This is a genomic window from Deltaproteobacteria bacterium, assembly GCA_020848905.1.
Taxonomy (GTDB): Bacteria; Myxococcota_A; Polyangia.
This window is the reverse complement of record JADLHG010000019.1, coordinates 57,672-115,342: the sequence shown is the minus strand read 5'-3', so window position 1 is coordinate 115,342 and position 57,671 is coordinate 57,672. Positions and strand designations below refer to the sequence as shown.

The window sequence follows — 57,671 nt, the reverse complement described above, 5'->3', positions numbered from 1 at the left end:
GTTGTAGCGGACCGCGGGGGTCGCGCCGTCGAGCAGCTCCTCCCGCAGCCGGGCCGCGTCGCGCGCCACGAGGACCACGCCCAGGTCCGTGGCCGTGAGGTGCCGCCGGATGGCCTGATTCACGGCGCTCGGGCTGAGGGCTGCGACCTGTCGGGGAAAGTCGGTGCCGAAGTCCCCCATGCCGAACCAGGCGCTGTCCATCGCGTAGCCGAGCCGGTCCTCCTGCGTCTTGAGCAGCTGCAGGACGTTCTTCGCGAGGAAGGATCTGAAGCGCTCGAACTCTTGTTCGGTCACACCCTCGGCGATGAGCTGCCGGAGTTCGTGCACGGCGGCCTTCAGCGCGAAGGTCGCGACGGACGGATGCACGGGTCGGATCCAGACCTCGAAGAGCTGCGCACGGCGCACGAAGTTGGGGGAGGGATAGAGCGCGGCGGCCGCCAGTGGGAAGGCCTCGAGGTAGGCGTAGCTGCCGTAGGTCAGCCCGCGGTCGGTGCGCAAGCTGCGGTAGAGCCGGCCGTACGACGAGCGATGGTCTCCCAGGCAGGCCCGAGCGAGGGAGAGCGCGGCGTAGTCCTCGTGGTAGCGCAGCACGTCGATCGGCGTACCGAAGGAGATGGCTACCACGTCGGTATCCTTCTCGAGGATCTCGAGCTCCATCCCCGAGGGGCGCCGTCCTCGTACCTGGAGGGGCCCGACGGGGGCGCCGGCCGGCAGGGCGTCCACGGCGTCCTCTAGGCGCGAAAGGAAGGCGCCTGGCACGTCCCCGGCCAGGCCCAGCCGGACGTTCTGCCGCGTGTAGAAGCGCCGGGCGAAGGCACGTACGTCCTCGACCGTGACGGCCTCGAGCGAGGAGAGGGTGCCGAGAGGTGGGTGGGCGTAGGGCGTGCCGGCGAAGAGGTTGCACTGCAGGCGCTCCTTCGCCAGGTTCTCCTCGTCGGCGCCGCGCAGATCGTCGAGCAACTCCCCGAGCTGGGCCGCCCTGAGCTGTTCGAAGTCCTCCTCGCGCAGACCGGGGTCGAAGAACTGCGGTAGCGCGAGGTCCGCGAAGGCGTCCAGGTGATCGCGATGTACGATCCCGGTGAACGTGCAGAGCTCGCGGTCCACGTGGGCCATGAAGTAGCCGGCCAGGGGATGGAGCGCGCGTTCGATCTCCTCGCGGCGGAGTTCCTGGCTTCCAGCGCCCGAGTGCAGGCCGGCGGCGAGCTGCGCTAGCCCCGCCTTGCCGGGCGGATCGTAGGCGGAGCCGGCCGTGAAGCAGAGTTTCACCCGGACGAGCGGCATGCGTGAGCGGAGCAGCACCGTGGGAGCCCGGGCGCCGGCCTCGGGCTGGGTCGCAGCGCGAACGTCCGCCCCGCGGCGGGTGACCGAGAGGGCCCCGGAGTAGTCCTCGGAGGCGAGGAGCGTGGCCACCAGCCGCTCATCGGTGAGGTAGCGCTCCGCGGCGGCCTGCAGATGCTCCGGGGTCAGGTTCTGAAGTCGACGGTAGTGGTCGTTGAGGGTGGCGTACGAGCGGTCGAAGTGCACGAAGATGCACAGGGCTTCGGCGATCGATTCGACGTTGTCGAAGACGTGGGCGAGCGAGGCCCGGCCGCGGTCGAGCTGCAGCTTCAGCTGGTGCGCCGAGACGCTCCGTCGACGGGCGCGGTCGGCGGTCTTGAGCATCGCTTCGAGCACGCGCTTCACGTCGTCGTTCGTGCGACCCGCGTTGAGACGCCCCCTGACGGTCGGTAGCCCCGGATCCAGCGAGGGCAGAACGACGGGTACGAGGAACTTCACGTGCTGCTCCCCGTGGACCAGCTGGCGGTAGAGCTCCGAGCTCTCGCCGAACTCGAGCTCGAAGAGGAGCTGCAGCGCCTCGAAGTCCGAGGAGTCGGACGAGAACCTCGGGCCGTGATAGCCGAGGGCGAGCAACCCGGGGAAGTCGCCGGACCAGGGCACGAAGGTCGTGGTCGGCTCCCGTGGGGGAGGCTCGGCGGGCACCTCCTGCGCCGGTCCGACGGGGCGCCAGTCGCCCCAGTGCCGATGGACGAGCTCGCAGACCTCCTCGGGGTGGGCGTCGCCGACGACGAGCAGCGTGGTGCGCTCGGGACGGTAGTTGCGGCGGAAGTGGGCCTGCGAGTACGCGAAGCGCTCCGGAAAGCGCTCGACGTCGGCGGGGGCGCCCAGCACGGGGTGACCGTAGGGGTGAACGCGGTAGCCCGCGGCCAGATGCCTATTATGGGATGTTTGCGCCGGATCGGACAGCGTCGCCTGCAGCTCGGCCAGCACGACGCCCGCCTCGGACCGGAAGGCCTCCTCCGAATACCCCGGCGCGAGGAAGTGGTCGGCTTCGATCTCGAGGAACTGTGGCAGGTCCTCGCGCGCGCACAGCAACGAGTACATGGTGTAGTCGTAGGAGGTCTCGGCCTCGCGGCGGGTGCCGGCACGCATCTGGATCTCGTCGTAGACCGCCTGCGGATAGCGCGGGGTACCGAGCATCATGAGGTGCTCGACGAAGTGCGCGAGCCCCGAGGCGCCGGGGTCCACGTCGTTGCGGCTGCCGGCCTTCACGATGATCTGGAGGTTCAGCAGACCCGGCTGCCCGGTGGGGACGACGATCACGCGCAGGTCGTTGGAGAGCGTGGCCTCGTACGCGTCGAGCGGCAACACGTCGTCGGGGAGCGCGGCAACGCGAAGCAGGGACATGAGCGGTTCTCCTGGGAGTGAGACGATCGTCGGTGCGGCGGCGTCAGGGGCACTGAGAGAATACCCCGGGTCCGAAGGCCAGGCCATCGAGCCAGAGCGTGAAGCCGAAGTCCCACGGGTCGACGTGGAGCTCGAGGCTCACGACGCGTGACAGGTCGAAGGCCCCTGCGTCGGTGACCTTGTAGTTCGCGGCAGGCGCGAGGGGGAGCTGGAGCTGCACCCACTGCGTGCGGCTGGTGTTGAAGTCGAAGGTGCCGTCCGCGGGCTCGCTGCGGCGGCTATTCCCCGCGGCATCGCGCAGAACGAGCCAGGGGTTATTGCCGTTGGCGCCGTTCTGCCAGCCGAGGCTGGAGGGGACCTGGCTCCGGGCCCAGAAGGTGGCGTAGGCGTAGCTCTTCAGGTTCCAGCCGCCGGCGGGAGCGGCGAGGCGCGCGGTGTTGTCGAAGCCGCACTGCGTGCAGGCGAAGCGGAGCGAGCTGGTGCCGACCTTGACGGTGCCCGGATCGTCGGAGAAGGCGGTGCTGCAGCCGGTGGGGCCGGTGCAGCTCCCGAGCCACCGGGCGGCGCTCCCCTCGGTGAGCTCGCAGGGCTTCGGCGCGGCGTCGGGGAGGCGGGCGTCGGGAGGTCGGGCGTCGGGCCGTCGGCTGTCGGCCGGGCGGCTATCGCGGCGCGGGCCGTCGGTGCGGGGTCCGTCGCGCCGGGGTCCGTCCGTTGCGCGCGCATCTCCGTCGGAGCCGAGGCCGTCCCGTGGCGCGCTGCCGTCGGGGGTGGGGCAACCCGGGCGGCCGGGGAGGCAGGGTCCTAGGGTGTCGGCGAACTGGATGCCGGGGGCGTCGGGGGGCGGCGGGAGGACGCCTCGGTCGCTCGGCGCGCTCTGGCCGGCCGCGCAGCCCACGAGCAGAAGCAGCGCGCCACCGAGGAGGGGCCGCGGCCCGCGAGGACGTGAAGCGCCAAGGAGCACGGTGGGCATTGTAGCAAAGGCGCGGGCGCTGAGAGGTCGCGCGACGAAGGTAGCGAAACTCGACACTTGAGCGGGCGGCCGGTATCGTTCGGGATCAATCCCCCCACGGCAAGGTGCTTCCCATGGCACACCACGAAGAGCTGCTTCTGAACACCAGTAGCGTCTCGCCGAGCCTCTTCATCGGCCTCGGCGGCTCGGGCTCGCAGATCGTCGAGCGCATCGGCGACAAGCTACGTCGGCGCTGGAACTGGGCCGAGTACGACCGGCTGGTCCACTTCTTCGCCGTGGACACCAACATCTCGGACCTGGAGCGCCTGCGCGGGGTGCCGCCCGGCAACCGCATCCTCATCTCCGACTTCGACAAGCGGGCCTACGTGGCGCAGAAGCGGGGCGAGGGGCACATGGGGAGGGATCCCTTCTGCTGCCAGTGGCTCCCCGAGAGCTACACCTTCCGCTCCACGCGCGGGAGCGGCGCCGGGCAGGTGCGGATCGAGTCGCGGCTCTCGCTCTACTACCAGCTCGAGCGGGACCGGGGGCAGATCATCCAGAAGCTGAACGCGGCCATCTCCGAGGCCAAGGACCACGACAACCCCTTCCGGCGGAACACGCCGCGCCGCTTCAACGCGTTCATCTATGGATCGGTCGCCGGGGGGACGGGCTCGGGGGGCTTCCTCACGCTCGCGTACCTGGTGCAGGAGCTGATCGAGGCGGCCGGGTGGATCCCGCAGGTCTACGCCACGCTGCTCCTGCCGTCGCTCTTTCATCGGGTGGTGAAAGGGGCGCTCCAGCCCGACATCGACGCGAACGGGTACGCGGCGCTGATGGAGCTCGAGCACCTGATGAAGCTCGGCTACGAGGGGCAGGCGCGCGAGCTGGAGTTCCACTACAACCCGAATCTCGCGCACCAGCCGACGGTGCGGCGCATGCCGTTCGGCTTCGTGTACCTGGTGGACAGCCCGGCGGCGGTGAGCGTCGCGGCCTACAAGGAGGCCGTGGCGGACTCGGCCTACCTGCAGCTCTTCTCGCCGATCATCGGTACGCAGCAGGGGGAGTACGACAACTACGAGAAGCACCAGAAGGCGCTGGCCCACGGCTACGCGGTGCACTACGGGAGCTACGGCTGCTCGGTGCTCGTGCTCCCCGACGACGACCTGCTCGAGTACTGCTGCCTGCGCTACGCGAAGAAGGCCATGGAGAGCTACCTCACCTTCCGGCTCCCCGAGCGCGCGGGGGAGGTGGCGCGGCAGTTCGTGGTGGACTACGACGACCCGAAGTTCAAGGCCATGAGCGCCGAGCGGCGCAACAAGGTGGTGGACGACAAGTACCGCGAGTTCGTGCGCTACCTCGGTCGGCTCGAGCAGGACTCGGACAACCCCGAGGGACCCTTCTCGCAGATCGTGCACCGCTGCGAGCGGCGCGAGAAGAAGGCCGGGGCGCTCGCGCCGGAGCTGGACCTGCGGGTGGAGAAGGTGCTGAAGGAGGCCAAGGACGCGATCGAGCTCCACACCATGACGCCGGTGGACATCACGGCCAAGAACATCAAGGTGGATGCCGAGGTCGAGGATCTCAGGCAGGAGGTGGCGAAGGCCCGCTCGGCGGTGGGGGCGCTACGGGACGCGCACGGGCGGAGCGCCTCGTCGGGGAGCTTCCTGCGCTCCTTCTTCGAGGAGCAGGCGGTGGATCCGTTCGGGCAGCGTTACTTCCTCATCGGGCTCGTGGAGCACCTCGAGCAGCGGCTGGCGGAGTGCGACGCGCGGCGGGCGGACCTGGCGCGCTTTCAGCTCGACTCGGACCACGTGCGCGAGGCGCTCCGGGGGAAGAAGGAGCTCCTGCTCAAGACGGCCGAGTACACCCTCCTCGAGCGGCTCAAGCGGCGAAACGAGGACTTCGAGGAGGCGCGTACCGACTTCGTGCGCTTCTTCAACGAGGAGCTGGCCCAGGCGAACCGGCTCTTGCTCGAGGCCGAGTTCGCGCGGGACTTCTTCGCCGCGCTGCTCGGGAGCTGCAACGACCTCTTGAACGTCTATCGAGCGGTGACGGCGCGGGCGAGCGAGCTCATCTCTGGCCTCGGTCTGGAGGCGGAGCGCATGCTCGGCACGGCCGAGGGGGCGCGAGGGGCGGGGGAAGCGCAGGAGTACGTCCTCGACGTGGAGGCGCTGCAGGACTTCACGGGGAAGCGGCTCTGGGGGCGCTACTTCGACGACCACGTGGGGAGCGGCGAGGCGGAGCTGGCCTTCTTCGACCGGGACGCGGTCTTCGCCGAGATGAACGGGGCCTTCGCGCCGCGCACCGACGAGCGCGGCCGGAAGGTGCTCCCCACGGCGGACGAGGTGGCGGATCGGTTGCGCAGCGCGTTCGTGGAGATGGGGCGGAAAAAGCTCGAGCCGCTGATCAAGGGGCGCCGCGCGGGGGGGACGGACCGCAAGGAGAAGGGGCTGCTCCTCGACGACGCGCTCCGGCTCGAGGCGCGCTACTTCCTCGGAGACCAGCTCGCGAGGGACCGCTCGAGCTACGCGCCGACGGAGGAGATGGTCCAGGACTACCTGGTGAAAAAGCTCCGCTTCTGCGCCGAGAAGGCCGCGGTGCTGGCCACGCTCGACGAGGCGCTCGGGTCCGACGCCTCGGTGGTGGCGGCGAACGACATCTATCTCGTGGGGCTGCACGGACACTTCCAGGCTGGCGGCGCCGACGGACTGCTCGGGCCGCTCGCGAAGGCCACGAGCGGCTACCAGCTCCTCGACGACTGGGACGACGAGAAGCGCATCGTCTTCTACCGCGCGGAGCTCGGCATCCCGCTCTACTTCTACCGGCGCGTGAACGGCGAGATGAAGCAGGCCTACGTGCGGGCCAAGGGGCGGGGCGACCGGGGGTATCCGCTGCACGTGGACGCGGCGTGGGAAGAGGCGCTGGCGCAGCTCGACCCGGAGGAGCGCAAGCAGTCGGCGGGGACCGATGCCCGTCGCACCGACCAGACGGCGTTCCTGTGGGCGCTCGTCGGCGAGGCGGTGCGGCTGACGGACGGCGAGTGGCGGTGGTCGCACGGCGGGCACGAGGGGGTGCTCGGGCGCGGCTACGCGGAGGCGTTTGCGGCCTACCAGCAGCTGGACGCGCGCACGGCGGCGCGGCTGCGCGAGGTGGCGGAGCGGGCGCGCGAGGCGCGGCTCGGTGGGGATCGCGCGGCGCTGCGCGCGGAGCTCGAGGCGCGGCTGAAGAGCTTCGATGACCGGGCGTGGGAGCTCGAGCAGGCGAAGCGGCCGACCGACCGCACGGAGGTGACCTTCCTGGGCGAGCTGCAGGAGGTGGTGCGGCAGCTCCTCGTGCAGGTGGCCTGAGCTCGCGCCGAGACGCGATGGCCGAGCTCGGCAAACTGCGGGTGTCCCAGCCGACCTTGATCCTCCACGGCGGGAGGTTCGCCGAGGGGGCGGCGGAGCAGTTCGGTCGGCGCGTGCGACGCGAGTCCGACGGGCGGATGGCGAACTGCGCGGTCGCCGGGGTGCTCGACGGGGCCGAGGTCTGGCGCGAGGCGCTGGACCGACAGCTCAGCCTCGGGGCGCTCCTCGCCGCGGGGGCCTCGGCGGGGCCGCCGGTGCTCCGGGTCGTCCTGCTCGCCGACCTGACCGACGCGGCGGTGGCCGAGCAGGTCCCGCGCGGGGTCGACGCGCTGATGGGGCTCGTCCGCGGTCGCTACGCCAGCCTCTTTCAGAGCTACCGCGAGGGGACGCAGGCGAATTTTCTCTGCCAGCCGATCTTGCTCGTGCCGGCGCCGGGTGAGGCGTGGTCCGAGGCGAGCCGGGCGGCGCTCGCGCAGCTCGAGGCCTTGCACGCCGAGGAGCGCTGGCCCGCGGCGGTGAGCCACCTCTACGTGCTCAGCGAGTCCTCCGGGCGATACCTCCTCGAGCGGGACGAGCTCGGGCAGATGGTCGCGCTCTTCCTCGAGCTGCTCCTGTGCGGGGCGCTGGAGGGAGCCGAGGCGCTGCGGGTCTTCCCCGAGAAGGGGCGGGACCCGTACGCGACCTTCGCCTGCGCGGCGGCCGAGCTGGACCGCGGCGCGCTGGAGGGGTACCTGGCGCGGCGCACGGCGATGGAGCTCCTCGAGTGGGTGCGGAGGGCCAGCCCCGAGCGGACCGAGGTGGCCGAGCGCGGAGCCGAGGTGGAGGAGCTGGCCCGGCCCGCGCGCTACCGCGAGCTCGTCCCGCTCGAACAGGGGCGCAAGCGCCTGGATGCGGTGATCGAGACCCAGTGCCCCGACTTCGCCGCGGCCTTTCGCGACGTGGGGCTCCTCGAGGACACGGAGGAGCTGCTCGCGCACTACGGCGAGGAGTGGTTCTCGCGGCAGCGCGAGCGGCTCTTCCGCGCCGAACGCGAGCTCGGGCTCTTTCGGCTGGAGGAGGTGATCGAGGAGGTCGAGGCCAACGGGGTGGCGCTGGTGCGCGAGGAGCGCGCGCGGATCGATCGCTTCGTCGAGGAGCGGCTCGCGCGGCCGGCGCAAGGGAACGTGGCCGACGCGGCCCTCTCGCTCCGGCATCTGCGCAAGCGCCTCGCCGCCGAGGAGGAGACGCTGGCGCGGAGGGCGCAGGCTCCGCTCGGTGAGGCGCCGAAGCTGGACCGCTTCGAGGAGCGCTACCGGGCCTGCGCGGCGGCGTGCCGGAAGAAGCCCAGGCGACGGCATCTCGTCGTCTGGGGGCTCGCGGCGTGGGGCGTCGCCACCGTGTGCCTCGCGCCGCTCCTGCATCGCGTGGCGGAGCTGCTCGCGCTCGGTGCGGACTCGCGGCTGCGCGGCTGGCTCACGCCACCGAACGCGTGGGGGACCGGGGCGGCGCTGGCGGGGCTCGGCGTGCTCGTCTACCTCGGGGGGCGCGTGCTCGACGCGACGCGGACGATCCGCGGCCTCGTCGGGCACTCGGGGAAGAAGGGCTCGCTCGAGCGGCTCTTGCAGGAGCTGTCGCGCGGCGCGGAGGGCTCGCTCCTCGGGTACTACGGCTCGCGGCTCGAGCGGGCGTGCGACATCTGGGTGCATCGAACGCTCGTGGCCGTGCTCAAGCACGTAGAGGATCGTCTGGCGCGCCTCGAGGAGTGTCTGGCGGGGATCGACGTGCAGTTGCTCTCCTTGCGCGCGGCGCAGCAGGCGAGCGGCGTGGTCTTCGACCGGGAGGCGGGAGAAGACCCGGCCGGGGTCCTCGCCGATCGGTCGCTGCTTCGGGTGAGCTTGCTCCCCGGGGCGGAGCTCGCGCGGCTGGCGGCGACGCAGCGCAAGCCCACGGACCTGCCCGAGCTGGCGGGCGAGTACTGGCGCACGCGCCGCCCCCTCGAGGGCTGGGAGAGCCAGCTTCCCTTTTCCGACGAGCGGGGACTCGTGGCGAGCTGCGCCGGCTACTACCCGACGCTCCTCGAGGGACGCCTGCTCGACCAGCCGGAGCTCGTCGAACGCGCGCGCGCGCGGCTCGAGCGTTTCTTCACCGAGGTAGGGGCGCGGCTCGACTTCCAGGTGGACTTCGCGGGACGTGTCTTCCTCGACCCCGACGAGACGCGGCAGGGGCTGGCCACGCGGCTCGTGGTGGGGGCGAAGGAGCTCGCCACGCTCTTGCCCCGCTTCTCGGCGGAGGAGCGGGGGGGCTGGGAGACGGTCGCGACCGACGGCGTGCGGGAGCGGGTCGTGCTGCTCAAGCTGGTCACGGGGATCGCGGCCCCCGCGATTCGCTGGCACGCAGCCCCGGAGAGTGGCGCATGAGCGAGCTCCGGGCGTCGAAGCTCGTCACGGTCGCCGTCCTGGCTGGATTTCTCGCCGTGCTGGCCGCGCTGGCTTGGACCCTCCGGCGGCGCCAGCCGAAGGTTTCCGTCGGACCGATTTTCGCCCTCGCAGGCTTTCTCGAGGTGGGGCTCTACGCGCTCGGCTCGACGGTGGACCAGGTGGCTGCGCTCGTGGGCGAACGCGTCACCACGCCGGCCGAGTCCTTCGTCGAGCGGGCGCTCCTTGGCTGGCACGACGCGCTCGCGCCGCTGCTACCGCTCGGGGACCGGCCGCTCGTGGCCGCGCCGATGAAGGTGGGGGCGGCGCTCGGGCTCTACCTCGCGCTCGTGCAGGCGTGCTGGTTCTTCGGGCGCGCGGCGCGTCTCGACCCCGAACTCGAAGACGAGCACCCGGTCTGGCGCGGCATCTACGCGCTCGCGGGCTATCGCGACCTGCGGGTCATGGAGGAGCGCTACCGGGGCTGGATGGGGCCCCTGCTCCTCGTGGCCCCGCTCGGGCTCTTCGTGGTCTTCTTCGAGCTCTTTCCCGCGGCGGGCCAGCGCGTGTCGCTGCTGCCTTTTCTCTACGGGCTCGCGGTCGCGTGCGTGGCGGGGGCGGCCGTCAACCTGCTCTTCGGCGGAGTCGATGCGCCCGCGGCCGAGGCGGCGCCGAGGGTGCAGGACGAGGCGCGCGCACCGGGGTCGCCCGCGGCGTGGGTAGCCGCGCTGCGTGGCGCGGGCTTCGAGCTGCCTGCCCAGGGCACGCGGTGGGGGAGCGCCCGTGCGGCGGAGGCAGCCGCGGGGACCTCCTCGGCGATGGCCGGGCCGCTCCTCGGAGAGCTCGTGGCGGGGCTCTGTCGCGGACGCGACCTCTACGCGCATCAGCGGGAGGCGCTCGAGCGGCTCCGTGGCGACGGGCGGCGCGTGCTGCTGCAGGCGCCCCCGCGGGCCGGCAAGACCACGGTGGCCTGGCTCGCGGCGGCCGAGCGCGCGCTCGCGGAGGGGCGAAACACGCTCGTCGTGGCCCGAGACGCCGAGACGGCCACGGAGGGGGAGGCGCACCTTCGGGGGCTGCTCGCGGGGACCGCCTGGCGGCACAACCTCCGTTCGACGCTCGCGGGTCCCGAGCTCGTGCGGCTCCTCGCCGAGCAGCGTAGCCCGGTCCTGGCCTTCGCCGACCCGGACGCGCTCGACCGCCTGCTCTCGACGCCGAAGGACAGCGCCTACTTCCTCGAGCTCCTCGGGCTCGTCGTGGTGGAGGATCTCGAGCGGCACTCGGGCCTGCGCGGCGCGAACCTGAGCTACCTCACGCGGCGCCTCTGGGCCGTGCTCGCGCGGCTTCGGGGCGCTCCCCGACTCCTGGCCACCGTGGGCGAGCCGGTGTGCGAGGTGGCGCGTCACGCGGAGGAGCTCCTCGGCGCCGAGCTCGAGCTCGTGGTAGGGGCGAGCGGGCCAACGCGGCCTCTGGCGCTCCACGCGGGGCAGGCCCCGGGGCAGGCGGTGGTGGGCGGCGCGGCGCGGGCGCTCGCGGAGGCGGCCGCGCTCGGGCTGCCGGCGACGGTTCTCGGCTTCGCGGCGCTCTCGCGGGCGCAGCTCGCGCGCGAGGCGAGTGCGGCCGGGCGGTCGGGGGTCTCGCCGGTGCCGCTCGAGGACGCGGCGGTCGGCGTGGTCGAGCTGGCGGCGACGCACGCGGCGCGTCTCTCGGTGGCGCTCACGCACTTTGGCGCGTGGAGCGAGGGCTCGAGCGATCCCACGGCCGTGCTGCTGGTCCGCCCTGAGCCCGTGGCGGCGTGGATCGCGACGGACCTGCGGCGCCTCGAGCGCTTCGCGACCCTCGGGCGCACGCTGGTGGCCGAACGGCAGCACGTGCAGCTCGGGACCCATCATCTACATCAGGCGCTCCTTGCTGCCCCGGTGGACGAGGTCTGGGCGCGGCAGGTCTTCGGCGCGGAGGTGGTCGAGGCCGCGCGGCGCGACGGGCTCTTCGTCGCGCGAGAGACGCGGCGCCTGGAGCGTGAGCCGCTCGGGCTCGCCACGCGAGGCGAGCTCTGTCTGCGCGAGGCGGCGGGGAGCTCGCGTGCGAGCGCCGAGACCGTGGGCTCGTCGCCGGTGGAGGTCGTGGATCAGGCGACCGGGACCGTGCTCCGCCGGCTGGACGCTGCCCGGGCCCCTCTCGTGGCCTTCCCGGGGGCGGTCCTCCACTACCGCGGCCAGCGGTACGTCCTGCCGTGGACCCCGGGACGCTACGAGCCGGGCGAGCGCCTCGCGGCCGCGCTGCTCGACGAGGAGCTGATGGGCGTGCGGGTCCGCGAGTTGAAGGTCTCGCTCGAGCAGCCCGAGCTGCTCCGGCCGCTCAGCCTCGGCGGGGCGACGCTGGAAGGCGGGCTCGTCTCCGTGGCCGTCGAGGAGCGCATCACCGCCACGCGCCATCACGGGCCGACCGGCGCGCTCCGCACGCTCGTGACCTTCGCGCCGATCGAGGTGCGCTATCGCTCGCTCGCGCGGGTGCTCACCACGGGAGGCGAGGCGAGCGAGGCGGCGCTCCACGCGCTCGTGCACCTGTTGCGCAACGCGCTCGAGGCGCTCTTCGACTGCGGCGAGGAGGGGCTCCACCTCGCGCACACGACGGAGCTGGCAGGGCGCGGTCCGGCGCTGCTCTGCCTCGACACCTTCCCCGGCGGCGCCGGCTACGCGCGGGCGCTCGAGCTGGGTCGGCTGCGCGAGGCGCTCTCGCTCGTGCGCGAGCTCCTCGACGGCGCGTGCTGCGATGGCGCCGGCTGTCCGCGCTGCGTACGCACGCTGCACTGCCACCAGATGGAGCCCGAGCGCGCGACGCTGGATCGTGCCGGGGCGCGGGCGCTGGTAGATCGGCTGATCGGGGCGTAGGATAGAGGCCGAGGTGATGTAGACATGAATCCCTGGGCCGCGATCGTAGGTCGCACCGAGCACGGCAAGCACGAGGCGACGCTCGGCGTCATGGAGGGGCTGCGCGCGGGAGGCTTTCGGGTGGGTGGCGCGCTCCAGGTGCGGGCGTCCTCCGCTCCCCCGAAGGGGACCACCGACGAGGCCCCTCCAGAGGGGGTCTGGGCCTACGATCTGCTGGACCTCGCGACGGGAGCACGCATTCCGGTGGCGAAGTGGTCCCGGCAGCCCGAGATCTGCGACTACCGCTTCGAACGGGAGGCGCTCGAGCGTGGACGCTCCTGGGTGCTGGCCCCAGGCCTCGATGCCGTGCTGCTCGAGGTCGGCCACCTCGAGGCGCGCGGCGAAGGCCACTGGCCGGCGGTGCTCGCGGTGCTCTCGGGACCGCCGCGGCTCGTGCTTCTGCGCGTGCGGCCCGACGTGCTCTTCCAGGTCACCGAGCGACTTCCGGCGCCCGTGGCCGGCCTCGAGCTACCGGTGCTGCGCGCGGCCCTCGACGGGTTCGTGAGCGAGGTCGTGGGCGCCTGCGCCACGCTGCGCGGGAGCTGACCCTGATCCGCAGGCGGGCGCGCTACGAGCCCGGTACCGCCCCGAGGGAGATTAGCCCCCGGAGCTTCCAGCCCCTTTGCAGGAGCCACGTCCGAGGCGGCAGGACGGGGGATGGTCCCGTCGGCGGCACCGGAGTGAGGTCCTTCCAGCCGTTGAAGTAGCGAGCCGAGCTGCACGCGTCCAGGTCCCTCCGCGGGACCCACTTGCCGCGCGCACGTGCGTGCTTGCGTCGATTCTGAAGAACGTAGGAGAGGACTGCGCGCACCTCACTCGGTGTGCGCAGGATGTGCTGGTGGTAGCGGTCCCGAAAGACCCGCCCCTTGCGGCCCACGGTCCTATTCAGCGCGTGCGCGAGGCGAATGGCCAGCGCCCGCAGTCCCTTCATCAGTACGTCCCGGTCCTTGGCCTCCGTCACGAGGTGCAGGTGGTTCTTCTGGATCGAGTAGTGGGCGAGGTTCATGCCGAACCGCCCCGCGGACCTCACGAAGGCCTTCTCGATCGCCCGGAGCTGCTTCTTGCTCCGCAGGTTCGGCAGCCCCTCCACCACCTTCATCGTGACGTGCACCGGGAATCGGCTCGCCAGGAGCGGTCGCTCCCGATGCGGCAGCCCGCTCCCCGGCTGCTTCTTCCGCCCCGCGCCCTTCCGCTTCCCGCCCCAACCCGTCGCCTCCCGCATAGGCAATGGAAGCTGGGTCGCAGAACCCGCCAACGCACGTGTGCCAAAAGAACGGTGACCGCCCGAGGAGGATTTGCGTTTGCGCGCCAGCATGATTAAGGCTAATACTAGCAGAGTGCTGGTCTTTCGTCAAGCGGTCTCCTTGCACACACAAACACGAAGGAACGAGAAAGGGGGTGTCAGCGAGGTCTTTGCAGGAACCACACCCACGCAAACAACCCCCTCCCCGCCGCACCGACGCACCTCTCCCGCCCGCGTGCGCCCACCGCCGCCCGCGCTCTCGCGCCACCTCCCGTCGCCAGCCATCCTCCCCGGCGCACCGACGCACGTCACCGTCCGCATGCGCCCACCGCCGCCCGCACTCGTGCCCAGCACCGCTGCTCGCGGTATCGGTTTCCCGCGGAGATGTGAGGACGTTTCGCTACGGGTACAGCTAGGGGCGAAAGCTACGGCGTCTTCGCGGCTACGGTGCCTTCGCGGCCGTCGCCGGCGGGGCCTCGCGCTTGACGAGCGCGTAGGCGAAGGTCAGCAGCAGGTTGTTCTGGAGCTGGAACTTGTCCACCGTCTGGGGCAGGCGCACGGCCTTCAGCTCGTAGTCGAGCGAGGCCCAGCTCACGAGTTTGAAGGAGAGCTTGGCCCCGAGCTCGATGTTGGCCAGCTCGAAGGCGCTCTTGCCGGACTTCTCGTCGGTGCGGAGGAACGGGATCATGAACTCGGCGCCGGCGCGGTAGGTGACCTTGCCGCCGTAGAGCGCGCCCTTGATCAGGGCCAGAAACTCGGCGCCCGCCTGGCTGTAGTTGGTCAGGTCCTTGGCCTCGACGAGGTCCTTGGTGGTCGCGTCGTCGGTGATCGCGAGCTGGCCGTTGCCGAAGATCTCGCGGGCGCCGAAGCCGAGTCGGAGCTCGACCTCGGCCGCGGGCGTGTTCGTGGGTCGGGCGAGCACACCCACCGACTGCTTGAGCATCAGCGGCTTGAAGGGGTCGGAGAGGCGCAGGCGCTGCGAGGAGACCACGCGCGTCGAGCCGTCCGTCTGCGCGATGGAATAGATGGTGTCGGTCGGCCGCACGTCGATGCCCTTGAAGAGCGACGTGTCCAGGGTGGCGCGCGCGAAGGGGCCGAACCACGGGATGGGGCGAACCTTGTAGAGGTAGATCGTCTCGAAGGCCAGCGCGTCCTGGGTCTTGACGAAGGCGTCCACGGCCGGCGTGCGGGCGAAGGATTCTCCCAGCGTCAGGCTGTTCCGCCATTCGTGGCTCCCCCGACGGAAATCCAGGCCCGAGGTGACCGTGAGCCCGAGGCCGAAGGAGACGCCGTCGGGCTTGCCCACGGTGTTGCTCGCGCTCGACAGGCTGGTCGAGGCTCCGAGGGAAAGCTCGCCGTCCCAGCCTTCCTTCTTCGCCCCGGCGGCGGGCTTGGGGACCGCCACGTATTCGGGGTCGAGCGCCAGGGCCGGACGCAGCGGCGCGGCCAGAAAGAGGAGCGGCACGAGAGGAAGCGAGTGGCGTAGAGTAGTGGTGAACATGGGAGTCTCCCGGGCAGTTGGCGGGGCAGGTATAGCGCCGGTCGGCCGGCTTGTCAGCCTGAAGGTAGGGGATTCTCGACGAGGACGACGCGCGGAGCAGGAGCGATGGGTCAGATGGACACGGCTCGAGCCTCGGCGGCATCCGCCCTGGCGCTCTTTGGCCTGCTCGGCCTGGCGGGCCTGGCGGCCTGCGACGGGGATCCGGTCTCGCCGGGGCTCGCGGACGGTCCGGAGCCGGCCTACGAGGCGGAGCTCTTTCGCTCGGTGCTCTCGCACCTGACGAGCACGTCGGAGCGGCCGCAGCAGGGGGACTGGCCCTTCGATCAGGGAGACGCCGCGGCGTACGGCCCCGGGCTCCTCTTGCGCTACGGAGCGGCCGGGAAGAACGCTGCGCAGCTCGCGCTGGCCGAGGAGAGTCTCGCCCACGACGAGCGCACGCTGAAGCGGGCCCTCGCGGACATCGGTTCGCTCCTCGACCAGCTCTCCGAGGTGATGATGGCCGCGATGGGGCTCATCGAGGCGCAGCAGCGGCAGCACGACGCGGCCCGCGCCGAGAAGCTCGACAAGATCCTGGCGGTCCTGCGGGTGCTGGCCAAGACGTACGACTACTGGCCCGAGCCCGAGGGATTGAACAGCCTGCACATGCAGCTCTACGGGCCGACGACGGTCTGCGGGGGGCTGGCGCTCTTGGACCTCGAGCTGGCGCTGGCCGAGAGCGGCGCCGAACGCGAGCGACGCACGAAGAACGGGCTGGAGATCCTCGAGAGCTGCCGGAAGAAGGGCTACGACGCCGCGCGCGGCTACTATCGCTTCTCGTCCACGCGCGCGGGGCTCTTCCTCTATCCGAACGTGATGCAGATGCTCGGGCTCTTGCGGGCGCATCAGCTCACCGGGCGACGCGACCTCCTCGAGCAGGCGCGGGATCTGCACCGCGCGATCCAGCCCCTGAAGGTGAAGGGCGAGGGGCGCTACCGGTCCCCCTACAGCGCCGAGTGGATGGGGGCCAAGACGGACGACTACACCACGCTCTCGGCGCAGAACTACACCCTCCTCGCGCTGGCGATCTTTCATCAGGTGACAGGCGAGCCCGGTTTCAGGCAGGAGGTGCTCGACATCCTCGCCTTCCTCCGCACCCACCTCCTCGACGGTGGCCGCGTCCTGCACCACTGGATGGACGGGCGCAGGGCCCTCCCGACCGATCGCGAGTACTACTGCAGCGGCTGCAACCTCCAGCTCCTCTATCTCATCTGGCGCCTCGGGGAGTTCTTCCACCCGGCCGCCTGAGCCCTCCCCCGTCGGTGCCGCGCCACCTCCCTTGACATCCTCCCGTCGGGGAGGAAGATCGGGCCTCTGGTAGATGGTGGTGGGGAAGGTCTCTTGCGCCGGGGGGCGTGGGAGCCCAGCCGGTGCGGATGGTGACGGACGGCGGGTTCTTTCTGACCTCGGGGGCAGTCTCCTTTCCAGAACGAAGCGCACGGGCTCCGTGGGCGGCAGCAGAGCCGCGCCGGGGCTTGAACATCGGGGACGCGCGGGGCTGGCTGCGCGAAAAGGGGATCGCATGGAAACCGAGACGCTGGGTGGTGGCAGCACCGACGTGCTGGACCTGAAGCAGCTTCTGGCGGTGCTCACGGCGGTGAAGAAGGGGGACTTCACCGCGCGCATGCCGGTCGAGCACACGGGGCTCGCCGGCAAGATCTCGGACACCCTGAACGAGATCATCGAGCGCAACCAGCTGGTGACCAGCGAGATCGAGCGCGTGGCGGTGGCCGTGGGGAAAGAGGGGCAGACCAGCCAGCGCCTCTCCCTCGGGGTGGTGAGCGGCACCTGGAACAACGCGGTGGACTCCCTGAACGGGCTGATCACCGATCTCGTGCAGCCCACGCAAGAGACCGCCCGCGTGATCGGGGCGGTGGCGCGCGGCGACCTCTCGCAGACCATGGCCACCGAGCTCGAGGGGCGGCCGCTCAAGGGGGAGTTCCTGCGCACCGCGCGGGTGGTGAACGGCATGGTGGACCAGCTCGCCTCTTTCGCCCCGGAGGTGACGCGCGTGGCGCGCGAGGTGGGGACCGAGGGAAGGCTCGGCGGCCAAGCCGCCGTGGAGGGGGTCGCCGGCACCTGGAAGGACCTGACCGACTCGGTGAACCGCATGGCGGCGAACCTCACCGATCAGGTGCGGAACATCGCCTACGTGACGGTGGCCGTGGCCAACGGGGACCTCTCGAAGAAGATCACGGTCGACGTGCGCGGCGAGTTCCTGCAGCTCAAGGACACGATCAACACCATGGTGGACCAGCTCCGCACCTTCTCTCTCGAGGTGAGCCGCGTCGCGCGTGAGGTCGGTACCGAGGGAAGGCTCGGCGGTCAGGCCGTCGTGCTCGGCGTGGCGGGGACCTGGAAGGACCTGACCGACAGCGTGAACTCGATGGCCTCGAACCTGACGAGCCAGGTGCGGAACATCGCCGAGGTGAGCATCGCCGTGGCGCGGGGCGACCTCACGCGCAAGATCACGGTGGACGTGAAGGGCGAGCTCCTCGAGCTGAAGGAGACGATCAACACCATGGTGGATCAGCTCCGCGCCTTCTCCTCGGAGGTGACGCGCGTCGCGCGCGAGGTGGGGACGGAGGGGAGGCTCGCCGGACAGGCCGACGTGCCGGGGGTCGGGGGCACCTGGAAAGACCTGACGGACAGCGTGAACCTGATGGCCTCGAACCTCACGGCCCAGGTGCGGAACATCGCCGAGGTGACGACGGCGGTGGCCAACGGCGACCTCTCGCGCAAGATGACCGTGGACGTGAAGGGCGAGCTCCTCGAGCTGAAGAACACCATGAACACGATGGTGGACCAGCTCAACGGTTTCGCCGGGGAGGTGACGCGCGTGGCGCGTGAAGTCGGTACCGAAGGGAAGCTGGGCGGCCAGGCCCAGGTGAAGGGCATCGGGGGAGTCTGGAAGAACCTGACCGACAGCGTGAACTCGATGGCCTGGAACCTCACGGCGCAGGTGCGAAACATCGCCGAGGTGACGACGGCCGTGGCGAACGGCGACTTGACCAAGAAGATGACCGTGGACGTGGAGGGGGAGATCCTCGCGCTGAAGAAGACCATCAACACGATGGTGGACCAGCTCAGCTCGTTTGCCTCGGAGGTGACGCGCGTCGCGCGGGAAGTCGGTACCGAGGGGCAGCTCGGTGGGCAGGCGGTGGTCAAGGGAGTAGGGGGGGTCTGGAAGGACCTCACGGACAGTGTAAACGGCATGGCCGGGAACCTGACGGGGCAGGTGCGAAACATCGCCGACGTCACGACGGCCATCGCCGGGGGGGACCTCTCGAAGAAGATCACCGCCGAGGCCAAGGGGGAGCTGCTCCAGCTCAAGGACACGATCAACACGATGGTGGATCAGCTCTCCTCCTTCGCGTCGGAGGTGACGCGCGTCGCGCGGGAGGTCGGTACGGAGGGGAAGCTCGCCGGGCAAGCGGTGGTCAAGGGGGTGGGTGGAGTCTGGAGCGACCTGACCGACAGCGTGAACCTGATGGCCTCGAACCTGACCAATCAGGTGCGGAACATCGCCGAGGTGACCACGGCCGTCGCGAACGGGGACCTGGGGCGCAAGATCACGGTCGATGCCCAGGGGGAGATCCTCGAGCTGAAGAAGACCATCAATACGATGGTGGATCAGCTCAGCTCCTTCGCCGCGGAGGTGACGCGGGTTGCGCGGGAGGTGGGCACCGAGGGCCAGCTCGGTGGGCAGGCCGACGTGAAGGGGGTGGGCGGCGTCTGGAAGGACCTGACCGACAGCGTGAACGGGATGGCCTCGAACCTGACAGGCCAGGTGCGAAACATCGCCGAGGTGACGACGGCCGTCGCGAACGGAGACCTCTCCCGCAAGATCACGGTCGACGCCCAGGGCGAGATCATGGAGCTCAAGGACACGATCAATACGATGGTGGAGCAGCTCCGCGGCTTCGCGGCGGAGGTGACGCGCATGGCGCGCGAGGTGGGCACCGAGGGGAAGCTCGGCGGCCAGGCCGTGGTGCGGGGGATCGCCGGTACCTGGAAGGACCTGACCGACAGCGTGAACTCGATGGCCTCGAACCTCACCGGCCAGGTGCGGAACATCGCCGAGGTGACGACGGCGGTGGCGAACGGGGACCTCTCGAAGAAGATCGCCGTGGACGTGCGCGGCGAGATGCTGGAGCTGAAGAACACGATCAACACGATGGTGGATCAGCTCTCCTCCTTCGCGGCGGAGGTGACGCGCGTCGCGCGCGAGGTGGGGACGGAGGGAAAGCTCGGCGGGCAGGCGGTGGTGCGCGGGGCGGCTGGGACCTGGAAGGACCTGACCGACTCGGTGAACTCGATGGCCTCGAACCTGACGGGGCAGGTGCGAAACATCGCCGAGGTGACGACGGCGGTGGCCAAGGGGGACCTGAACCGGAAGATCACGGTGGACGTGCGCGGCGAGATGCTGGAGCTGAAGAACACGGTCAACACCATGGTGGACCAGCTCAGCTCCTTCGCGGCGGAGGTGACGCGGGTCGCGCGTGAAGTCGGAACCGAGGGGAAGCTCGGCGGCCAGGGTGTCGTGCGCGGCGTGGCGGGGACCTGGAAGGATCTGACCGACAGCGTGAACGGGATGGCCTCGAACCTGACGAGTCAGGTGCGGAACATCGCCGAGGTGACGACGGCGGTGGCCAACGGGGACCTGGGCAAGAAGATCACCGTCGACGCGAAGGGGGAGATCCTCGAGCTGAAGAACACGATCAACACCATGGTGGACCAGCTCAGCTCCTTCGCCTCGGAGGTCACGCGCGTCGCGCGCGAGGTGGGCACCGAGGGGAAGCTCGGGGGGCAGGCCTCGGTGCGGGACGTGGCGGGGACCTGGCGCGACCTGACCGACAGCGTGAACGGGATGGCCTCGAACCTGACGGGGCAGGTGCGAAACATCGCCGACGTGACGACCGCGGTGGCGAACGGAGATCTGAGCAAGAAGATCACTGTGGCGGTGAAGGGCGAGCTCCTGCAGCTCAAGAACACGATCAACACCATGGTGGATCAGCTCAGCTCCTTCGCCTCGGAGGTGACGCGCGTCTCGCGCGAGGTGGGGACCGAGGGGAAGCTCGGCGGGCAGGCGCTCGTGCGCGGAGTGGCGGGGACCTGGAAGGACCTGACGGACAGCGTGAACGGGATGGCCTCGAACCTGACGGGGCAGGTGCGCAACATCGCCGAGGTGACGACGGCCGTGGCCACGGGGGACCTGGGCAAGAAGATCACCGTCGACGCGAAGGGCGAGATCCTCGAGCTGAAGAACACGATCAATACGATGGTGGACCAGCTCAACGGCTTCGCGTCGGAGGTGACGCGCGTGGCGCGTGAAGTCGGAACCGAGGGGAAGCTGGGCGGCCAGGCCTTCGTGAAGGGCGTGGGCGGGACCTGGAAGGACCTGACGGACAACGTGAACGGGATGGCCGCCAACCTGACCGAGCAGGTGCGGAACATCGCCGAGGTGACGACGGCCATCGCCGGAGGGGACCTCTCGAAGAAGATCACCGCCGAGGCCAAAGGGGAGCTCTTGCAGCTCAAGAACACGGTCAACACGATGGTGGACCAGCTCAACGGCTTCGCCTCGGAGGTGACGCGCGTGGCCCGCGAGGTGGGCACGGAGGGGAAGCTGGGCGGGCAGGCCTCGGTGCGGGGCGTGGGCGGGACCTGGAAGGATCTGACCGACAACGTGAACTTCATGGCCTCGAATCTGACCACGCAGGTGCGCGGGATCGCCAAGGTGGTGACGGCGGTGGCCAACGGGGACCTCAAGCGCAAGCTGGTGCTCGAGGCGAAGGGGGAGATCGCGGAGCTGGCCGACACGATCAACGCCATGATCGATACGCTCGCGCTCTTCGCGGATCAGGTGACCGGCGTGGCGCGCGAGGTGGGGATCGAGGGCAAGCTCGGCGCGCAGGCGCACGTCCCCGGCGCCGCGGGGATCTGGCGCGACCTGACGGACAACGTGAACCAGCTGGCCGGGAATCTGACCACGCAGGTGCGGGCCATCGCCGAGGTCTCCACGGCGGTGACGCAGGGGGACCTGACGCGCTCGATCATGGTGCACGCCTCGGGGGAGGTGGCGGCGCTCAAGGACAACATCAACCAGATGATCCGCAACCTGCAGGTGACCACGCATCGCAACACCGAGCAGGACTGGCTGAAGACCAACCTGGCGCGGCTGACCCGCATGATGCAGGGGCAGCGGGACATGCTCACGGTGGCCAAGAGCCTGCTCTCCGAGGTGGCGACCCTGGTCACCGCGCAGCAGGGGGCCTTCTACCTGCAGGAGACGGACACCGCGACCGCGCCGCACATGGGGGACGGGGTCACCTACCGGCTGCTCGCCGGGTACGCCTACCGGGACCGCAAGGGGCTCTCGAACCGCTTCAAGCTGGGGGAGGGGCTGGTGGGGCAGTGCGCCCTCGAGAAGGAGCGCATCCTCGTCAGCGACGTGCCGAGCGACTACGTCCAGGTCAGCTCGGGGCTGGGCGAGGCCACGCCGCGCAGCGTGGTGGTGCTGCCGGTGGTCTTCGAGGGGCAGGTCAAGGCAGTGGTGGAGCTCGGGTCGTTCAACCGCTTCAGTGACGCGCACCTGACCTTCCTCGAGCAGCTCGCCGAGAGCGTGGGGATCGTGCTCAACACGATCGAGGCCACGATGCGCACCGAGGAGCTCCTGAAATCGTCGCAGGCCTTGACCGAGGAGCTGCAGAGCGGGCAGGAGGAGCTGACCGAGACCAACAAGCGGCTCGAGGCCCAGGCGCACACGCTGCAGCAGTCGGAGGAGCTCTTGCGCAAGCAGCAGGCCGAGCTCCAGGCCGCGAACGAGGAGCTGGAGGAGCGCGCGGTGCTCCTCGGCGAGCAGAAGAGCGAGGTGGAAAAGAAGAACCAGGAGGTGGAGCGGGCCCGCACGCTGCTCGAGGAGAAGGCCGAGCAGCTCGCGCTCACCTCCAAGTACAAGTCCGAGTTCTTGGCCAACATGTCCCATGAGCTCCGCACGCCGCTCAACAGCCTGCTCATCCTGTCGAAGCTCCTCGGCGAGAACGTCGAGGGGACGCTCACGCCCAAGCAGGTCGAGTACGCGAAGACGGTGCACGGCGCGGGGACCGACCTGCTCGAGCTGATCAACGACATCCTCGATCTCTCGAAGATCGAGTCGGGCACGATGGAGGTGGACCTCGGGGACGTGCGCTTCAAGGACGTGGCGGAGTTCGTCGAGCGCACCTTCCGTCAGACGGCGGTGAGCAAGGGGCTCGACTACGCCATCGAAGTCGACCCGCTCTTGCCGGAGTCGATGCGCACGGACGGGCGGCGGGTGCAGCAGGTGCTGAAGAACCTGCTCTCGAACGCCTTCAAGTTCACCGAGCGCGGAGGCGTCACGCTAAAGATGGCGCGCGCGGCGGGCGGCTGGAGCGAGGACCACGCGATCCTCTCTCGCGCGGACGGAGTAGTGGCGTTCTCGGTGACGGACACGGGGATCGGCATTCCCAAGGAGAAGCACCGGATCATCTTCGAGGCCTTCCAGCAGGCGGACGGGTCCACGAGCCGAAAGTACGGGGGGACCGGGCTCGGGCTCTCGATCAGCCGGGAGATCGCGGGGCTCCTCGGCGGGCAGATCCGCCTCGAGAGCGCGCCGGGCGAGGGGAGCACCTTCACGCTCTATCTGCCGCTGAGCTACGTCGCGCCGCCGCGTCCGCGGAGGCAGGGTCGGAGCGAGGGGGAGGGGCGGACGCCGCCGTCGCGGGGCGAGAGCCCGCGAATGCAGCCGGAGGCGAGGCCTTCGGCGCCGGTTCTGGCTCCCGTGACGGTCAACGGCGAGGTGGGGCTGGTGCCGGCCGCGGCGCTGGCGGAGGCCGACGAGGAGCGCGTGCCCGACGATCGGGCGGAGGTCAAGCCCGAGGACCGGGTGCTCCTGATCGTGGAGGACGACGCTTCCTTCGCGCGGATCCTGCTCGACATGGCGCGAGACCGGGGCTTCAAGGGGCTCGTGGCGGGAAGGGTGGAGCACGCGCTGACGCTCCTCGCGCAGTACAAGGTGGACGCGGTGACCCTGGACCTGAAGCTGCCGGACCGGGACGGCTGGATCGTGCTCGACCGGCTCAAGCATGACGCGCGGACCCGCCACGTCCCGGTGCACATCATCTCGGTCTCGGACGAGGTCCAGCGGGGCCTGGCCTTCGGCGCGATGGCCTACCTGCAGAAGCCGGCCAGCCGGGAGGCGCTGGAGGCGGCGCTGGAGAAGATCGCGCGCTTCGTGGACCGGCCGGTGCGGCGGCTCCTCGTGGCGGAGGACGACGAGCGGCAGCGCGCGGCGATCCTGGAGCTGATCGGCAACCACGACGTGCGGGCCACGGCGGTCGGAACGGGCGAGGAGGCGCTGGCGGCGCTGGCGAGCGAGCCCTTCGACTGCATGGTGCTGGACCTGGGTCTGCCCGACATCAAGGGGATCGATCTGCTGCACAGGATCAAGGACGAGCTGAAGCTGACCGAGCTGCCGATCATTATCTATACGGCGCGCGACCTCTCGAAGGGGGAGGAGACGGAGATCCGGCGCATGGCCGAGGCGATCGTGGTCAAGGACGTGCGTTCGCCGGAGCGGCTGCTCGACGAGACGAGCCTCTTTCTGCACCGCGTGCAGGCGAACTTGCCCGAGCCGAAGCGCAAGGTGCTGGAGAAGCTCCAGCAGACGGATACCGCGCTGGCGGGGCGGTCGGTCATGGTGGTGGACGACGACGTGCGGAACATCTTCGCGCTGACCACGGTGCTCGAGCGCCACGGGATGAAGGTGAGCTACGCCGAGACGGGCAAGGACGCCATCGCGCAGCTCAAGAAGGGGCCGGGGGTCGAGGCCGTGCTGATGGACATCATGATGCCCGAGCTGGACGGCTACGAGACCACGCGGCAGATCCGCAAGATGGCCAAGTACAAGAAGCTGCCGATCATCGCGCTCACGGCGAAGGCCATGAAGGGGGACCGGGAGAAGTGCATCGAGGCGGGGGCCTCGGACTACGTGGCCAAGCCGGTGGACGCGGACCAGCTCATCTCGCTGCTCCGGGTCTGGCTCTACCGGTAGGTCGGGAGAGAGGGGCCGATGATCCGGCAGAGCGACGAGCGGGCGGCGGTGGAGGCCCTGGAGGTGCGGCTGCTCCTCGAGGCGGTGCACGAGCGCTACGGGCTCGACTTTCGCGAGTACGCCGGGGCCTCGGTGCGGCGGCGGATCCGGGCGCGCCTGGCCCCGGAGGGCGTCTCGAGCATTTCGGAGCTGCAGGCCAAGGTGCTCCACGACCCGCAGGTCATGGAGCGGCTCCTCCTCGGGCTGACGGTGCACGTGACGTCGATGTTTCGCCACCCGAGCCTCTACCTCGCGCTGCGGCGAGAGGTGGTGCCGCTGCTGCGGACCTATCCCTTCGTGCGGATCTGGCTGGCCGGCTGCTCGACGGGAGAAGAGGTCTACTCGATCGCCATCCTGCTCGAGGAGGAGGGGCTCTACGAGCGCTGCCGCATCTACGCCACCGACCTGAGCGAGACGGTGCTCGCGCGCGCGAAGCACGGGGTCTTTCCGCTCTCGGAGATGAAGACCTATACCGAAAACTACCAGGCGGCGGGGGGGACGCGGGCCTTCTCCGACTACTACCGGACGGATCACGAGCGAGCGCTCCTGCGGCCGGAGCTCGGGCGACAGGTGGTCTTCGCGCAGCACAACCTGGTCACCGACGGAGCGTTCAACCAGTTTCAGCTCGTGCTCTGCCGGAACGTGATGATCTACTTCAACCCGTCGCTGCAGGAGCGCGTGCACCGGCTGATCTACGAGAGCCTCGAGCGGTTCGGCTACCTCGTGCTGGGAGAGAAGGAGTCGATCCGCTTCAGTCCCCGAGAGGCGTGCTACGAGGCGGTGCGGCCGGAGGAGAAGCTCTACCGGAAGGTGGGCTGATGCGTTCGGCGCTGGTGGTGGTGGGGGCGTCGCTCGGGGGCGTCTCCGCGCTGCGGAAGGTGCTCGGGGCGCTCCCGGCCGGGTTCGGCGTGCCGGTGGTGGTGGTACAGCATCGGCTGGCGGAGGGGGGGGACGAGCTTCGTCGCGCGCTGCAGGAGGCCTGCACGCTGCCGGTCTGCGAGGCCGAGGACAAGCAGGAGCTTCGCCCGGGGGCGGTGTACCTCGCGCCGGCGGACTACCACCTGCTCGTGGAGCTCGGGCACCTGTCCCTCTCGACGGAGGAGCCGGTGCACTATTCGCGCCCGGCGGTGGACCCGCTCTTCGAGAGCGCGGCCGAGGCCTACGGCAAGGGGGTGGTGGGGGTAGTGCTGACGGGTTCGAACTCCGACGGGGCGGCGGGAGCGGCGCGCATCGCGGCGGCGGGGGGCAAGGTGGTGGTGCAGGACGCGGCGGAGGCGGAGCGGCCGGAGATGCCGTGGGCGGCGGGGATGGCGGTCGGGGAGCCGATCGTGCTGCGGCTGGGCGAGATCGCGGGCTATCTGCGCCGTCTGGCGGCGGAGGAGGAACGATGAGGGGGCGCGGGGCGGAGGAGGAGGGGCCGGAGGCCATGGCGGTCCTGATCGTGGACGACCAGCCCGCGGGGCTGCTTGCGCTCGAGGCCGTGCTGGCGCCGCTCGGCTGTCGCGTGACCCGGGCGGGCTCGGGGCGCGAGGCGCTGCGGTGCGTGCTGGACCTGGACTACGCGCTGATCCTGCTCGACGTGCAGATGCCGGAAATGGACGGCTACGAGACGGCGGCGCTGATCCGGCAGCGGGAGCGGTCGCGGCACACGCCGATCCTGTTCGTGACGGCCACGGCGCCGAACCGCGCGGCCCTGACCCTCGGCTACGCCGCGGGGGCCGTGGACTTCATCTACAAGCCGGTGGAGGGCGACATCCTGCGGTCGAAGGTGTCGGTCTTCCTCGAGCTGGCGCAGAGCACGGCGCAGCTAAGGCGACAGGGCCGCGCGCTCGAGGAGCGCGAGCGCCAGGCGCGGGAGCTGGCGGAGGTGCGCGCCACGCTGCTCGCGGAGGTGAGCCGCAAGAACGTGGAGCTGGACGAAGCGCGGCGGCGCGCCGAGCAGATGAGCGACTTCAAGACGCGCTTTCTGGCGGGGATGTCGCACGAGCTCCGCACGCCGCTGAACTCGATCATCGGCTTCTCGGAGCTGCTCGAGCAGGAGCTCTTCGGCCCCTTGAACCCCCGGCAGACCGAGTACGTGAAGAACGTGCTGCACAGCGGGCGGCACCTCCTCTCGCTGGTGAACGACATCCTGGACCTGACCAAGGTGGAGGTGGGCCGGATGGAGCTGCACCAGGAGTGGGTCAGCCTGGGCGCGATCGTGGAGGAGGTGCGGGCGGTCTGCCAGCCGTTGGCGATCAAGCAGGGGGTGACGCTCGACGCGGAGGTGGCCGAGGAGCTGCCCGAGGCGTACCTCGACCCGGTGCGGATCAAGCAGGTGCTCTACAACCTGGTCTCGAACGCGATCAAGTTCACGCCGAAGGGCGGCCGCGCTGTGCTGCGCGTGGGCGTGGACGACGGTCGGATGATGGTCCAGGTGACGGACACGGGGATCGGCATCGCCGAGGAGGATCTGCCGCGGCTCTTCAAGGAGTTCGAGCAGATCGAGCCGCGGGAAGGGGTCAAGCCCGAGGGGACGGGGCTCGGGCTCGCGCTCAGCAAGCGCTTCGTGGAGCTTCACGGGGGCTGGATGGGCGTGGAGAGCGCCGTGGGAACGGGCTCCACCTTTTCGGTCACGCTGCCGCTGATGAGCCGTGAGCTCGCGGCGAGCGAGCCGCCGGGGACAGGGGCCGCGGGGCGGGAGCGGCTGGTGCTGGTGGTGGAGGACGACGAGGTGGCGGCGGAGCTGACCGCGGAGCACCTGCGGCAGGAAGGCCTCGAGGTGGTGATCGCGGGGAGCGGCGAGGAGGCGCTGCGGCAGGTGGAGGCCCTTCGGCCGGCGGCGATCACGCTGGACGTGGTGCTCCCGGGGATCGACGGCTGGACCGTGCTCGCGCTGCTCAAGCGCTCGCCCTGGGCGGCGACGATCCCGGTCGTGGCCATCTCCCAGCTCGACGAGCCCCGGCGCGGCTTCGCACAGGGGGCGGTGGAGTATCTGGTCAAGCCCCTCGACCCGGCGGCGCTCGTGCGCGCGCTGGCGAAGGCCGGGCTACCCGTGAAGGGAACGAGCGAGGAGCCGGCTCTCGTCCTACGACCCCGGCACCGCACTCGTTGATATAAGTCCCCGCAGCCTCCAGCCCGTCTTCAAGAGCCAGGTTCGCGGTTCGAGCACCGGCGGGTCTCCGTCGGGGGGAACCGGCGTGAGGTCCTTCCAGCCGTCGAAGTAACGGGCCGAGCTGCACGCGTCGAGGTCGCGCCGCGGCACCCACTTGCCTCGCGCCCGTGCGTGCTTGCGTTGATTTTGAAGCACGTACGAGAGGGCCGCCTTCACCTCGCTCGGCGTCTTCAGGATGTGCTGATGGTAGCGGTCCCGAAAGACGCGCCCCTTGCGGCCCACCGTGCGGTTCAGCGCGTGCGCGAGGCGGATCGCCAGCGCCCGCAGCCCCTTCATCAGCACGCCACGGTCCTTGGCCTCCGTCACGAGGTGCAGGTGGTTCTTCTGGATCGAGTAGTGCGCGAGGTTCATCCCGAACCGCCCCGCGGACCCCACGAAGGCCCTCTCGATCGCCCGCAGCTGCTTCTTGCTGCGCAGGTTCGGTAGCCCCTCCACCACCTTCATCGTCACGTGCACCGGAAACCGGCTCGCGAGGAGCGGCCGCGTCCGATGGGGGAGGCCGCTGCCCGGCTGTTTCTTCCGCCCTGCGCCCGTGCGCTTGCCGCCCCACCCCGTCGCCTCCCGCAGTGGTAACGGGAGCTGCTTCGCAGAACCCGCCGCTGCACGTGCGCCCGAAGACCGGTCATCGCCCGAGGAGGATTTGCGTTTGCGTGCCAACATGAATAAGGCTAATACTAGCAAAGCGCGGGTCTGACGTCAAGCGATGTCCTTGCACAACACAAAACCCAAGCACAACGACACAAACACCACCTCCCCGCCGCATCGATCCACCACCGCCCTCCGCGTGCGCCCACCACCGCCCGCACGCCCCCCCACCCCACCGCATCCCGTCGGTTGCCGCGTCCCGTCGGTTGCCGCATCCCGTCGGTTGCCGCTATGATCCCCTTCCATGCGCGTGGTCCTGCTCCTTGGCGTCTTCGTTTCCGGCTGCGGCCACGTGCGCACCCCGGCTGATCGTGTGGCGGTGCTCCCCTTCGACGGGGTGGGGGTCGGGGAGGAGCGGCTGCGAGCGGTCCGGCAGGTGGTGACCGAGCAGCTCGTGCGAACGGTGCCGTTCCGCGTGGTGCCGGCGCGGCGCGTGGACCAGGCCTTCGCCCGCGCTCCATCCTGCCGGGACGCGAGCTCCGAGGCGCGGCTCGTCTGCGCGGCGGAGGTGGGCGAGCGGGTGCGCGCGGGGCAGGTGGTGGCCGGCGCGCTCGGAGGCCTCGGCAAGACGCAGCTTGTGCAGCTCAAGCGGGTCCAGGTGGCGAGCCGGGCGGTGGTGCGCTCGCTGGAGGAGACGATCTTCGAGGGGGCGGTGGGGGTCACCCCGGCGGCGGAGCGCCTGGCCGAGCGGCTCTTCGACGAGCGGCGGGTCCGTCCGTGGTACGCGCAGTGGTGGCTCTGGACGATCGCCGGCGTGGCGACGGCGGCGGCGGTCGTGGTGCCGCTGAGCGTCCGCAGTCGCGACCGCTACGACACGGTCCCGCTTCCCTGAGCCGCGGGACCGCCTCCTTCATGCTGCGTAGCCTGGGTCCCTTCGAGCTTCACCGCCGGATCGGTGTGGGCGGCACGGCGGAGGTCTACGAGGCCACCTGGCGCGCGGAAGGGGGAGCCACGAAGCAGGTCGCGGTGAAGCTCCTGCTCCCCGACCTGCAGAAGGATCGCCAGCTCGTCGAGATGTTCATCGACGAGGCCCGCATCGCGGCGCGCCTCTCGCACCCGAACGTCGTGGCGGTCTACGAGTTCGGGCAGGTGGACGGCACGCTCTACATCGCGATGGAGCACGTGCAGGGCTGGGACCTGCGCGAGCTGCTCCAGCGGGCGGGGGAAAGGAAGGTCCTCTGGCCCATCCCCGCCGCGCTCTACGTGGTGCAGGAGCTCCTGCGGGGGCTCGATTACGTGCACAAGCAGCCGGGGCCCATCGTGCACCGCGACGTCACGCCGCACAACGTGTTCATCACGCGGACCGGCGAGGTGAAGCTCGGGGACTTCGGCATCGCCAAGGCGGCCGAGCGGCTCGCGCGCACGGCGCAGGGGCAGATCAAGGGGAAGCTGGCCTACCTCGCCCCCGAGCAGGTGACGGGGGATCCGGTCACTCCGCGCACGGACGTGTACGCCGCCGGGCTCATCCTCTTCGAGCTGCTCGCCGGACGACGCCTCCTCGAGGGAGAGCGCGAGGTGCAGCTCATCAACGCCGCGATGCATCCCCCGCTGGTCGAGCTCGCGCGATTGCGGCCGGAGGCCACGCCGCTCGAAGGGATCGTGCGCCGGGCGCTCCAGCCGCACCCGACCTTGCGCTACCCGGACGCGGGGACCTTTGCGAACGAGCTCCTCGCGCAGCTCGGGGCCACGCCCTTCGGGGCGGCCGAGCTCTCGGCGTGGGCCGCGACGCTGGAAGGGGGGGCGGGGGCGCTCGAGCGGACCATCACCGATCAGAAGACCTGGATCCGCGAACCGGTGGAGCGCGCGCGGGCGCAGGGCACGCGGCCCCTCGGGTCGGCCTCAGGGGCCGCGAGGCCGGCGAAGGAGGTGCACGCGACGGAGGCGCAGGTGGCGGAGGCGAGAGTGGCCGCCGAGGTCCCGGATTCGACGGACCCGTCGCTGCCGGCGATCTCCTTCTCCGGGGCCCGTCCCAGGCGCTGGGCGGTGCTGGGCATCTTCGCCGCGCTGGTGCTGCTCGCGGGGGGCGTAGGCGTCTGGTTCTGGCGGGGGGCGGCGTCGAGCGGCGAGAGCCCTAGCCGGGACGCCTCGGTGCCGGACGCACGGTCGTCGCGAGCGGACGCACGATCGTCGCGAGCCGATGCACCGTCATCGCCAGTGGACGCGCGGTCGCAGCGAGCGGACGCGGAGCCGCCGGTCGTGCCCGAACGCCTCCCCACGGTCGTGCAGCCGCGCAGCGCCTCGCGCCGACGTCGGGCTTCGAAGCAGCGGGGGGGCGAGCCCGCGCCGGTGCGCGTCACGCCCGTGCCTTCCCCCGTCGAGCGCGACCCGGCTCGCGAGCCCAAGCCCGGTCCCCCCGCGGCCGATCCCGTAGCCCTCGCTGCTGAGCGACAGCAGCTCGAGGCGCTCCAGGCCGGCGCTCGGGCGCGTGGACTCTTTCCCGGCGACGACGCGCGCTTCGACCGTCGTCTGGCCGAGGCGCGGCGGGCGCTCTCCGCGCGGGAGCTCGGGCGCGCGCAGGGGGCGCGGGCGGAGGCGCAGGCGGTGCTCGCGGCCTTCCGGCTGGACCGGGCCTTCGCGGAGCGCAAGCTGGCCCGGCTCGAGGGCGCGATCGCGCGGGCACGGCTCACGACCGAGCGGCGGCAAGAGCTGGAGCGGCAGTCGCAGCGCATCTTGCGCCTGATCCTCGAGGGGCAGCTTGCCGAGGCCAGCGCCTTGATCTCGCGCGCGCTATCTCGTCTATAGTAGACGCGCATGGAAGACACGGCCGCCACGAGGCTCGTCCAGCGGCCCAACGGTACTCAGCTCCTCCTGCTCCGGCAGGCGCGGCTGCGGGTGACCGAGGGGCCGGATCGAGGACGCGAGCTGCTCATGGATCGACCCCGCGTGGTGGTGGGGTCGGGCGAAGGTTGCGACCTCGTGCTGGCCGACGCGGCGGTCTCGCGCGAGCACCTCGAGGTGCGCGCCACCGAACGCGGCTACCTCCTCAAGGATCTGGAGAGCACGAACGGCACGCTCGTCGGGGGCGTCTGGCTTCGGGAGGCGCTCGCCGTGGGCCCCGCCTCGCTGCGCCTCGGCGAGACGGTGCTGCAGCTCGTTCCCACTGCAGAGACAGTGGAGATCCCGCTCAGCTCGCGCGGCCAGCTCGGCGACCTCCTCGGGCAGAGCCTGGCCATGCGCCAGGTGTTCGCTGTACTCGAGCGCGTCGCGCCGACGGGGAGCACGGTGCTGCTCGAGGGAGAGTCGGGGACCGGCAAGGAGGTCGCGGCGCGGGCGATCCACGCGCTCTCGCCGCGCGCGGAGGGTCCGCTCGTGGTCGTGGACTCGGGGGCCATCCCGGCGTCGCTCATCGAGAGCGAGCTCTTCGGGCACGAGAAGGGCGCCTTCACCGGGGCGAACGAGGCGCGCGCCGGGGCCTTCGAGGAGGCCGACGGCGGGACGCTCTTTCTCGACGAGATCGGCGAGCTCCCGCTCGAGCTGCAACCGCGGCTGCTGCGGTTTCTCGAGCGGCAGGAGGTCAAGCGTGTCGGCGCGGCGCGGCACCGGCCCGTGGACGTGCGGGTCGTGGCGGCCACGAATCGCAAGCTCGCCGGCGAGGTGGAGGCGGGGCGCTTCCGGCAGGACCTCTTCTACCGGCTCTCGGTGGTGCGGCTCGAGCTGCCGCCGCTGCGCGAGCGGCCGGACGACATCGTGCTCCTGGCCTATCACTTCGCCGAGCGCTTCGGCCCCGACCCGCGGCAGATCGTCACCGACGAGGTGGCCGCGCTGCTCGTCTCGTACCCTTGGCCGGGCAACGCGCGAGAGCTGCGCAACGTGGTGGAGCGGCTGGCGGTGATGCCCGAGCTGGCGGCCGAGGAGCTCCGGCAGAGCGCACGCCCCCCCGCCCCGGCGGCGATCGGCTCGCTCGGGGACCTCGCCTTTCACGAGGCGCGCACGCGCTGGCAGGACCTGTTCGAGCAGCAGTACCTGGCGCAGCAGCTCAGCCGCGCGGGCGGCGTGGTCAGCCACGCGGCGGCGACGGCAGGGTTGCCGCGGCAGACCTTTCACCGTCTGATGCGGCGGCATGGCCTGAAGGGACGTTGACCGGCCCGTGGGGGCTCATGTTATGGACGAAGGATGAGCGCTCCGATGGGTCGGTGTTCCAGAGGCCTTCGGCGCGGCGCGGTGGCCGCCGCGGTGATCCTCTTCGTGTGGGATGCAGGATGCACGGGGCGGGCGCCCGACCCTCTCGGGAGGCCGTGCAGCACGGAGGTCTCCTGCGGCCCTGACGCGCGGTGCGACCTGACCCGGGGCGTCTGCGTGGCGACCGGGTCGCCCCCTCCGTCCACGTGCAGTCCCCAGAGCTGTCCCGGCTGCTGCGATCGCGGCGAGTGCAAGCCGGGGACCGGGGGAGGCGCGTGCGGGCGCGGCGGGGAGCTCTGCACGGACTGCGCGCTGGTCGGGAAGCAATGCACGGCGGGAGGACAGTGCAGCACCTCGGGGTGCGAGCCGAAGTGCGCCGGGAAGTGCGCGGGAGCCGACGACGGCTGCAACGGGACCTGCCCGACGGGGAGCTGCCCCGGCTGCTGCAACGGCACGAGCTGCGAGCTCGGCACCGACGATCGCGCGTGCGGCGCCACGGGGGGCGGGTGCCTCGACTGCGGCGCGGCCGGAGGGAAGTGCGACAAGGGGAGCTGCACGGGGCTCGCGAAGTGCGACCCGTCGATCTGCGGCAAGGGCTGCTGCGAGGGCACGACCTGCAAGGCGGGCAACGAGCCGGGGGCCTGCGGCACGGGCGGCGGCGCGTGCGAGAACTGCGCGACGGCGAGCAAGAGCTGCAAGGACCAGAAGTGCGAGGCCGGCTGCACCATCGCGAGCTGTGCGAACAAGTGCCAGGGGGCAGACGACGGCTGCGGCAAGCCCTGCCCGTCGAACACCTGCACGGGCTGCTGCGACGGGACGACCTGCCACGCCGGTGCGGCGACCGATCGGTGCGGAACGGGGGGCGGGGGGTGTCAGAACTGCACCACGTCGAGCAAGAGCTGCAGCGGAGGGAGCTGTCAGAGCACCTGCCCGTCTACCTGCACCGGGAAGTGTCCCGGGGCGGACGACGGCTGCGGCAAGCCCTGCGCGACGAACGGCTGCGGCGGGTGCTGCGACGGGACGGCCTGCCGCGTGGGGAACACCAACGGCGCGTGCGGCCTGAACGGCGTCACGTGCAAAGGCTGCGGCTCCTACCCCGAGTTCATCTGTAACACGAGCGGCGCCTGTCAGCAGAACTGCACGCGCAGCTGCGCGGGCAAGTGCCAGGGCGCCGACGACGGCTGCGGCACGCCTTGCGCGACGAACGCCTGCACCGGGTGTTGCGACAGCAGCAAGCGGTGCCAGGCAGGAAACACCGTCGGGGCCTGCGGCAAGGGCGGGGCGACCTGTCAGAGCTGCGGCAGCAACAGCTGTCTGAGCGGGCGCTGCTGCAACACCACCACCTGCGCCGGCTGCGCGGAGGGGGAGATGTGCGTCGGCGGGCTCAAGCGCTGCTGCATCAGCGGGGTCTGCAAGTACGACGCGCAGTACTGCTTCTGACGACGCACCGTCAGGCGCGCCTTCCGGTCGGTCACGTGCACTTGTTGGCGACGCGGCACTCCTTGCACTTCACCGGGTCGGTCTTGCAGATCTCGTCGCACTTCGGGCAGGTGGACGTCGGAGGAGGCGGCGGGGCGCACTGCTCGCCCGAGGCGCCGACCTTGCACGGGTCGCAGATCCCCGTCGTCTTGTTGCAGATGAAGCCTTGCGTGCAGGCCCCGCCCACCAGGCGGCAATCCTGGACGCAGCTCGGCAGTCCATCTTTGATGGTTGGCCCGAGGCAGATGTAGCCCTTGGGGCAGCCGGTCGTCGTGCCCGGCACGCAGACCTCCTTCGCGGGGACGCACACGCCCGGCGGCTTGTCCGTGATTTGGCAGGTGAGGAGCTTCTGGCCGGGGGGGTTGCAGTCCTCGGGCACGTTGCAGCCCTCGGGCCGGATGCTGCAGGGGTCGGCCCCCGCGGTCCCGGGGACGGTGAAGGTGCCCTGATAGGCGTTGGCGCCCGGCTGCTGCGCGTCCTGGTCGAGCGCGCGCCCCGCGAGGTCTTTGACCTGCGGCGAAAGCACCACGCGGTAGCTCCCGGGTCCAAAGGGGCAAGGGCCCTCGAATTCGACGATGCTGCGCGTGTCGGTGATGCCGAGCTCCTGGAGCTGCTGCGTGCTCGTGATGACGTTCCCCTGCAAGAGGCGCTCCCCCGAGGAGCCACGGAAGTAGACCTGCAAGCCGCTCCGCAGCGAGTCCGTCGTCACGACCGTCGAGAGCTCGAGGTGCAGACGGCCCACGCCCTTCGCGGTCGTGGTCGTGCCGTCCGCGGGCACGGACAAGAGCACGCGCGGAGCGCGGTAGCTCGCGCGCAGGTTGAACGGAATGGCGACGTCGGTGGGGCCGCCCTCGCGGAAGCGCGTGGTGGCGCTCGTCCCGCCGAGAGCCACGAGCTTCGTGCCTACGAGCCCGTAGGCCGCGATACGGAAGGCCCGATCCCCGTTCTGCCCGGGAAGGATGCGTAGCTCGGGGAAGCCCTGCTCGGCCGCGATGCTGCGCGTCAGCTCGAGCTCGAGCTCCTTGTCGCCGTCGCGCTGGGCCGCGGTCCAGGGCCCGGCGCCTTGCGCGGCGGTCGAGACCCCCGCGAAGCCGCCGTCCGCGTCGAGCACGAGCTGCACGCGGTCGATCGCCGAGAGGAGCTGGGCCTCGGTGTTCAGCACGGGGTCGGGCATGAAGTGGAGGAGGAGGCTCGTCTCCTCGCCGCTGCAGGCGAGGAGCACGAGCGCGAGGAGGGCAGGGGCGGGGCGGAGGGAGTTGCGCATTCCTTACAGTATAGCCGCTAGATGCACTTGTTCTGCAGCAGGCACTCCTTCCAGCCAGCCTGCCCCTTCAGCGCGTCGCAGGCCGGGCAGACGATGGGCGTCGGGTTCGGCGAGGGGGCCGGCGGGCACTTCTCACCCGTGCAGGGGGGCGGCGGCGTGCAGTTCGCGCCATCCTTGCAGGGCGGGGGAGCCGGGGGCCGGCAAGCCGAGACGCACGCCTTGTACTTCAGGACATCGGCCTTCAGCGGCGCGCACTGCTCGAGGCAGGGGTCGACCGGAGGGGGCTGATTCGGGCAGGCCGCGAGACACGCCTTGAACTTCTCGGGGTCGTTCTTGAGCACGCTGCATGCCGAGATACAGGGATCGGCCGGCGGGGCGCACTTCTCGCCTGCTGCGCAGGTGGGAGGCACGGGCGCGGGCGCCGGAGGCGGCGTGCAGTTCGCGCCTTCCTTGCAGGGGGCCGGAGGGGGCATCGTCCCGCAGATCGTGACGCACTTCTGCTGGCCGGAGGCGTCGACCTTGCAGACCTCCCTGCAGTCGGTGGGGGGCTGCTTCGTGCTGCCTTGCCCGCTGCCGGAGCCGCCGCCCGTGCCGTCCTTCTCCCCGTCCGTCGTGGCGCCGTAGGCCGAGGCGCCCTGGTCGTCGGCGGCCTCGCCGCAACCCCAGAGAGCAGCGGTCAGCGTGGTCAAGAGAGCGGCGGTTCTGAAGGTTCTCATGCGTGTTTCCTCCTGTGTTGGACCGCGAATAGAGCAACGCGCGTGCCAGAGGGCGGCCTGGGCTTGCAGGACGAGAGAACGCGGACTTGCGCGAGGCAGGCTCGGAAGACGAGGAACGCCCGCGTTCCACTCGGGACGAGCCGTCGGGCTCGACGACCGATACCGGCAGAGGCAGTCCGTCGAGATGACGGACGAATTCAAGACCCCCAGGGGCTGGAACGCGGGCGTGACACTCCCCGGAGACGCCCGAGGCGAAACAGGCCCAGCCCCGGGACCTCGTGATAGCTTCGAAGCGACCCATGCCGCGCGTTCTTTCGCTCCTCGTCGTGCTGCTCCCGGCGCTCGCGTTCGGTGCGCCCCCCGACGGGCTGCGCGTGGCCATCGTGCTGGACGATTCGGGGAGCATGCTCTCGACCGATCCGTCGCGATTGAGCGTGACGGCGGCCATGATCGCGGCGCAGCTCGCGGGGCCCGGGGACCGTGTGGGGCTCGTGCCCCTGAACGGGCCGGTGGTGCCGTTGCGGCCGGGAGGGGCCGTGGCGCCGCTCCTTGCCAACCTGCGCCGCTTCCCGCGCCGGCAGGCGAGGACCATCTACGAGCCGGCGCTCCGCCGGGCGCTCAAGCTGCTCGCGGCGGAGCGGAGCGGGCGCAAGCTGATCCTCTTTCTCACCGACGGCGAACCCGACCCCCCTGCCGTGCAGGCCGGGGAGGAGCGCTTCCTGCGCGCGCTGCCGGGCCTGGCCGCGGGCGTGAAAATGTACGCCGTGGTGCTGGGCCCCCTCGGACAGCACTGGCGGGGACTGCTGGAGCAGGCGGCGACGTGGACCGGGGGTCTTTCCTTCAACGTGGCCCAGAGCGGGGACCGCCTGATCGAGGTCTTCGCGGCGATCTACGCCCGCCAGCTCGGCTCGCGCGTGGTGGTGCGCGATCTCGTGGACGGCAAGCACTCCCTCGCCGCGATGGACGAGTACGTGCGCTACGCGAACGTGGTGGTGCTCTCGCGCAGGGGCCCCTTCTCGGTGAGCTATCCGGGTCTCACCGGTCCGCGCCCGGTGCTGGAGGCCGGCGTGGACCGCGGCCGGCCGCCGCCGCGCGTGCACCATCAGGTGGAGAAGCTCCGCCCGCGGGGGGGCGCATCGCTCGAGCTCCAGCTCTCCGGGGGCGGCTCCTATCGCGCGCTGCTCATCTGGGACTACGACCTGCTCCTGCATCTGGACGCGCCGGTGCCCGACGCACGCGGGGGCTACGCGCTCTCGGCCTGGATGAGCCAGCGCACGGCCGGCCAGCCGCGCATCGACCACGAAGCCTTCCTGCGCGGGATGCGCGTGGTCCCTCGGACCTGCCAGGAGGGGCGCTGCGCCGAGGGCGAGCCGCTCGTGCTCGGCTGCGGCGGACAGGGAAGCGCGCCGCGCCGCTGTCAGTTCACGGGACGCTTCCTGCCTCGCGAGCCGGGGACGGTGCAGCTCGACGCCGTGGGTCGGCGCCAGCGGCAAGGGACGGACGTGCTCGAGCTCCGCAGCCTCGAGCGGCACACGCTCGTGGTCCCCGGGCAGGCGCGGCTGCGGGCGGTCTCCGAGCCCGTCACCCTGCGGGTGGATCAGAACCGTGGCGTGGCCGCGCGCGCCTGCGAGAGCTGGAGCGTCTCGGCGGAGGGCTTGCCCCGGGCCGTGCCGGTGCGCCTCGACCCCTCGGCGCTCGGTCTGCCCCACGGCGTCACGCTGCGCGTGGAGGGGAGCCGGGACGGCCGTTTCCTCGTCGGTCCCGGCGCGCCGAAGCGGGTCCAGCTCTGTCTGGCCACGCGCGACCCCGTGGCGCGGCCCGGCTATGCGAGCGAGGGTCGCGCGCTGCGCGTCGTGGCCGACCAGCGCCAGTGGTTCGCGCCGGGAGGGGACGAGGCGCGGCAGCCCGTGCGCGTCGAGATCACCTCCCGGACCTGGTGGAACACCTACAAGCGGCTCCTGATGCTGATCGGGTGCGCGCTCCTCCTGCTGCTCCTCCTCATCTGGCTGCTCTACGGCTTCATCTCGCCGCACAGCTTTCCCGAGACGCTGAAGCTCAACTGGGGCAACACGCTCGAGCGGCTGGATCGCAACGAGACCCCGATGGACGACATCCCGCGGACGAGCCCCGGCTTCTACCGTAACGCGCAGCTCTGGATCGGCGGGCCCCATTGCTGCGTGCAGAGCGGCCAGCCGGCGCTGCTGCGCTTCGAGGCCATCGGGCGGCGCGGGATCGCGGTGCTGGCCGAGTCGGGGGTCGAGGTGAAGCGCATCAACAAATTCGATCCCGACAAGCGGGACGCCGTGGCCTCGGGGAGCCTCGTGACCCTCGGCGACGTGTATCAGGTCGGGGACCTGTATCTGCGCCTGAAGCTGGGCTAGCTCGCGGGTCGCAGCGTTGCGGGACCCGGTGTCGCGGCGTCCCGGCGTCGCCGGGCTGGGCGGGGGAGCGCGCCGCGCGCTATGCTTGGCCCACTATGCACGGCGCGGAAGAAGCCACGGCTCGAACGGGACGCGGGGCGCGAGCTGGGGCGCACCGTGGGGCGCACCGCGGGGCGCTGCTCTCGCTCCTGTCCTTCCTCGTACTCCTCGGCGGCGCCGCGGTGCACGCGGGGTTCACCTGCGGCGAGGAGAGCACGCCCACGCCGGCCGATCGCGGCGTGCCCCGCCACCCGGACGCGGGGCTACGGGGCGTGGATGCCGCCCTGCCGGTCGAGCTCAGCGACGATCCTGCCCACTGGATCGTGGATTCGAAGGTGCACTACAGGCCGGAGCTCTCCGAGCCTCGCTGGGTGGTCCCTGCGACCGAGCTCCCCGCGGAGGTGCGGCCCCTCGCCGGCAACAACAACGTGGACCTCGAGCTCTTCCAGGGGCGGCTCTACGTGGCTTTCCGCACCTCGGAGAGCCACTTCGCCTCGCGCAACGCGCGGCTCGTGATCGTCTCCGCGCCGTGGATGAGCCACACCGGCGAGTTCACGCTCAGCTCGGGCTCCCCGTGGCGGCTCGAGCACGAGGTGAAGCTCGGGGCCGACGTGCGGGAGCCGCGGCTCCTGCGCGTGGGAGCGCAGCTGATGCTCTATTTTTTCGAGGCGGGGACGAACCCGCTCGCCTTCGAGCCCAAGCACATGCGCCGGAGCACGCGTCTTCGCGAGCAGCAGTGGTCCGAAAGCGAGATCGTCGGCCAGCCGGGGGAGGTGCCCTGGAACCTCAAGGTACGGGGCGGCGTGGCCTACCTGACCTCGTACCTCGGCAACCACTACGCCGAGGGGACCAGCGATCTGAGCGTGCGCTTTCAGCGTTCGAAGGACGGACTGAGCTTCGGCGCGGTGGATCCGGCGCGCCTCGTGGTCTACCAGGGGGGCGTCTCCGAGGTGGCCTTCGAGTTCGACGCCCGCGGGGACCTCTGGGCCGTGACGCGCAACGAGGACGGGGACGCGAGCGGCTTCGGCTCGCACCTCTGCACCGCGCCCGCGGCGAACCTCGGCGTTTGGAGCTGCCCGGCGAAGGCCGACCCCGAGCGCTACGATTCGCCGCAGATGTTTCGCCACGGGCAGGACCTCTATCTGCTCGCGCGGCGCGACCTCGGGGGACCGTTCGATCAGGGCCTCACCGACCTCCCCTTCGCCGAGCAGAAGAAGAAGTACCTGGTGGACTACTCGCTCAGGCCGAAGCGCACCGCGCTCTACCGGGTGGACACGGTCGCGCGGAAGATCGTGCATCTGCGCGACCTCCCCTCGGCCGGGGACAACGCCTTTCCTGCCGTACGCCGCACCGGCGCGCACACCTTCCTCGTCGCGAACTACACCTCGCCGCTCGACAAGACGGACTGGAGCTGGCTCCAGGGCCAGGCCGCGCCCGAGGGGACGCAGATCTACCTCGTCACGCTGACCTTCGTGCCGGAGAAGTAGCCGAGGCGGGCGTCAGTTGATCGCCACCTCGAACCGGTATGGCGCCTTCTTGACGGAGCTCGAGTACCAGTCGAGACGCAGGTAGTAGAGGCCGTCCTTCGGGGCCTTGAAGGTGAGCTCGCGTGGGGCGAAGTTGCTGTGGGTCTCGGTGCACGCCAGCGCGGGCCCGCCCAGGTAGTAGTCGTCGTTCGCATTCGCGCTGAAGTAGGAGCAGCGGTAGGGGTAGCGGTCGGTCGCGCTCCGGCAGTCCCAGTCCTTCTGGCCGGCCGTCCCGCACACACCGTCCTCGGGCGGGCGGTCGAAGAGGGTGAGGACGTAGGCCTCGGGGCTCGTGCCGGGTAGCTCGGCGAAGCTGACCTTCAGCGTTTGATCCTTTCGAAGCGCGACGGCGTAGTAGTCCCAGTCCTTGCCGTCGAGCAGGCCTTCGACCATCGCGCCCGCCGCGACGGCCGTGGCGTTCGGCGCGGCGTTGTTCGGCTCGCGCTCGGAGGTGACCGGCGTGCACGAGCCGCGACGGCAGTTCGCGCAAGGCGTGAAGCGCGTGGAGAGCGTGAAGGGTCCCGAGGCCACGGCCCAGAAGGCCTCGAGCACCCCCTTCGACAGGTGGTCGACGACGACCGTGTAGTTGCCGGGCCCAACGCAGCGCGACTCGACCTTGCCCGTGGTCTGTTCGACGGGCAGGTCTCCCGCGTGGGTCTGGCACCCCGGGCGCAAGAGCGTCGTGCCCCAGAAGCCGTCGGCCTCGAGCTCGAGAGAGAGAGCGCCCGCCGCGGGCACGTCGACGGAGTAGGCCAGGTCTCCGCCGTTGGCGCCGCGCTCGGGACTGCGGAAGTCGTCTCCCGCGTTGGCCGTGTTGCCGGACACAGTGGCGTTCGGGCCGAGCGGCAGGCGGTTCGCGCAGGTGTCGCCTGGCACGATCCAGGGCACGCAACCGGCGCCCTGCGTGCAGGTGGAGCCGGGGGGACAGCGGTCGAAGCCGACGGTCACGCTGTAGGGTCCGCCGGGGAGCGGCGAGATGCCGCCGCTGGTTGCGCTCATGCGGAAGCCGGTGTCGAGGATGAGCTGGCTCGTGCCGGCCTTCACGCAGGTCTTCACGCGGAAGTCCCCCGGGCCGAGCTCCTTGCGCACCATCGCCGCGCAGCCTCCCGTGCCGGACCCGTCGCAGCCGGCCTCGAGGCGCGGGTTCGGGCTCCAGCCGGGAGCGTGAAGCTTGATCCTCAGATACCCGTCGCCGTGGGTAATGGGGTGCGTGGCTCCACCCCAGCCCGGTCGCGAGGTGCAGAGACTCTGGCGGGAGTCGAAGCTGGCCTTCTGCCCCGGTGCGAGCGCGCATGCCGGGTGCGCGGCGGCCGAGCGCGTGGTCTCGTCGTCGGTGGATGGATCGGTCGGGCCGCAGGCGCTCGCGACCAGCGCGAGCAGCAGTGCGGACAGCTTGGGCGAGCCGAGTTGCATGGTGTCCTCCTCGGCGCGCGCCAAGCATCGCGCGTGCCGCGAGAAGGTCGTCACGATTCGGGGAGGTTGCGGCGCGAGGGTCGCGTCGTGCCCAGGGGCGCCTGGGGCCGCTCGCCCCCAGGCTCTCGGATTGTCGGGCGGCGCGGGGTAGGGGCGGACGATCGCCTGCAGGCTACTCGACGGGGAGGCTGTCCAGACCGCCGTACAGCGAGAGGAAGAGCTCGTCGGCGCCACCGAAGTCGAAGGTGCCGTCGTTCAGGTCGTGCCACGCGTCGCAGCCGGCGTCGAGGGCGCTGTTGCCGCGGAGCGGGTTGGTCGGTATGGGCGCGCCCTTGGCCAGGACGGCGTCGCAGCCGGGGGAGGTCACGGTCAGGAGCTCACGCTCGACCTTGTCGCCGCCGGACGGCACGGGAGTGCCGGTCTCGACCCGGTGCGCCCGCACGAGGCGGTTGGCCTGGTCAAACTCGCACGTCGCGTTCATGCCCATGTCCAGGTTGACCATCCCCCCGCCCATCTCGATCTTGCCCAGCCACGACGCGCTGACCGACTTGCCGGAGAGCTTGCCGCTCGCGTCGTAGTTGAAGGTCGTCACCCGCTCGCTCTTCGCCGAGCGATGGTCCTTGAGACCCGGGTTCACGACCGCCAGCGTGCCGGCCTCGGTGCTCACGTCATAGGCGATCGTGCGCTTCTCGGTGAGCACCTTGCCCGCGGCGTTGTAGGCGTAGTCGAAGGTCACGGTGAGCGCCTGGTTCAGCGTCTCGATCCACTCCACCTTGACCGCCCGGCCCTGTTCCACCGTGTAGCGCAGCTCGAAGTCGTAGATCGGCTTGCTGGTCTTGGCCTGCTCGTCGACGAGGACGAGGCGCTTGTGCGCCGGCCGCCCATCGGCGCCCGGGGTCGTCTCTACCCGCAGCTTCTGGTACGAGGGTCGGCTGCCGAGCATCCGGTAGACCGTCGCCGCCCGCTCTTCCCCCGTCGCCGCCCGTTCGACCTCCCAGATGCGGCTCAGCAGGCGGTCGGCCGGGGTGTTTCCCGCGCTCTTCGTGACCTCGCGGTCGGTCAGCAGGAGGCCGTTCGCGTCGTAGGTCAGGGTCTCGAGCATGGACCGCGGATCGGTGGCGTTGACCGTGTTCTGGCTCATCTGTACCGGCCGGCCGAGGGCGTCGTTCTGGTAGAGGAACTTCTGGCGCGGGATGAGCCCGCGCGCGTCGGGATCCGCCAGGAGCTCCTTCAGCTCGGCGTCCTTGTTGGCCCAGGCGATCTCGGGGGAGTGGTCGGCATCCTGGGTGAAGCGGTAGACCTCGGCCTGAAGCGTGCCGTTGTCCGCGTAGTAGGCCTCGCGGATGTTACGCACCTTGTACGTTTCGCCGGCCATCACGCCGTCCACCTTGCGCACCACGCAGCTATACGAGGCGACCCACCCCTTGCGCTTGGCGTAATCGAGGAGCTTGGCGAAGGTGCGCGGCCCGACGAAGGGGACGTTGTCGAGCTCGGTGAGCGAGCTGAAGGTCTTGCGCTCGGACGGGTTGTCCCCGCGCCGGTAGGCGAGGATGTTTGTCGTGGCGCGCCAGCCGTTGTAGCCGAGCGAGCAGAGCCCCGCTTCCTTCTCGTTGCAGAGCGCACGGTAGCTCGACTCGTTGGCCACCTTCAGAATGCCGTCGGCCTCGAGGCTCCCCTCGCGGATCCCGCCGGTGTCGGCCTTGCCGCGCGTCTCGGCGGGCTCGTCGTCGATCGTGGTCACCGGGCTCGAGCCGCAGCTCACCGACGAGACGGCGATCCCGGCGGCGCCGAGCCAGCTCACAAGCTTCCCCTTCTGCGTGCGAAACATTCGTGCCGCTCCTTCGTCGTGGGATTTGCGGCGGCCCTGAGCACGCGGCGTGCCGAAAGGCGACGGCCGGGAAGACGAGTCAAATCGGCAGGAGCGACGCGGAGTGGCTCGCGGGGTCGTTGGCCGATCGGAGTCGCAGGCGCGAACTCGGTCCAGTGAGCGTTGGAGCCGTGGGCCCTTAGCTCTGGTGCGCGGCGCTCTCGGGGGCGCGGCCGGCCGGGACGGCCTCGACGGGAGCGGTGGCCTCGGCGGGCGGGGCCGGGGGGTCGAAGCGACGGAAGGCGAAGAGCGTCTGCCCGATCGGGCCCGTCGGAAACTTCACCTCGGGCAGGCCGTAGGCGGCGGGCTTCTCCCTGGGCAGATAGGCCGTGCCGAAGAGCCAGTCCCAGAGGGCGAGCTTGGTGCCGTAGTTCATCCCGGGGGGCTTGTAGTTCGTGGCGTGGTGCCACCGGTGCATCTCGGGCCCGTTGATGACGTAGTTCAGCCAGCCGAGACGGGCCCCCACGTTCGAGTGGATGAACATGCCCCAGAGCGCGTCCATCGTGGCCTTGGTCACGGGCAGCGCCGGGTGCGCGCCGAGCAGCACCATCGGCGCGAACTCGATGGTCTGGTTGATCATGATCTCGAGCGGGTGCGAGCGCGAGCCGGCCACCCAATCCACCTCTTCGCAGGAATGGTGCGCCTCGTGCAACCGCCAGAGGTACTTGTTCACGTGCATCCAGCGGTGGAACCAGTAGATGTAGAGGTCGTGCACCACGAAGAAGAAGAGGAGCTGGGCCCAGAAGGGCCACGCCGAGACGAGGTGCAGCCGCGAGAGGCCCGTGCCCTTGTCCAGGCTCTCGATCACGAGGCCGATGAGGAGCCCGAGGAGGTAGCTCTGGATCAGGCTGTACCAGACGAAGTCGAGCGCGAAGCCGCGCCGGAAGAGCTTGTGGCCCGGGTCGTACGGGTAGAGCTTCTCGAGGGCCACATAGACCACCGAGGAGCCCATGATGATCCCGGCCGAGATGTAGGCCCAGCTTTGCATGACGCGCGCGCTCCGGCGGAAGGGGAGTCCCCGGAGCTGAGTACGTCGCGGCAGGGGGTGCGTTACGTCGGGGGGGACTGCGAAAGCCGCGGAGAGGCGCGGGCTTGACGCCGATCAGAAGAGGGAGCGCGGGGGGTTCTGCCGGGATATTACAGGCGCACGTGCTTGCCGTTGCCCGAGGAGGGCTTGCGCTCGACGGCGCTGGCGCTCGTAGGCTGTACGCGGCGGAGCTTGGCGCGCTGCGGGAGCTCGCGCTCGTAGACCCGCTTGATCCCGTCGCCGAGGGCGCGCTCGATCTCGCGAATGTTCGAGACCAGGCGCATCAGCCCGCCGAGCTCGACGGAGGCGGCCTGGTCGGTGCCCCACATGGCCCGGTCCAGCGTGATGTGCCGCTCCACGAAGCAGGCCCCGAGCGCCACCGCGGCCCAGGTCGTGGCCAGGCCCACCTCGTGCCCCGAGTACCCGACCGGGCACTCCGGCCACTCCTCGCGGAGGGTCTGGATCATCTTCAGGTTCAGCTCCTCCACCGGGCAGGGGTAGCTCGAGGTGGCGTGCGCGATGAGCAGGTTCTCCTTGCCCACGCCGGCCACCGCCGCGCGGATCTCCTCCATCGTGGACATGCCGGTGGAGATCATCAGCGGCCGGCCCGTGCCCTTCATCTTGCGCAGGAGCGGCAGGTCCGTGAGCGACGCCGACGCGGCCTTGTAGAAGGCCGGCGCGAAGTGCTCCATGAAGTCCACCGACGGCTCGTCCCAGCAGGAGGCGGTCCAGAGGATGCCCTTCTCCCGGCAGTAGCGGTCGATCGCCGCGTACTCGTCGTGGCCGAACTCGATCTTCCGCCGGTAATCGATATAGGTCATGCGGCCCCAGGGCGTGTCCCGCTCGAGCTGCCACTGATCCTTCGGCACGCACAGCTCGGGGGTCCGCTTCTGGAACTTCACCGCGTCACAGCCGGCGAGGACCGCGCCGTCGATGAGCTTCTTGGTCAGCTCCACCGAGCCGTTGTGGTTGATGCCGATTTCGGCGACGACGAAGACCGGATGCCCAACCCCTACCCTCCGTCCCCGGATCTCGATCGTTCCTTTGCCCATGTGTCACCTCAGGTTGAGAATCAGCTCGGCGAAGTCGCGGAACGCTCCGCGCCCCCCCGGTTCCACGCATAGGTAGTGCACAGTCTCTTTGACCTCGGGCATGGCGTCGGACGGGGCGCCGGTCAACCCCGTCTCGCCGATCGCCCGAAGTATACCCAGGTCGTTCACGTCGTCCCCGATGTACGCCAGTTGCTCGACGGAAAGCTCAGTCTCCTCGAGGATGCGGTCCAGGTGGGCCAGCTTGTCCAGGAGCCCCATGTAGAGGAACGTGAGCTTCAGCTTCTCCGCCCGGCGGGCCACGATCGGGGAGCGTTCGCGCGTGATGAAGGCCGTCTCGACCCCCGCCTCGCGCAGCCGCTCGACCCCCATCCCGTCCCGCAGCGAGAACTTCTTCAGCGCCTCCCCCTCGGGCGAGACGTAGACCCCGCCGTCGGTGAGCGTGCCGTCCACGTCCGTGAGCACGAGCCGGACGCGCCGCGCGCGTAGCGCGAGCTCCTCCTCGGGGAGCTGGAGCGTGCCGCGGATCGTGTGGCGGGCCAGGTGCACGTCGCTCACCTCACCAGCAGGTCCAGCCGCCGTCCACGACCAGGTTCGCCCCGGTCATGTACGCCGACGCGTCGCTCGCCAGAAAGACGAGCGCGCCGCGGTAGTCCCCGGGCTGGGCCATGCGCCCGAGCGGCGTCTTGCGCGCGTAGTTTTGCACGAAAAACGCGTCTTGCCCGTTTTCCACGCCCCCCGGCGAGAGCGTGTTCACGCGCACGCCCTTCTCGCCCCAGTAGGCGGCGAGAAACTTGGTCAGCATGATCACGGCCCCCTTGGTCACCGAATACACGGGGGACTTGTGGAAGGCCTGGCTGCCGTCGGGGCGGCGGTAGATCGACTGGTCCGGCGCGACGAGGCCGTAGGTCGAGGCCACGTTGATGATGCTGCCTTCGCCTCGCTCGGCCATCGGCGTGCCGAGGAGCTGGCAGCAGAGGTGCGTGCCGGTCACGTTCACGTCCAGCGCCGCGCGAAACTTCTCCAGCGGATACTTCTCGAAGCGGGACTGCTCGGCGGCGAGCGACGGGTTCTCGAAGCTGTCGTTCACGGCGGCGTTGTTCACGAGCACGTCGATCCGACCGAAGCGCGCGAGCACCTGGTCGCGCAGCGCCGTGAGCTCCTCGGGCGAGGTGATGTTCACCCCGACCCCGAGGCACGGGCGGTCGTAGGTGCGGCCCAGCTCCGTCGCGAAGGCCTGGCAGCCGGGCCCGTCCAGGTCCACCGCGACGAGCGTGGCGCCGGCCCCGGCGAGCGCGTGACAGTGCTCCTTACCGAGGAGCCCGAGGGCCCCGGTCACGATGGCCACCTTGCCGCTGAGCGAGAACTGCGCTTCGACGGTAGAGGACATGGTGCGCCTCACTTGCTCTTGGGTTGGGGCTTGAGGTTGAAGTTCGAGGTCTTGCGGAAGACGGGGACCACCGGCTCGCCCCGGAGCGCGCCGCGCACGTTTCCGTCGGAGACGGCCGCCTTCAGGACCGGCAGGCAGCGCTCGTAGGCGGCGAGGATGTGGCTCACGTCGGCATCGCTGTGGGAGTAGCTCATGTTGTGAAAGCCCCCCCACAGGACGCCCGCGCGGATCAGCTCCTGCTGGAGCAGGGACTTCATCTCGAGGGGGTTTCCGGCCTTGGCGTCGAAGGTGACGATGGTGCGGCAGTCGAAGCCGGTGCAGGCCGTGTAGTCCATCGACAGGCCCTTCGCGAGCGCGTTGTAGCCCTCGCGGAGCTTTCGGCCCTGCGCGGCGAGTTGCTCGCAGACCTTCTTGTCGCGGAGCTCGCTGATCGTGGCCTTGGTGGCCGCGAGCGAGAGCGCCTCTCCGCCGAAGGTGGTGAAGAAGAAGACGTCCTGCTCGCAGAGCTGCATGACTTCCTTCTTGCCGGCCAGGATCGAGATCGGCATGCCGTTCGCGACGGCCTTGGAGAAGGTGCAGAGGTCGGCCCGCACGTCGAAGTATTCCTGCGCGCCGCCGAGGCTCAGGCGAAAGCCGGTCCACATCTCGTCGAAGATGAGCAGCACGCCGCGCGCGTCGCAGAGCTTGCGCAGGTCGGCGAGGAAATTGCCCTTCGGCGCCTCGAAGACGATCGGCTCCAGGATCACGCAGGCCGTGTCGTCGTCGATCGAGTCCGCGACCCCCGCGAGGTCGTTGTAGTTGAAGGTGTAGGTCAGGTCCTGCACCGCCTGGGGGATCCCCTTGTTGCGGTCGGTGACGGAGATGTACCAGTCGTGCCAGCCGTGGTAGCCGCAGCAGAGGACCTTGTTCTTGCCGGTGTAGGCCCGGGCCAGGCGCACCGCGGCGCTCGTCGCGTCGCAGCCGGTCTTGGAGAAGCGCACGCTCTCCACGCCGGGGACGACCTCCTTCACCAGCTCGGCCACCTCCACCTCGAGCGGGTGCATGAGCGAGAAGGTGATCCCGTCGGCGAGCTGGCGCTTGATCGCCTCGTCCACCGCCGGGTAGGCGTAGCCGAGCGAGAGCGGCCCGACGCCCATCGTGAGGTCGATGTACTCGTTGCCGTCCACGTCCCAGACGTGGCTCCCCTTGCCGCGCGCGAGGTACTTCGGCGCGACGCCGCGGACGTACTGCCCGGGGCCCTTGGCGAGGGTCTGGGTCACCGCCGGGATGAGCCCCAGCGCCCGGGCGTAGAGCTTGTCGGACTCGGTGATCGTCGGGTACTGGTCGTTGAAGCGCACGCCGTTCGGCATCTTCATCCCCTCCGTTAGAGCGCCCGCACGATGCGTTGCGCGAGCTTGGCCCCCGTGAATCCCTCGTGCTCGAGCACGTCGGGGAGGAGCCCCGGCTTGAACCAGCGCTCTTCCAGCGCGATGGGCAGGACGCGCGCGCTCTGGCGGTGCTTGAGCATCGTCTCGCCCAGCGCCGAGTAGAGCCCGCCCGTCTGAAAGTGGTCCTCGATCGTCACGAGCAGGCTGCTCTGCTTCGCGGCGGCCAGCACCGCGGCCTCGTCGAGCGGCTTGAGCATGCGCATATTGACCAGCCCCACCGAGAGGTGCTGCGCCTCGAGGAGCTCCTTCGCTTTCGCCGCCTCGCGCAGGAGGAACCCGTAGGTCAGCAGCGTCACGTCCTTGCCCTGCGCGAGCACCTCGGCCTTGCCGACCTGGAAGGGGGCGGTGTGCGGGACGGCCGCCGGCAGCACGTTGTAGCGCACGTACCAGGGGGCGGGATTCTCGATCAGCGTCGGGAGCGCGCCCACCAGCTCGTCCTCGTCGGCGGGGCAGAAGACGTGCATCCCGGGGATGCCGCGCATCAGTGAGAGGTCCTCCAGGGCCTGGTGCGTCGGGCCGTTCCCGTCGGAGAGAAAGCCGGCCACGGCGCCCACGAGCTTCACCGGGAGCCCCGGGATCCCCACGTCGGTGCGGATGAACTCGTAGGCCCGGAAGGCCAGAAACGTGGCCAGCGCGTGCACGATCGGCGTGCGTCCGCGAAGCGCCAGCCCGGCCGCCGCGCCGATCATCGTCTGCTCGCAGATCCCGACGTCGATGAAGCGCTCGGGGATGATGCCCGGCAGGTTGCGGATCGCCGCGCGGTTCTCGGCGGTCATGACCATCAGCCGGTCGCTCTTGCGGGCCAGGTCGATGAGGATCTCTTCGTAGCGTCCGAGCTGCATCAGCGCACCATCAGGGTCTCGGAGGTGAGTTGGCTCGCCACACCGTCGTGGAGCTCCTTGAGGAGCATCTCCACCTCGGGGGCGGTGAAGTTCACGAACCAGCGGTCGGCGCGACGTTCGATCGAGGGGAGGCCCTTGCCGCGCACGGTGCGGGCGATGACCGCCGTGGGCTTGCCGCTCTCGTAGGGCAGGTGCGCGAAGGCCTCCTCGAGCTCGGCGAAGGAGTGCCCGTCGATGGTCTTCACGGCCCAGCCGAAGGCGCGGAACTTCGCGTCGAGCGGCTCGAGGGGGATGAGCTCCTCGGTGCGGATGTTGGCCTGGAACTCGTTGCGGTCCACGATCGCCACCAGGTTGTCCAGCTTGTGCGCCCCGGCCACCAGGCACCCCTCCCAGACGGAACCCTCGTTGCACTCGCCGTCGCCGAGGACGACGAAGACGCGGTTATCCGCCTGCTGGCGCTTCACGTCGAGCGCGATGCCGAGCCCCACCGAGAGCAGGTGCCCGAGCGAGCCCGAGTGGAACTCGATCCCCGGGATGGCGCGGTTCGGGTGCCAGTAGATGCTGTCCGTGGTCTTGAGGTGCTCCTTCAGCCGCTCGCGCGGGAAGTAGCCGAGCTCGGCCAGCGTGCCGTAGAGGGCGGGCACGTCGTGCCCCTTCGAGAGGAGCAGGTAGTCCCGGTTCGGGTCGGCGACCGTCTCCGGCGAGACGCGGAGCACGCGCGAATAGAGGTGCACGAGCAGGTCCGCGCACGAGAGCGACGCGCCGATGAAGCAGCCGCCCTTGGTGGCCATGCGGATGATGTGCTCGCGCACGCGCAGGGCGAGTGCCTCGAGCTCGGCGTGGGGGCTCCGCGCCGTCGGTGAAACGGTTTGCTGGGTCATGAACGCACCTCGGAGCGCGTCTGGCTCGCGCTGATGGTCTCTAGCTCGTGCAGATGGTTCCGGTACCAGTTCACCCCGGCGTAGCGCGCGTTGAGCGCCGTTACCTCGGGGTGGGCCTCGAGGTAGGCCAGGATCTCCTCGAGCGGGAAGATCGGCCGTTCGGGGCGATAGAGCGCCTCGTAGACCGCGGCGAGGAAGGCGTAGTCCTCGGGGTAGTCGATGGTGAAGCGGTGGGTCATCGAATAGTCGAGTCCGCTCTCCCAGGCCACGTTGGCCAGGCGATAGCGCGCGGGCTGCTCCCAGAGAAAGGGGGTCGTGTGCTCGCGCTCGAGCGGGCGACGGGCCTCGCGCCAGGCCTCCTCGAGCACCGGGAGGGGCATCACCTCCACGTCGTTGCCGTCGGGGTAGGTGGCGGGGTGCAGGTTCGAGACGAAGTCGAGCTCGCCCGGGCGCGCGAGGTACGCGGCGAGGACGCGGTCGATCACCTCCGGGTCGATGAGCGGACAGTCCGAGGGGACCTTCACCACCACGTCGGCCTCGAGAGCGCGCGCGGCCTGCACGTGGCGGTCGAGGAGGTCGGTCGGGTGCCCGCTGTAGCAGGGGACGCCGAGCGCGGCGCAGAGGGTGCGCACCGGGTCGTCGCTCGCGTCGGTGGTGGTGATGACCTGCAGTACGAAGGGCGTGCGCGCGGCGCGGACGCGCTCGAGCATGCGGGCGAGGAGCGGCTCTCCCGCGAGGGGGAGAAGCACCTTGCCGGGCAGGCGGGAGGAGCCCGTGCGGGCCTGTACGAGCACGGCGATTCGCGGGCTCATGCGCGGGCTGTCCTGGCCCGGTTCGCCGAGGGCTGCGGCGGGGCGTTGCCGTCGACGTCGTCTCGGGCCGGGGCGGTCTCGCGGCTTGCGGCGTCCTCGCGGCTTGCGGCGGCCTCGACCGGCGCCAGTCCGAGGAGCTCGCGGCAGACGTTGGCGATCTTCCGCGCGGCCGACCGGTGCTGGACCGGCATCAGGCGCCGAACGTCGTCCAGGTCGAAGTACGAGTGGCACTCCTTGCCGAGCGTCATGCCCACGAAGACCGTCGAGGAGTACTGCGTGATGAGCGCCTCGCAGTTGGCGATCATGTGCTCGGCCACGCCGGAGGTGTAGACGAGGGCGCCGGGGGCCTCCTCGTTGATCTCGCGCACCGCCCGCGGAAAGCGCTCGTTCGGGTGCAGCTTGAAGATGAGCTGGCGCCCCTTCGCGATCTCCACGCAGCGCCGGATGAAGCCGCGGCGGTCGTCCCGCTTGAAGGTCTCGCGCGTGTCGGAGGTGCAGACCAGCACGAAGCCTTTGTAGGGGAAGTCGTTGTCGCGGAAGCGCTCGATGTTGTCGAAGTTCGGGATGCCGGTGACCACGACCTTTTTCGGGTCGGCGCCGCGGGCCACGACGTGGTCCTTGTAGCCCTCGCTCGCGGCGCAGAAGCGCTCGTAGACCCCCGAGAGCCCCGTCATCGAGGTGCCGGGGAACCAGCGGGGGAGCCAGCGGAAGCGGTAGCAGACGCGGTAGAGCCAGTTCTCGGGGTCGAGGATCCCCTCCTGCACGGCGACGAGCGGCGCGCCCATCAGGTTGCCGGGGATGACGAGGTCCGAGCAGGTGACGACGAGGTCGTAGGGTCCGCGCCGTCCGTGCAGGTCGAGCTGGAGGTCGTGCCCCACGAGGTAGTTCATCGCGACGCGCCGCCAGCGGTAGCCGGCGATGCTCCACTCCTGGAAGTGAAGCCGACGCCAGAGCTCCATGATGCCGGTGGCGTAATAGGGCGTGTACCAGCAGTCGCAGTCCGAGAGCTGCTGCCCCACCTGGTGCATTTGCTGCGTCTGGTTGAGCGAGCCGCAGATGAAGAGGACCTGCGGTTTGCGTCCGCCGGTGGAACCGGGCGAGTGGTAGATCACCTCCCCGTTCGAGCCCGACGTGCGGCCGTGGCCATTGCCGTTCGCGCGGGCCTTCCTGCGGGGCAGCGGGTCGAGCGAGATTTCGACGCCGGGCTTCGAGGTCTTGAGCTTCCCCATGGTGCTCCGACTTTCCGCGTCAAAACCGAGCCTGGCTACCACGAGCCCGCCCGGTCAATCAATCAAAAAGGGTCCGACCAGCCCTGGTCGGGCACACGACGCCGAGCGATATAGCACGGCACATGCCACGCGGCCGTGCACCGTACACAAAAATGTCCCATATCATAAATGCTTAGGTATTTCAATGATCTGTGTCGGATCAGACGCCTCTCCGCGCGACCACCAACTCACCCAGGTTGAGTTCGGGTGTCGTCGGGCCGCCTCAGTGTGCGGAGGTAGGTGCGTAGCGGCGTACGCGGTAGGGGGCAGGGGTCGCCCGCGGGCCAGTGGCCGGCAGCCCGGCCGACAGTCCGGTGCTACGGGAGCTTCAGCTCGGCGATGACGGGGCGGTGATCGGAGAAGTCCCGCGTGGCCGGAAACTCGCGCCTGAGGACCGCCGCGCGGGTGCTGGCGAAGAGATAGTCCAGCCGCCGCGTGGGCGCCTCGCTCGGGAAGGTGAAGAAGGCGCCTTCGTTCGCGCGGTACTCCTCGGGGGTCACGAGCTCGCGCAGCGCGGAGAGCTTGCGCAGGATGGGCAGCGTCTCGTCTTCGCGATAGTCGTCCTCGGGCTCGTCGGGGAAGCCGTGCTTCTTCTGCGCCTCGGGGGGGGTGGTGTTCAGGTCTCCACCCACCACGAGCAGCGGGTCTTCGGTCGGCAGGGCGTGCAGCAGGCCGACCAGGGCCTGGGCCTGCTCGGCGCGGTTCTCCTTGTCGAAGGCCTCCAGGTGGTTGTTTACGACCCAGAGCTGTTTCTGTCCGACGGCCAGCCGCACCCGCTGCGTGAAGCGGAAGAGGTAGAACAGGTTGTAGTACCAGGCGTGGCGCTTCGGCTTGGGGTGCAACGTGACCAGATTGGCCCGGATCGGGTAGCGGCTCAGCACCGCGCCTCCCGAGAGGACGCGGCCGTAGTGCCGGCTCGGTGGCCAGTAGGGGTAGGGGACGTAGTTCGCGCGCCAGGTCACCGCGCGCGCGGTGTAGCGCAGGCCGCTCGCCTCGGCGAGCTTCGCGATCTGATCGATGCGGTGGCTGCGGGCGGCGTCGAAGTCCACCTCCTGCAGGAGCAGCACGTCCACCTTCTTGGACCGGATGAGCGCGCCCATCTCCTTCAGGCGGCGCTCCACGACCTCCTTCGGATCGGGGTCGTTCTTGGTGTTGTCGGGGTTCGGGCCTCGCGCGTAGGCCATGTTCCAGGTCATGATGGTGAGCTTCTCCGTCGCGGGTGCGGCGGGGAGGCCCACGACCGGCGCCTGATCCACGATCTCGCCCTCGAAGTGGCGCGGGCGCTGGATCCCCCCCGCGGCCCAGAGGAAGAGGCCGGACAGGGTGAGCGTGAGGACCAGCAGGGCGATCAGCATGCGGCGAATCCGGGAGCGACGCGTCGGGAGCACGCGGCGAGCCTAGCCGAAAACGGCCGCGGTGTCTCCGGAGGCGGCGTAGTATAGAGGCAGTCAGCGGGTCATCCATGGGCGAGCGCTTTCTCGAACAGCACGATTCCACGAGCTGGGCCAGCGGTGCGCAGAGCCGCCGGCCGTTCGTGCTCTACGTGGACGATCAGGTCGACACGCTGCGCGTCTTCGAGGCCACCTTCGGCGGGCACGCCGACGTGGTCACCGCCGGGAGCGCCGTCCAGGGGCTCGAGCTCCTCGGCCAGCACGAGTTCACCGTGGTGGTCAGCGACCAGCGCATGGACCCCATGAGCGGCACGGAGTTCCTGGCGGAGGTGCGGCGACGGAACCCCGATTTGCCCCGCATCCTGCTCACGGCCTACATGAGCTTCGACGACGCGGTCTCCGCGATCAACGACGGCCAGGTGCACCGCTTCATCATGAAGCCGTGGCAGGCGCAGGACGTCATCGCCACGCTCGTGAACGCCACCGAGCTTTACGAGCGCTGCAAAGAGAACCGCGCGCTCAGCGAGCAGCTCCTGCACCGCGAGCGGCTCGCGGCGATCGGGCAGCTCACCTCGGGGCTCGTGCACGAGCTGACGAACATCGCCACGGTCTTCACCGTGATCGACGAGCTCCGCGGCGACTGGCAGGCGGGGCGCGAGCTGGGTCCGCACTTCGAGCTGCTCGAGCGCGGGTTCGACGCCTTCCAGCTGCTCACCGACGCGCTGCGCCTCTTCGCCAAGGGTGGGGATCCGTTGCAGCTCGAACGGGAGCGCGTGGACCTGAACGAGACGGTCGTGTCGGCGGCCACGCTCCTCCGGCTCTTTCCCGCCGGGCGAGCGCTGCGGGCGGTGGCGCTCGAGCTGCCGCCGACGCCGGTGAAGATGTCGCTCGACGTGAAGAAGATCCAGCAGGTGCTCGTGAACCTGCTCAAGAACGCCGCCGAGGCCTGCCCGAAGGGCTCGGGGCGCGTCTCGCTCTCCGTCGAGGCGAACGAGAGTCGCGCCGTGGTGCGCGTCGCCGATAACGGGCCCGGCATCTCGCCCGAGGTGGTGCGCCGCTTGTGGGACGGCTTCGTGACCACCAAGGGGCGGCAGGGGACGGGCCTCGGCCTGTGGATGTGCCGGAAGGCCGTCCTCGCGCACGGAGGGACCATCGAGCACACCCCCGGCCCCGACGGTGGCGCGGTCTTCACGATCACCTTGCCGCGGAAGTAATCCCCGAGACCTCCTGAAAGGCGCGGTACGTCTCTTCGTGCGGGGCGAAGCCGCGGGCGGAGTTGTAGCGCAGGCCGTACCGATGACCCTCGCTCCCCGGCCCCGCCTCGTCGTCGCGATAGCTGTACCAGAAGGCCGCGGTGACCGACGGGTAGCGCGCGAAGGTCTGAAAGGCGTGGCGGAGCGCGCGGGCCTGCAGGTCTCCGCGCTCCTCGCGCGTGAAGGTGTTCAGGCCGTAGCCGACCTCGGTGATCCAGACCGGGCGGTCACCTATCGCCGGCCGTCCGTCGGCGAAGCGGGCGCGCAGGAAGTCCGCGAGACCGTCTTCGAGGGTGCTCGCCTTGAACTGGTAGCCCGGCTCCCAGGGGGCCCTCGCGGTGTTGCCGTAGGCGTGGATGCTCACGATGTCCGTCGGCAGCCCGTCGGCCAGGCCGTGCGCCGGTCGATAGCTCCCGCGATGGTTGCCGATCGGCTCGGCGTTGAAGACGGCCGAGCGCCAGCAACGGTTATCGAGCCGCGAGAAGTCGAAGGCCGCGAGCTGCGGGGTCGCCTCGCCCCGGAGGCGCTTCTGGTGCACGTGCTCGTAGAGGCGCGCGACGAGGAGCGCGTAGCGGTAGGCGCCCTCCTGCGGGCGACAGGTGTTGCGCCAGAGCACGCAGGTGCCCCCGATGACCTTCCGGCAGGTGATCTCGCCGGTGGCGAGCGGCGCGAAGCCGAAGCCCTCGGGCTCGTTCCAGAGCTCGACGAAGGCGAGCCCCGGTAGCTCGGCGAGCAGGCGGTCGAAGGCCTGGATCGCGCGCGGGAGGTACTGGTTCACGTACTCCTCGCGGCTCGGGGCGAGGGGGTCGTAGGGGTGGCGCGAGCCGCCGGTCTCGGGGAGGGCGCCCGACGAGGCCGTGGCGCGGCCCAGGGCCCAGTCCCGCCAGAGGCTGTTGATCGAGAAGAGCGCGAGGAGGTCGATCCCCGCGTGCCGTGCGGCCCGCTGGATGGCGCGGTAGTCGCGCCAGGGAGTGGTGTGCTCGATCTCCACGCGCAAGAGGCGCGCGCCAAGGGCCGACAGGTCGCGCAGGCGCTCGGTGGCGTGGTCGGCCAGGTCGGCGTAGATGCGACCGCTGACCACGCCGGTGCGAAGACCGCTGCCGGGGGAGTAGGGCGCCGCTTGGGGCGCGAAGGCGGAGCTCGTGGCTTTGCGCTCGAGGAGGTCGTCGGGACCGCAGGCGGCGACGAGCGCGAGACCGAGGGAGAGGAGTGCGGGGTGGGCGGGGCGTCGGGGTGGGGTTCGCGTCATGCCGCGGCGCCTGAGCAAGCGAGGTGCCACGCGAGGCGGCCGACAAAGGCCCGGATGCTCAGCGCTGCGCACGGCTGTCTGCAGCGCGTCGCCGGGGGGCGTCTCCAGATCTCGCGGGAATGATCGTTGGCCTGCTTCGCATCGTCGGCCTGGTCGGCAGGGTTCGACCTGCTACGCTTCGCAGTACGAAATGAAGCACGCCATCGCGCTGGTCCCCGCCGCATTCCTCGCCTCGCTCGCCTGTCAGCTCGCCTCGACGGAGGTGCCCCCTGCGCCCCGTGGAGCCGCGGGCGATGCCGTGTCGTCGGGGACGCCGGCCGCGGAGGCGACCGCGCGTCGCACGCGCGCGGTGCTGGGCCACTGGAGGCCCGAGCTCTCGGCCCCGCGCTGGGTGATCCCCTCGGCCGGGTTGCCGGCGCGGCTCGCGCCACAAGCGGCGAACAACAACCTGGACCTCGCGCTCCACGAGGGCCGGCTCTTTCTGGCCTGGCGGAGCGCACCGACCCATTTCGCCTCGAGCGAGGCGGCGCTGCACGTCATGTCCTCTCCCGACGAGGGGCAGAGCTGGGCCTTCGAGCATCGCGTGGCCACGGGGAACGATCTGCGCGAGCCGCGGCTCCTGTCGATGCGCGGACGACTCACGCTCCATTACTTCCAGGGGGGGACCAATCCGCTGGCCTTCGAGCCGCAGCGGCTCTTGCGGATGAGCCGGCGCGGGCCGGGGCGCTGGAGCGGCGCGGAGCCCTTCGGCCGGCCGGGGGAGGTGCTGTGGGACCTCGAGCTATACGGCGGGCGCGCGTACAGGACCTCCTAGGTGGGGAACCACTACGGCAAGGGGCTGGCGGCGATCGACGTGCTCTTCCAGACGAGCCGCGACGGGCGCACCTGGGAGCCCGTGGAGCGCGAGCGGCCCGTGGTCTATCACGGCGGCGTGTCCGAGGCGGCCATCGCCTTCGACGGCAGCGGGACGCTCTGGGTGGTGACGCGCAACGAGGACGGAGACGCCTCGGGCTTCGGCTCGCACCTCTGTCGCGCGGCGCCGGCGCGTCTCGCGCGCTGGAGCTGTCCGACGACCGCGGACCCCGAGCGCTACGATTCGCCGCAGCTCTTCGAACACGAAGGGGAGGTCTACCTGCTGGCGCGGCGGGACGTGGGGGGGCCCTTTGACCAGGGCCGGCGCGAGCTGCCGCTGCTCGACCGACGGAGCCGCAACATCGTGCAGTACTCGCTCAGGCCGAAGCGCACCGCGCTCTACGTGCTCGACCGTCGCGCGCAGAAGGTCGTGCACCTCGCGGACCTGCCTTCGGCGGGGGACACGGCCTATCCGGCGGTGGTGCGCAGCGGGCCGCACCGCTTTCTGATCGCGAACTACTCCTCGCCGCTGGCGGACCCCGAGCGGAGCTGGATCCGGGGGCAGCTCAGCGACGAGGGGACGCAGATTTACCTGATGGAGCTGCGCTTCGTACGGAGGTGAGGGCGGCGCTGACGGCGAGCGACGCGGTGCCGTGCCGCAGGCGGGCGCGGCCCGGGCCGGTCAGCGGCAGCCGACCCCGCCGCGCGCGTTCTCGTAGTGGTTGATGTCGTAGATCGAGCGCTGGCTCTCGGTCCCCTGCTTCGCGGCCGTCGAGCCGCACGGGGTGCAGGGCTGGCCGGGGCGGTCCCCCGGTAGACCCCATTCCACGAGGAGGAGCGTGGAGGTCTTCCAGCCCGACTTGGTGTTGCCGAGGTAACGCCCCACCGCCGGCGAGGAGTCGATGATCCGCCGCCCGGCGTAGGGAGCCTGCTCGTAGCGCGAGCCGGGACCGCCGTCCTCGACGTAGACCACGACGCAGCGGCCGTTCTCGGTGTTGGTCACGCGGAGGGTCGCGCCGCAGCCGAAGCGCTGGGCCCCGGCCACGTAGAAGTACTCGGGGTTCGGAAAGCTCATCGTGTCGGCGGCCGGCTTCAGGTTCCCCTTGGCGTCGAAGAAGTAGCTCTTCACGCGGCCGACGACGGTGTCGTAGCCGTACGAGACGGTCCCCTTGACCCAGGGGATCTTGGGCACGTGGGGGTCGGCCCAGCCGCTGCACTTGAGGAACTGCGGGGTCTGTCCGTCCAGGCACTTCTTCTGGTGGTCGTCGTACATGCAGCACCAGTTCGAGTAGTGCGTGAGCAGCCCGCCGCAGCTCGTGCCGCGGCCCCAGGTGGACTTGTCCGCCGAGGTGCCGAACTCCGAGATGAAGTAGTAGCCGTCCGACGAGAGGCTCCAGTCCATCCAGTCGCAGGTGTCGGTCTCCGTGGTGGGCTTCG

39 protein-coding genes (2 of these 39 cut by a window edge) are annotated in these 57,671 nt (G+C 70.4%); 18 read left to right on the top strand and 21 right to left on the bottom strand.

Going from position 1 to position 57,671, the window contains the following annotated elements; all coding sequences use genetic code 11:
* Together IT371_09455 and IT371_09450 are read right to left on the bottom strand one after the other, a co-directional pair.
* Positions 1-2,685: the 5' portion of an insulinase family protein gene (locus tag IT371_09455; GenBank protein ID MCC6747871.1), read on the bottom strand. 111 nt of this gene lie to the left of the window's left edge; 2,685 of the gene's 2,796 nt are visible here — the first part of the coding sequence; it begins with the start codon at positions 2,683-2,685; its stop codon lies off the left edge, out of view.
* Positions 2,686-2,728: 43 nt separating this feature from the next.
* The gene (locus IT371_09450) at positions 2,729-3,646 is read right to left on the bottom strand and encodes a hypothetical protein (GenBank protein ID MCC6747870.1); all 918 of its coding nucleotides are present in this window, start codon (positions 3,644-3,646) and stop codon (positions 2,729-2,731) included.
* A gap of 122 nt (positions 3,647-3,768) precedes the next feature.
* On the opposite strand from IT371_09450, the gene IT371_09445 reads away from it, so the two are divergent.
* From IT371_09445 to IT371_09430, 4 genes are read left to right on the top strand one after another with little or no spacing between them, the layout of a single operon-like run.
* Positions 3,769-6,978 (top strand): hypothetical protein, encoded by a 3,210-nt coding sequence (locus IT371_09445; protein MCC6747869.1) that lies wholly within the window; start codon positions 3,769-3,771, stop codon positions 6,976-6,978.
* Between the two features lie 17 nt (positions 6,979-6,995).
* On the top strand, positions 6,996-9,374 hold the full coding sequence (locus IT371_09440; protein MCC6747868.1) for a hypothetical protein: 2,379 nt from the start codon (positions 6,996-6,998) through the stop codon (positions 9,372-9,374).
* Entirely contained in the window at positions 9,371-12,259 is a 2,889-nt protein-coding gene (locus tag IT371_09435; GenBank protein MCC6747867.1) for a DUF1998 domain-containing protein, read from the top strand. Before IT371_09440 ends, IT371_09435 begins: the two co-directional genes overlap by 4 nt.
* A gap of 24 nt (positions 12,260-12,283) precedes the next feature.
* On the top strand, positions 12,284-12,844 hold the full coding sequence (locus IT371_09430) for a hypothetical protein (protein ID MCC6747866.1): 561 nt from the start codon (positions 12,284-12,286) through the stop codon (positions 12,842-12,844).
* A 22-nt stretch (positions 12,845-12,866) separates the two neighbouring features.
* On the opposite strand, the gene IT371_09425 is transcribed toward IT371_09430, so the two are convergent.
* Complete coding sequence (locus IT371_09425; protein MCC6747865.1) at positions 12,867-13,520, bottom strand: hypothetical protein; 654 nt, start codon at positions 13,518-13,520, stop codon at positions 12,867-12,869.
* 463 nt (positions 13,521-13,983) lie between these two features.
* Positions 13,984-15,042 (bottom strand): hypothetical protein, encoded by a 1,059-nt coding sequence (locus IT371_09420; protein MCC6747864.1) that lies wholly within the window; start codon positions 15,040-15,042, stop codon positions 13,984-13,986.
* Positions 15,043-15,156: 114 nt separating this feature from the next.
* Here IT371_09420 and IT371_09415 point away from each other — a divergent pair, with 114 nt between their 5' ends.
* From IT371_09415 to IT371_09395, 5 genes are all read left to right on the top strand, one after another.
* Positions 15,157-16,326: a hypothetical protein gene (locus tag IT371_09415; protein MCC6747863.1), complete on the top strand. Its 1,170-nt coding sequence runs from the start codon at positions 15,157-15,159 to the stop codon at positions 16,324-16,326.
* A gap of 376 nt (positions 16,327-16,702) precedes the next feature.
* Complete coding sequence (locus IT371_09410; GenBank protein ID MCC6747862.1) at positions 16,703-24,151, top strand: HAMP domain-containing protein; 7,449 nt, start codon at positions 16,703-16,705, stop codon at positions 24,149-24,151.
* 18 nt (positions 24,152-24,169) lie between these two features.
* Positions 24,170-25,009, top strand: a complete 840-nt coding sequence (locus IT371_09405; protein MCC6747861.1) for a protein-glutamate O-methyltransferase CheR — start codon at positions 24,170-24,172, stop codon at positions 25,007-25,009.
* Positions 25,009-25,581 carry a chemotaxis protein CheB gene (locus tag IT371_09400; GenBank protein MCC6747860.1) on the top strand — a complete coding sequence of 191 codons (573 nt, stop codon included), beginning with the start codon at positions 25,009-25,011 and terminating at the stop codon, positions 25,579-25,581. Before IT371_09405 ends, IT371_09400 begins: the two co-directional genes overlap by 1 nt.
* The gene (locus IT371_09395; GenBank protein MCC6747859.1) at positions 25,578-27,284 is read left to right on the top strand and encodes a response regulator; all 1,707 of its coding nucleotides are present in this window, start codon (positions 25,578-25,580) and stop codon (positions 27,282-27,284) included. The genes IT371_09400 and IT371_09395 overlap by 4 nt, the downstream gene beginning before the upstream one ends.
* On the opposite strand, the gene IT371_09390 is transcribed toward IT371_09395, so the two are convergent.
* Positions 27,258-27,800 carry a hypothetical protein gene (locus IT371_09390; protein ID MCC6747858.1) on the bottom strand — a complete coding sequence of 181 codons (543 nt, stop codon included), beginning with the start codon at positions 27,798-27,800 and terminating at the stop codon, positions 27,258-27,260. The two genes, IT371_09395 and IT371_09390, sit on opposite strands and share 27 nt — an antisense overlap.
* A gap of 433 nt (positions 27,801-28,233) precedes the next feature.
* Here IT371_09390 and IT371_09385 point away from each other — a divergent pair, with 433 nt between their 5' ends.
* The 4 genes from IT371_09385 to IT371_09370 are packed head-to-tail and all read left to right on the top strand — an operon-like array spanning position 28,234 to position 33,548.
* Positions 28,234-28,821, top strand: a complete 588-nt coding sequence (locus IT371_09385; GenBank protein ID MCC6747857.1) for a hypothetical protein — start codon at positions 28,234-28,236, stop codon at positions 28,819-28,821.
* 20 nt (positions 28,822-28,841) lie between these two features.
* Positions 28,842-30,731 (top strand): protein kinase, encoded by a 1,890-nt coding sequence (locus IT371_09380; GenBank protein MCC6747856.1) that lies wholly within the window; start codon positions 28,842-28,844, stop codon positions 30,729-30,731.
* A 9-nt stretch (positions 30,732-30,740) separates the two neighbouring features.
* Positions 30,741-32,069, top strand: coding sequence for a sigma 54-dependent Fis family transcriptional regulator (locus IT371_09375; protein MCC6747855.1), 1,329 nt, complete (start codon positions 30,741-30,743; stop codon positions 32,067-32,069).
* Positions 32,070-32,114: 45 nt separating this feature from the next.
* Positions 32,115-33,548 (top strand): hypothetical protein, encoded by a 1,434-nt coding sequence (locus IT371_09370; GenBank protein MCC6747854.1) that lies wholly within the window; start codon positions 32,115-32,117, stop codon positions 33,546-33,548.
* Between the two features lie 31 nt (positions 33,549-33,579).
* Here IT371_09370 and IT371_09365 read toward each other — a convergent pair whose 3' ends face one another.
* A complete protein-coding gene (locus tag IT371_09365) occupies positions 33,580-34,851 on the bottom strand; it encodes a hypothetical protein (protein ID MCC6747853.1) in 1,272 nt (423 codons plus the stop codon).
* Positions 34,852-34,868: 17 nt separating this feature from the next.
* Positions 34,869-35,567, bottom strand: a complete 699-nt coding sequence (locus IT371_09360) for a hypothetical protein (protein ID MCC6747852.1) — start codon at positions 35,565-35,567, stop codon at positions 34,869-34,871.
* A 299-nt stretch (positions 35,568-35,866) separates the two neighbouring features.
* Here IT371_09360 and IT371_09355 point away from each other — a divergent pair, with 299 nt between their 5' ends.
* Both IT371_09355 and IT371_09350 read left to right on the top strand, forming a co-directional pair.
* Entirely contained in the window at positions 35,867-37,948 is a 2,082-nt protein-coding gene (locus tag IT371_09355) for a VWA domain-containing protein (protein MCC6747851.1), read from the top strand.
* Between the two features lie 95 nt (positions 37,949-38,043).
* On the top strand, positions 38,044-39,474 hold the full coding sequence (locus IT371_09350; protein MCC6747850.1) for a hypothetical protein: 1,431 nt from the start codon (positions 38,044-38,046) through the stop codon (positions 39,472-39,474).
* A 12-nt stretch (positions 39,475-39,486) separates the two neighbouring features.
* Here the strand turns inward: IT371_09350 and IT371_09345 are convergent, their stop codons facing one another.
* The 12 genes from IT371_09345 to IT371_09290 form a co-directional block, all read right to left on the bottom strand.
* Positions 39,487-40,926: a hypothetical protein gene (locus IT371_09345; protein MCC6747849.1), complete on the bottom strand. Its 1,440-nt coding sequence runs from the start codon at positions 40,924-40,926 to the stop codon at positions 39,487-39,489.
* 172 nt (positions 40,927-41,098) lie between these two features.
* Positions 41,099-42,754, bottom strand: coding sequence for a hypothetical protein (locus IT371_09340; protein ID MCC6747848.1), 1,656 nt, complete (start codon positions 42,752-42,754; stop codon positions 41,099-41,101).
* A gap of 178 nt (positions 42,755-42,932) precedes the next feature.
* A complete protein-coding gene (locus tag IT371_09335; GenBank protein MCC6747847.1) occupies positions 42,933-43,781 on the bottom strand; it encodes a sterol desaturase family protein in 849 nt (282 codons plus the stop codon).
* Between the two features lie 149 nt (positions 43,782-43,930).
* Complete coding sequence (locus tag IT371_09330) at positions 43,931-44,872, bottom strand: N-acetylneuraminate synthase family protein (protein ID MCC6747846.1); 942 nt, start codon at positions 44,870-44,872, stop codon at positions 43,931-43,933.
* 3 nt (positions 44,873-44,875) lie between these two features.
* Positions 44,876-45,397, bottom strand: a complete 522-nt coding sequence (locus IT371_09325; GenBank protein MCC6747845.1) for a 3-deoxy-D-manno-octulosonate 8-phosphate phosphatase — start codon at positions 45,395-45,397, stop codon at positions 44,876-44,878.
* 31 nt (positions 45,398-45,428) lie between these two features.
* Complete coding sequence (locus IT371_09320; GenBank protein ID MCC6747844.1) at positions 45,429-46,259, bottom strand: SDR family oxidoreductase; 831 nt, start codon at positions 46,257-46,259, stop codon at positions 45,429-45,431.
* A gap of 8 nt (positions 46,260-46,267) precedes the next feature.
* Positions 46,268-47,608, bottom strand: a complete 1,341-nt coding sequence (locus IT371_09315) for an aminotransferase class III-fold pyridoxal phosphate-dependent enzyme (GenBank protein MCC6747843.1) — start codon at positions 47,606-47,608, stop codon at positions 46,268-46,270.
* Positions 47,609-47,622: 14 nt separating this feature from the next.
* Entirely contained in the window at positions 47,623-48,528 is a 906-nt protein-coding gene (locus tag IT371_09310) for a transketolase (protein MCC6747842.1), read from the bottom strand.
* Positions 48,528-49,409 (bottom strand): transketolase, encoded by an 882-nt coding sequence (locus tag IT371_09305; GenBank protein MCC6747841.1) that lies wholly within the window; start codon positions 49,407-49,409, stop codon positions 48,528-48,530. Before IT371_09305 ends, IT371_09310 begins: the two co-directional genes overlap by 1 nt.
* Complete coding sequence (locus tag IT371_09300; GenBank protein ID MCC6747840.1) at positions 49,406-50,221, bottom strand: glycosyltransferase family protein; 816 nt, start codon at positions 50,219-50,221, stop codon at positions 49,406-49,408. Before IT371_09300 ends, IT371_09305 begins: the two co-directional genes overlap by 4 nt.
* Entirely contained in the window at positions 50,218-51,450 is a 1,233-nt protein-coding gene (locus IT371_09295; protein ID MCC6747839.1) for a hypothetical protein, read from the bottom strand. The genes IT371_09300 and IT371_09295 overlap by 4 nt, the downstream gene beginning before the upstream one ends.
* Before the next feature lie 356 nt (positions 51,451-51,806).
* On the bottom strand, positions 51,807-52,844 hold the full coding sequence (locus tag IT371_09290) for an endonuclease/exonuclease/phosphatase family protein (GenBank protein MCC6747838.1): 1,038 nt from the start codon (positions 52,842-52,844) through the stop codon (positions 51,807-51,809).
* Between the two features lie 107 nt (positions 52,845-52,951).
* Here IT371_09290 and IT371_09285 point away from each other — a divergent pair, with 107 nt between their 5' ends.
* The gene (locus tag IT371_09285; protein MCC6747837.1) at positions 52,952-54,094 is read left to right on the top strand and encodes a hybrid sensor histidine kinase/response regulator; all 1,143 of its coding nucleotides are present in this window, start codon (positions 52,952-52,954) and stop codon (positions 54,092-54,094) included.
* Here the strand turns inward: IT371_09285 and IT371_09280 are convergent.
* Positions 54,075-55,382 (bottom strand): hypothetical protein, encoded by a 1,308-nt coding sequence (locus tag IT371_09280; GenBank protein MCC6747836.1) that lies wholly within the window; start codon positions 55,380-55,382, stop codon positions 54,075-54,077. The two genes, IT371_09285 and IT371_09280, sit on opposite strands and share 20 nt — an antisense overlap.
* Positions 55,383-55,572: 190 nt before the next feature.
* Between IT371_09280 and IT371_09275 the strand changes: the two genes are divergently transcribed.
* Positions 55,573-56,196, top strand: coding sequence for a hypothetical protein (locus IT371_09275; GenBank protein ID MCC6747835.1), 624 nt, complete (start codon positions 55,573-55,575; stop codon positions 56,194-56,196).
* Positions 56,197-56,856, top strand: coding sequence for a hypothetical protein (locus IT371_09270; protein ID MCC6747834.1), 660 nt, complete (start codon positions 56,197-56,199; stop codon positions 56,854-56,856). It abuts the gene before it with no gap.
* Positions 56,857-56,916: 60 nt separating this feature from the next.
* Here the strand turns inward: IT371_09270 and IT371_09265 are convergent, their stop codons facing one another.
* Positions 56,917-57,671, bottom strand: the 3' portion of a protein-coding gene (locus IT371_09265) for a hypothetical protein (protein MCC6747833.1). 301 nt of this gene lie beyond the right edge of the window; only the last 755 of its 1,056 coding nucleotides appear in the window; its start codon lies off the right edge, out of view — the gene reads right to left on this strand; its stop codon occupies positions 56,917-56,919.

Coding starts and splice junctions, on each gene's coding strand:
- IT371_09445 (MCC6747869.1), top strand. CDS start 3,769: ATGGCACACCACGAAGAGCTGCTTCTGAACACCAGTAGCGTCTCGCCG.
- IT371_09440 (MCC6747868.1), top strand. CDS start 6,996: ATGGCCGAGCTCGGCAAACTGCGGGTGTCCCAGCCGACCTTGATCCTC.
- IT371_09435 (MCC6747867.1), top strand. CDS start 9,371: ATGAGCGAGCTCCGGGCGTCGAAGCTCGTCACGGTCGCCGTCCTGGCT.
- IT371_09430 (MCC6747866.1), top strand. CDS start 12,284: ATGAATCCCTGGGCCGCGATCGTAGGTCGCACCGAGCACGGCAAGCAC.
- IT371_09425 (MCC6747865.1), bottom strand. CDS start 13,520: ATGCGGGAGGCGACGGGTTGGGGCGGGAAGCGGAAGGGCGCGGGGCGG.
- IT371_09420 (MCC6747864.1), bottom strand. CDS start 15,042: ATGTTCACCACTACTCTACGCCACTCGCTTCCTCTCGTGCCGCTCCTC.
- IT371_09415 (MCC6747863.1), top strand. CDS start 15,157: ATGGACACGGCTCGAGCCTCGGCGGCATCCGCCCTGGCGCTCTTTGGC.
- IT371_09410 (MCC6747862.1), top strand. CDS start 16,703: ATGCCGGTCGAGCACACGGGGCTCGCCGGCAAGATCTCGGACACCCTG.
- IT371_09405 (MCC6747861.1), top strand. CDS start 24,170: ATGATCCGGCAGAGCGACGAGCGGGCGGCGGTGGAGGCCCTGGAGGTG.
- IT371_09400 (MCC6747860.1), top strand. CDS start 25,009: ATGCGTTCGGCGCTGGTGGTGGTGGGGGCGTCGCTCGGGGGCGTCTCC.
- IT371_09395 (MCC6747859.1), top strand. CDS start 25,578: ATGAGGGGGCGCGGGGCGGAGGAGGAGGGGCCGGAGGCCATGGCGGTC.
- IT371_09385 (MCC6747857.1), top strand. CDS start 28,234: ATGCGCGTGGTCCTGCTCCTTGGCGTCTTCGTTTCCGGCTGCGGCCAC.
- IT371_09380 (MCC6747856.1), top strand. CDS start 28,842: ATGCTGCGTAGCCTGGGTCCCTTCGAGCTTCACCGCCGGATCGGTGTG.
- IT371_09375 (MCC6747855.1), top strand. CDS start 30,741: ATGGAAGACACGGCCGCCACGAGGCTCGTCCAGCGGCCCAACGGTACT.
- IT371_09370 (MCC6747854.1), top strand. CDS start 32,115: ATGGGTCGGTGTTCCAGAGGCCTTCGGCGCGGCGCGGTGGCCGCCGCG.
- IT371_09365 (MCC6747853.1), bottom strand. CDS start 34,851: ATGCGCAACTCCCTCCGCCCCGCCCCTGCCCTCCTCGCGCTCGTGCTC.
- IT371_09360 (MCC6747852.1), bottom strand. CDS start 35,567: ATGAGAACCTTCAGAACCGCCGCTCTCTTGACCACGCTGACCGCTGCT.
- IT371_09355 (MCC6747851.1), top strand. CDS start 35,867: ATGCCGCGCGTTCTTTCGCTCCTCGTCGTGCTGCTCCCGGCGCTCGCG.
- IT371_09350 (MCC6747850.1), top strand. CDS start 38,044: ATGCACGGCGCGGAAGAAGCCACGGCTCGAACGGGACGCGGGGCGCGA.
- IT371_09345 (MCC6747849.1), bottom strand. CDS start 40,926: ATGCAACTCGGCTCGCCCAAGCTGTCCGCACTGCTGCTCGCGCTGGTC.
- IT371_09340 (MCC6747848.1), bottom strand. CDS start 42,754: ATGTTTCGCACGCAGAAGGGGAAGCTTGTGAGCTGGCTCGGCGCCGCC.
- IT371_09335 (MCC6747847.1), bottom strand. CDS start 43,781: ATGCAAAGCTGGGCCTACATCTCGGCCGGGATCATCATGGGCTCCTCG.
- IT371_09330 (MCC6747846.1), bottom strand. CDS start 44,872: ATGGGCAAAGGAACGATCGAGATCCGGGGACGGAGGGTAGGGGTTGGG.
- IT371_09320 (MCC6747844.1), bottom strand. CDS start 46,259: ATGTCCTCTACCGTCGAAGCGCAGTTCTCGCTCAGCGGCAAGGTGGCC.
- IT371_09315 (MCC6747843.1), bottom strand. CDS start 47,608: ATGCCGAACGGCGTGCGCTTCAACGACCAGTACCCGACGATCACCGAG.
- IT371_09310 (MCC6747842.1), bottom strand. CDS start 48,528: ATGCAGCTCGGACGCTACGAAGAGATCCTCATCGACCTGGCCCGCAAG.
- IT371_09305 (MCC6747841.1), bottom strand. CDS start 49,409: ATGACCCAGCAAACCGTTTCACCGACGGCGCGGAGCCCCCACGCCGAG.
- IT371_09300 (MCC6747840.1), bottom strand. CDS start 50,221: ATGAGCCCGCGAATCGCCGTGCTCGTACAGGCCCGCACGGGCTCCTCC.
- IT371_09295 (MCC6747839.1), bottom strand. CDS start 51,450: ATGGGGAAGCTCAAGACCTCGAAGCCCGGCGTCGAAATCTCGCTCGAC.
- IT371_09290 (MCC6747838.1), bottom strand. CDS start 52,844: ATGCTGATCGCCCTGCTGGTCCTCACGCTCACCCTGTCCGGCCTCTTC.
- IT371_09285 (MCC6747837.1), top strand. CDS start 52,952: ATGGGCGAGCGCTTTCTCGAACAGCACGATTCCACGAGCTGGGCCAGC.
- IT371_09280 (MCC6747836.1), bottom strand. CDS start 55,382: ATGACGCGAACCCCACCCCGACGCCCCGCCCACCCCGCACTCCTCTCC.
- IT371_09275 (MCC6747835.1), top strand. CDS start 55,573: ATGAAGCACGCCATCGCGCTGGTCCCCGCCGCATTCCTCGCCTCGCTC.